At 35.2% G+C, this 57,671-nt stretch carries 57 protein-coding genes (2 of these 57 cut by a window edge); 34 read left to right on the forward strand and 23 right to left on the reverse strand.

What is annotated here, in order from left to right; genetic code table 11:
- Positions 1-323, forward strand: partial view of a GTP diphosphokinase gene (gene relA / locus GYY69_RS07070; protein ID WP_174797034.1) — the 3' end only. It extends 1,936 nt beyond the left edge of the window; 323 of the gene's 2,259 nt are visible here — the last part of the coding sequence; its start codon lies beyond the left edge, outside the window; its stop codon occupies positions 321-323.
- 51 nt (positions 324-374) lie between these two features.
- On the opposite strand, the gene folA is transcribed toward relA, so the two are convergent.
- Positions 375-875, reverse strand: a complete 501-nt coding sequence (gene folA / locus GYY69_RS07075) for a type 3 dihydrofolate reductase (protein WP_174797035.1) — start codon at positions 873-875, stop codon at positions 375-377.
- Between the two features lie 10 nt (positions 876-885).
- Positions 886-1,950: an MJ1255/VC2487 family glycosyltransferase gene (locus GYY69_RS07080; protein ID WP_174797036.1), complete on the reverse strand. Its 1,065-nt coding sequence runs from the start codon at positions 1,948-1,950 to the stop codon at positions 886-888.
- Positions 1,951-2,231: 281 nt separating this feature from the next.
- Here GYY69_RS07080 and GYY69_RS07085 point away from each other — a divergent pair, with 281 nt between their 5' ends.
- The 6 genes from GYY69_RS07085 (at position 2,232) to GYY69_RS07110 (ending at position 8,623) form a co-directional block, all read left to right on the forward strand.
- The gene (locus GYY69_RS07085) at positions 2,232-2,558 is read left to right on the forward strand and encodes a hypothetical protein (protein ID WP_174797037.1); all 327 of its coding nucleotides are present in this window, start codon (positions 2,232-2,234) and stop codon (positions 2,556-2,558) included.
- Between the two features lie 130 nt (positions 2,559-2,688).
- Positions 2,689-4,230: a multicopper oxidase family protein gene (locus GYY69_RS07090; RefSeq protein WP_202984968.1), complete on the forward strand. Its 1,542-nt coding sequence runs from the start codon at positions 2,689-2,691 to the stop codon at positions 4,228-4,230.
- Positions 4,231-4,414: 184 nt separating this feature from the next.
- Positions 4,415-4,720 carry a hypothetical protein gene (locus GYY69_RS07095; protein ID WP_174797038.1) on the forward strand — a complete coding sequence of 102 codons (306 nt, stop codon included), beginning with the start codon at positions 4,415-4,417 and terminating at the stop codon, positions 4,718-4,720.
- 80 nt (positions 4,721-4,800) lie between these two features.
- Complete coding sequence (secA, locus tag GYY69_RS07100; RefSeq protein WP_174797039.1) at positions 4,801-7,533, forward strand: preprotein translocase subunit SecA; 2,733 nt, start codon at positions 4,801-4,803, stop codon at positions 7,531-7,533.
- A 119-nt stretch (positions 7,534-7,652) separates the two neighbouring features.
- Positions 7,653-8,057, forward strand: a complete 405-nt coding sequence (mutT, locus tag GYY69_RS07105; RefSeq protein WP_065638513.1) for an 8-oxo-dGTP diphosphatase MutT — start codon at positions 7,653-7,655, stop codon at positions 8,055-8,057.
- A gap of 350 nt (positions 8,058-8,407) precedes the next feature.
- Positions 8,408-8,623, forward strand: coding sequence for a DUF4177 domain-containing protein (locus tag GYY69_RS07110; RefSeq protein WP_174797040.1), 216 nt, complete (start codon positions 8,408-8,410; stop codon positions 8,621-8,623).
- Positions 8,624-8,876: 253 nt separating this feature from the next.
- Here GYY69_RS07110 and GYY69_RS07115 read toward each other — a convergent pair whose 3' ends face one another.
- Genes GYY69_RS07115 through GYY69_RS07135 form a run of 5 tightly spaced genes read right to left on the reverse strand, consistent with a single transcriptional unit; the run spans position 8,877 to position 10,794 of the window.
- Positions 8,877-9,260 (reverse strand): DMT family transporter, encoded by a 384-nt coding sequence (locus GYY69_RS07115; RefSeq protein ID WP_174797041.1) that lies wholly within the window; start codon positions 9,258-9,260, stop codon positions 8,877-8,879.
- Positions 9,260-9,616, reverse strand: a complete 357-nt coding sequence (locus GYY69_RS07120; RefSeq protein WP_342354068.1) for an EamA family transporter — start codon at positions 9,614-9,616, stop codon at positions 9,260-9,262. Before GYY69_RS07120 ends, GYY69_RS07115 begins: the two co-directional genes overlap by 1 nt.
- Positions 9,604-10,038 carry a zinc uptake transcriptional repressor Zur gene (gene zur / locus GYY69_RS07125; protein ID WP_160430258.1) on the reverse strand — a complete coding sequence of 145 codons (435 nt, stop codon included), beginning with the start codon at positions 10,036-10,038 and terminating at the stop codon, positions 9,604-9,606. Before zur ends, GYY69_RS07120 begins: the two co-directional genes overlap by 13 nt.
- Positions 10,031-10,333, reverse strand: a complete 303-nt coding sequence (locus GYY69_RS07130; protein WP_174797042.1) for an RnfH family protein — start codon at positions 10,331-10,333, stop codon at positions 10,031-10,033. Before GYY69_RS07130 ends, zur begins: the two co-directional genes overlap by 8 nt.
- Entirely contained in the window at positions 10,330-10,794 is a 465-nt protein-coding gene (locus GYY69_RS07135) for a type II toxin-antitoxin system RatA family toxin (RefSeq protein WP_174797043.1), read from the reverse strand. Before GYY69_RS07135 ends, GYY69_RS07130 begins: the two co-directional genes overlap by 4 nt.
- A gap of 33 nt (positions 10,795-10,827) precedes the next feature.
- Here GYY69_RS07135 and smpB point away from each other — a divergent pair, with 33 nt between their 5' ends.
- Complete coding sequence (gene smpB / locus GYY69_RS07140; protein WP_065581660.1) at positions 10,828-11,310, forward strand: SsrA-binding protein SmpB; 483 nt, start codon at positions 10,828-10,830, stop codon at positions 11,308-11,310.
- A 26-nt stretch (positions 11,311-11,336) separates the two neighbouring features.
- Here the strand turns inward: smpB and GYY69_RS07145 are convergent, their stop codons facing one another.
- The 4 genes from GYY69_RS07145 to lolA all read right to left on the reverse strand — a co-directional run bounded on the left by GYY69_RS07145 (position 11,337) and on the right by lolA (position 15,683).
- A complete protein-coding gene (locus GYY69_RS07145; RefSeq protein WP_174797044.1) occupies positions 11,337-12,335 on the reverse strand; it encodes a LacI family DNA-binding transcriptional regulator in 999 nt (332 codons plus the stop codon).
- Between the two features lie 23 nt (positions 12,336-12,358).
- Positions 12,359-13,477: a glycoside hydrolase family 172 protein gene (locus GYY69_RS07150; protein WP_174797045.1), complete on the reverse strand. Its 1,119-nt coding sequence runs from the start codon at positions 13,475-13,477 to the stop codon at positions 12,359-12,361.
- A 38-nt stretch (positions 13,478-13,515) separates the two neighbouring features.
- A complete protein-coding gene (locus GYY69_RS07155) occupies positions 13,516-14,757 on the reverse strand; it encodes an oligosaccharide MFS transporter (RefSeq protein ID WP_194240616.1) in 1,242 nt (413 codons plus the stop codon).
- Between the two features lie 329 nt (positions 14,758-15,086).
- Complete coding sequence (lolA, locus tag GYY69_RS07160; protein WP_174797046.1) at positions 15,087-15,683, reverse strand: outer membrane lipoprotein chaperone LolA; 597 nt, start codon at positions 15,681-15,683, stop codon at positions 15,087-15,089.
- A gap of 173 nt (positions 15,684-15,856) precedes the next feature.
- Here lolA and GYY69_RS07165 point away from each other — a divergent pair, with 173 nt between their 5' ends.
- The 3 genes from GYY69_RS07165 to GYY69_RS07175 all read left to right on the forward strand — a co-directional run bounded on the left by GYY69_RS07165 (position 15,857) and on the right by GYY69_RS07175 (position 20,598).
- On the forward strand, positions 15,857-17,200 hold the full coding sequence (locus GYY69_RS07165; RefSeq protein ID WP_174797047.1) for a replication-associated recombination protein A: 1,344 nt from the start codon (positions 15,857-15,859) through the stop codon (positions 17,198-17,200).
- 281 nt (positions 17,201-17,481) lie between these two features.
- On the forward strand, positions 17,482-18,852 hold the full coding sequence (locus tag GYY69_RS07170; protein ID WP_174797048.1) for a hypothetical protein: 1,371 nt from the start codon (positions 17,482-17,484) through the stop codon (positions 18,850-18,852).
- Positions 18,853-19,245: 393 nt separating this feature from the next.
- Positions 19,246-20,598, forward strand: a complete 1,353-nt coding sequence (locus GYY69_RS07175; RefSeq protein WP_174797049.1) for a hypothetical protein — start codon at positions 19,246-19,248, stop codon at positions 20,596-20,598.
- A 657-nt stretch (positions 20,599-21,255) separates the two neighbouring features.
- Here GYY69_RS07175 and GYY69_RS07180 read toward each other — a convergent pair.
- Positions 21,256-21,393, reverse strand: coding sequence for a transposase (locus tag GYY69_RS07180; protein WP_174797050.1), 138 nt, complete (start codon positions 21,391-21,393; stop codon positions 21,256-21,258).
- A 339-nt stretch (positions 21,394-21,732) separates the two neighbouring features.
- Here GYY69_RS07180 and GYY69_RS07185 point away from each other — a divergent pair, with 339 nt between their 5' ends.
- From GYY69_RS07185 to nrdB, 3 genes are all read left to right on the forward strand, one after another.
- A complete protein-coding gene (locus GYY69_RS07185; RefSeq protein WP_174797051.1) occupies positions 21,733-23,088 on the forward strand; it encodes a hypothetical protein in 1,356 nt (451 codons plus the stop codon).
- Positions 23,089-23,822: 734 nt separating this feature from the next.
- Positions 23,823-26,108 carry a class 1a ribonucleoside-diphosphate reductase subunit alpha gene (gene nrdA, locus GYY69_RS07190; RefSeq protein ID WP_174797052.1) on the forward strand — a complete coding sequence of 762 codons (2,286 nt, stop codon included), beginning with the start codon at positions 23,823-23,825 and terminating at the stop codon, positions 26,106-26,108.
- Between the two features lie 142 nt (positions 26,109-26,250).
- Positions 26,251-27,381 carry a class Ia ribonucleoside-diphosphate reductase subunit beta gene (gene nrdB / locus GYY69_RS07195; protein ID WP_174797097.1) on the forward strand — a complete coding sequence of 377 codons (1,131 nt, stop codon included), beginning with the start codon at positions 26,251-26,253 and terminating at the stop codon, positions 27,379-27,381.
- Positions 27,382-27,446: 65 nt separating this feature from the next.
- On the opposite strand, the gene GYY69_RS07200 is transcribed toward nrdB, so the two are convergent.
- The 4 genes from GYY69_RS07200 to GYY69_RS07215 form a co-directional block, all read right to left on the reverse strand.
- A complete protein-coding gene (locus GYY69_RS07200; protein ID WP_174797053.1) occupies positions 27,447-27,611 on the reverse strand; it encodes a hypothetical protein in 165 nt (54 codons plus the stop codon).
- Positions 27,612-27,801: 190 nt separating this feature from the next.
- Positions 27,802-28,488, reverse strand: a complete 687-nt coding sequence (gene mutH / locus GYY69_RS07205; RefSeq protein ID WP_174797054.1) for a DNA mismatch repair endonuclease MutH — start codon at positions 28,486-28,488, stop codon at positions 27,802-27,804.
- A 78-nt stretch (positions 28,489-28,566) separates the two neighbouring features.
- Positions 28,567-29,115, reverse strand: coding sequence for an NADPH-dependent FMN reductase (locus tag GYY69_RS07210; protein ID WP_174797055.1), 549 nt, complete (start codon positions 29,113-29,115; stop codon positions 28,567-28,569).
- Positions 29,116-29,186: 71 nt separating this feature from the next.
- Complete coding sequence (locus tag GYY69_RS07215; protein ID WP_160430242.1) at positions 29,187-29,723, reverse strand: Dps family protein; 537 nt, start codon at positions 29,721-29,723, stop codon at positions 29,187-29,189.
- A 271-nt stretch (positions 29,724-29,994) separates the two neighbouring features.
- Here GYY69_RS07215 and srlA point away from each other — a divergent pair, with 271 nt between their 5' ends.
- From srlA to GYY69_RS07255, 8 genes are all read left to right on the forward strand, one after another.
- A complete protein-coding gene (gene srlA / locus GYY69_RS07220; protein ID WP_174797056.1) occupies positions 29,995-30,543 on the forward strand; it encodes a PTS glucitol/sorbitol transporter subunit IIC in 549 nt (182 codons plus the stop codon).
- Positions 30,544-30,564: 21 nt separating this feature from the next.
- On the forward strand, positions 30,565-31,572 hold the full coding sequence (srlE, locus tag GYY69_RS07225; RefSeq protein WP_174797057.1) for a PTS glucitol/sorbitol transporter subunit IIB: 1,008 nt from the start codon (positions 30,565-30,567) through the stop codon (positions 31,570-31,572).
- 29 nt (positions 31,573-31,601) lie between these two features.
- Positions 31,602-31,970, forward strand: a complete 369-nt coding sequence (locus GYY69_RS07230) for a PTS glucitol/sorbitol transporter subunit IIA (protein WP_174797058.1) — start codon at positions 31,602-31,604, stop codon at positions 31,968-31,970.
- Between the two features lie 11 nt (positions 31,971-31,981).
- The gene (gene srlD, locus GYY69_RS07235; RefSeq protein WP_174797059.1) at positions 31,982-32,761 is read left to right on the forward strand and encodes a sorbitol-6-phosphate dehydrogenase; all 780 of its coding nucleotides are present in this window, start codon (positions 31,982-31,984) and stop codon (positions 32,759-32,761) included.
- Between the two features lie 77 nt (positions 32,762-32,838).
- Positions 32,839-33,207 carry a transcriptional regulator GutM gene (locus GYY69_RS07240; protein WP_174797060.1) on the forward strand — a complete coding sequence of 123 codons (369 nt, stop codon included), beginning with the start codon at positions 32,839-32,841 and terminating at the stop codon, positions 33,205-33,207.
- A 101-nt stretch (positions 33,208-33,308) separates the two neighbouring features.
- Entirely contained in the window at positions 33,309-34,088 is a 780-nt protein-coding gene (srlR, locus tag GYY69_RS07245; RefSeq protein WP_065638531.1) for a glucitol operon DNA-binding transcriptional repressor SrlR, read from the forward strand.
- 567 nt (positions 34,089-34,655) lie between these two features.
- Positions 34,656-36,272, forward strand: a complete 1,617-nt coding sequence (locus GYY69_RS07250; protein ID WP_174797061.1) for a hypothetical protein — start codon at positions 34,656-34,658, stop codon at positions 36,270-36,272.
- A gap of 582 nt (positions 36,273-36,854) precedes the next feature.
- The gene (locus GYY69_RS07255) at positions 36,855-38,468 is read left to right on the forward strand and encodes a hypothetical protein (protein ID WP_174797062.1); all 1,614 of its coding nucleotides are present in this window, start codon (positions 36,855-36,857) and stop codon (positions 38,466-38,468) included.
- Positions 38,469-38,575: 107 nt separating this feature from the next.
- Here the strand turns inward: GYY69_RS07255 and serA are convergent, their stop codons facing one another.
- Both serA and rpiA read right to left on the reverse strand, forming a co-directional pair.
- Positions 38,576-39,817, reverse strand: a complete 1,242-nt coding sequence (gene serA / locus GYY69_RS07260; RefSeq protein ID WP_174797063.1) for a phosphoglycerate dehydrogenase — start codon at positions 39,815-39,817, stop codon at positions 38,576-38,578.
- A 78-nt stretch (positions 39,818-39,895) separates the two neighbouring features.
- Positions 39,896-40,552 carry a ribose-5-phosphate isomerase RpiA gene (gene rpiA / locus GYY69_RS07265; protein ID WP_174797064.1) on the reverse strand — a complete coding sequence of 219 codons (657 nt, stop codon included), beginning with the start codon at positions 40,550-40,552 and terminating at the stop codon, positions 39,896-39,898.
- A gap of 208 nt (positions 40,553-40,760) precedes the next feature.
- Here rpiA and GYY69_RS07270 point away from each other — a divergent pair, with 208 nt between their 5' ends.
- From GYY69_RS07270 to GYY69_RS07285, 4 genes are all read left to right on the forward strand, one after another.
- Positions 40,761-41,654, forward strand: coding sequence for a LysR family transcriptional regulator ArgP (locus GYY69_RS07270; RefSeq protein ID WP_174797065.1), 894 nt, complete (start codon positions 40,761-40,763; stop codon positions 41,652-41,654).
- 104 nt (positions 41,655-41,758) lie between these two features.
- Entirely contained in the window at positions 41,759-42,832 is a 1,074-nt protein-coding gene (gene hemE, locus GYY69_RS07275; RefSeq protein ID WP_174797066.1) for a uroporphyrinogen decarboxylase, read from the forward strand.
- A complete protein-coding gene (locus GYY69_RS07280; RefSeq protein ID WP_174797067.1) occupies positions 42,825-43,418 on the forward strand; it encodes a YjaG family protein in 594 nt (197 codons plus the stop codon). The genes hemE and GYY69_RS07280 overlap by 8 nt, the downstream gene beginning before the upstream one ends.
- A gap of 174 nt (positions 43,419-43,592) precedes the next feature.
- Positions 43,593-43,865 (forward strand): HU family DNA-binding protein, encoded by a 273-nt coding sequence (locus GYY69_RS07285; RefSeq protein ID WP_065638539.1) that lies wholly within the window; start codon positions 43,593-43,595, stop codon positions 43,863-43,865.
- Between the two features lie 175 nt (positions 43,866-44,040).
- On the opposite strand, the gene ybaK is transcribed toward GYY69_RS07285, so the two are convergent.
- From ybaK to glyQ, 4 genes are all read right to left on the reverse strand, one after another.
- Positions 44,041-44,526: a Cys-tRNA(Pro) deacylase gene (gene ybaK / locus GYY69_RS07290; RefSeq protein ID WP_174797068.1), complete on the reverse strand. Its 486-nt coding sequence runs from the start codon at positions 44,524-44,526 to the stop codon at positions 44,041-44,043.
- A 104-nt stretch (positions 44,527-44,630) separates the two neighbouring features.
- On the reverse strand, positions 44,631-45,452 hold the full coding sequence (locus tag GYY69_RS07295; protein WP_174797069.1) for a hypothetical protein: 822 nt from the start codon (positions 45,450-45,452) through the stop codon (positions 44,631-44,633).
- Positions 45,453-45,519: 67 nt separating this feature from the next.
- Complete coding sequence (gene glyS / locus GYY69_RS07300; protein WP_174797098.1) at positions 45,520-47,592, reverse strand: glycine--tRNA ligase subunit beta; 2,073 nt, start codon at positions 47,590-47,592, stop codon at positions 45,520-45,522.
- Positions 47,593-47,602: 10 nt separating this feature from the next.
- Positions 47,603-48,535, reverse strand: coding sequence for a glycine--tRNA ligase subunit alpha (gene glyQ / locus GYY69_RS07305; protein ID WP_065638543.1), 933 nt, complete (start codon positions 48,533-48,535; stop codon positions 47,603-47,605).
- Positions 48,536-49,011: 476 nt separating this feature from the next.
- On the opposite strand from glyQ, the gene GYY69_RS07310 reads away from it, so the two are divergent.
- The 6 genes from GYY69_RS07310 (at position 49,012) to GYY69_RS07335 (ending at position 54,116) form a co-directional block, all read left to right on the forward strand.
- A complete protein-coding gene (locus GYY69_RS07310; protein WP_174797070.1) occupies positions 49,012-49,431 on the forward strand; it encodes a PTS sugar transporter subunit IIA in 420 nt (139 codons plus the stop codon).
- Positions 49,432-49,905 (forward strand): mannose/fructose/sorbose PTS transporter subunit IIB, encoded by a 474-nt coding sequence (locus GYY69_RS07315; protein WP_174797071.1) that lies wholly within the window; start codon positions 49,432-49,434, stop codon positions 49,903-49,905.
- Between the two features lie 46 nt (positions 49,906-49,951).
- A complete protein-coding gene (locus GYY69_RS07320; RefSeq protein ID WP_174797072.1) occupies positions 49,952-50,770 on the forward strand; it encodes a PTS mannose/fructose/sorbose transporter subunit IIC in 819 nt (272 codons plus the stop codon).
- Positions 50,771-50,796: 26 nt separating this feature from the next.
- Complete coding sequence (locus GYY69_RS07325) at positions 50,797-51,618, forward strand: mannose/fructose/sorbose PTS transporter subunit IID (protein WP_446718890.1); 822 nt, start codon at positions 50,797-50,799, stop codon at positions 51,616-51,618.
- A 163-nt stretch (positions 51,619-51,781) separates the two neighbouring features.
- Entirely contained in the window at positions 51,782-53,026 is a 1,245-nt protein-coding gene (locus GYY69_RS07330) for a zinc-binding dehydrogenase (protein WP_174797074.1), read from the forward strand.
- Positions 53,027-53,144: 118 nt separating this feature from the next.
- Positions 53,145-54,116, forward strand: a complete 972-nt coding sequence (locus GYY69_RS07335; protein ID WP_174797075.1) for a sugar-binding transcriptional regulator — start codon at positions 53,145-53,147, stop codon at positions 54,114-54,116.
- Positions 54,117-54,195: 79 nt separating this feature from the next.
- Here the strand turns inward: GYY69_RS07335 and argA are convergent, their stop codons facing one another.
- Positions 54,196-55,524, reverse strand: a complete 1,329-nt coding sequence (gene argA, locus GYY69_RS07340; protein WP_174797076.1) for an amino-acid N-acetyltransferase — start codon at positions 55,522-55,524, stop codon at positions 54,196-54,198.
- A 620-nt stretch (positions 55,525-56,144) separates the two neighbouring features.
- Between argA and envC the strand changes: the two genes are divergently transcribed.
- Together envC and GYY69_RS07350 are read left to right on the forward strand one after the other, a co-directional pair.
- Entirely contained in the window at positions 56,145-57,308 is a 1,164-nt protein-coding gene (gene envC / locus GYY69_RS07345; protein ID WP_238786538.1) for a murein hydrolase activator EnvC, read from the forward strand.
- Positions 57,308-57,671, forward strand: the 5' portion of a protein-coding gene (locus tag GYY69_RS07350) for a divergent polysaccharide deacetylase family protein (RefSeq protein WP_202984969.1). It continues 455 nt past the right edge of the window; only the first 364 of its 819 coding nucleotides appear in the window; its start codon is at positions 57,308-57,310; its stop codon lies beyond the right edge, outside the window. The genes envC and GYY69_RS07350 overlap by 1 nt, the downstream gene beginning before the upstream one ends.

Consider the following 57,671-nt stretch of genomic DNA (forward strand, 5'->3'; position numbering starts at 1 on the left):
ATTGTGAACAATTGCAAGAACTAAAAAATCATGCTCCCGAACGTATTACTCATGCTGTTTGGAACAATAATACCTACTCAAGCTATACCATGGTGGTACAAATTGTTGCTAACGATCGCAGTGGTTTATTGCGAGATATTACTACAATTTTGGCTAATGAAAAGGTTAATGTTCTTGGTCTAATTAGTCGCTCGGATATGAAGCAGCAATTAGCGACTATCGATGTTGATATGGAAATTTTTGATCAGGATTCGTTAAATCGAGTACTCAATAAAATAAAACAACTACCTGATGTTATTGAAGCCAAACGTTTTCAAGGCTAATTGACATGTTAAATTGCCACTTTTTATTTAGTGGCAATAGGTTAAGACTTATTATTTTTTTTCTAAAATTTCAAACTGATATGGATAGCCATTTTTATCATCGGCTTGATGTGGTTCTTGATAAATAACTTGCCATTGCTCAGGCGAATAATCAGGAAAATAAGTATCGCCCTGTAGTTTTGCCTTTATATGTGTTAAATAAAGTCGATTCACTAAAGGTAACGTCTGCTTATAAATATTACCACCACCAATAATAAACGCTTCATCAACATGCTGTGTTTGAGCTAACAATATCGCGGCATCAATTGATGGTACCCAACTTACATTTGGAACCATGTTAGATTCTATGATTGCTTGCCTTGAAATAATAATATTATGACGCCCTGGTAACGGACGACCAATAGACTCAAATGTCTTTCGCCCCATAATAACAGGTTTATTAAGTGTATTTTTTTTAAACCATGCCAAATCTGCGGGTAAATGCCAAGGCATTTGATTATTTAAGCCAATTACATGATTATCCGCCATGGCTACAATAATACTTAATATCATATTCGCTCCTTTACACATACCCTAAAGATTTTATTCGCTGATTCACATTTTCAGGAAAGATAGTTTGGCTCCAAAGCCGTTCACTTAAAGAAAGTAATGACTCTTTTTGCCCTGAAACAATCCAATTAGCCAGTGCTGTAGCCACATCAGGGTAGATTATTGGTTTTGGCGAAGGTAAATTAAGCCAGTATTTGAGTTTGATACAGTTTAAATTTTCCATAACTGTTGCCATATCAAGAGAACGCAAACATTGAGCATTATAAATTTGTTCAAATTGACCTGATACAGGTTTAGTTAGAATCTTTTTACCAAGGGTCAATGCTTCAGAAATCAATGCAAATCCTGTATTTGAAATAATTCCAGAGCAACGAACTAAAGCTTGAGTAAAATTATCACGCCCAAGCGGTTGAAAATTAATATTACTTTGTTGTGATGTTTGTTTTATATCTGGATGAAAACAGATAAATTGGTGCTCTTTAAACTGCTTTAACAATACCGTAATTTCATCTAATGCTTCAAATGGCAAATAGACGATGATGTTTCCATCCTCGGTTGGCGCAGTTTCAAATGTGTCAATCATAGGGGGGATTAGCTTATGCCCAAAATGAAACCAATGTAGGCCAATTGGTTTAGTGACGGGAGCGTAATATTTCATAATCACATTTGCGACTAATCCATATTCTTTAGGTTTAAGATATTGGCAAACTGCTTGATTGCTTATACCTAAACATTCACGATGTTGATGATGTGCAGCCCAAGCACTTACTGGCTCAAAATCGCTAATTATGCAATCATATTTTGATAAATCAAGCTCACGGACATCTTTAATGAGCCTGAAAGCTCGAATACGTTGCACAGTTTTGCGAAAATTAATTTTACCATTAAGGGTGGCAAACGTGACACCACGATAGGTTTTATAATCGCCAAAAGCTTGCATGTCGAAATAGTCTTTAGGATCGCGGCCACTGAAAATATAATCAACATTCGCACCTGCCTTTTTCAGTGCGTTAGCTAATGTTCTACAGCGACTGACATGGCCATTTCCTGTTCCTTGAACACCAAAGAGAATTTTCATATCTTTATGATTCGTCAATTTAAGTTATACAAATATAATAGCAGAACAGCTTATTATTATGTAAATTATTTTGTATGATTAAATGCAACATGATATTCATGATTAGTTGTCATAATTCAACATTGGTTAACGTTATTACTCATTAGTCTAAATGAAGCAACAGTGCTTCATTTAGTTACGATAAAATAGTCTCACTTAAAGTGTATAAATTTTGTATAACTTTGCTTCTTTTTTCAGTACAATAGCCTAAGTAATTGTTAGATGAATAGTGAGATTTGCATATGTCATTAAGAATCATCAATAAACAAAATTACCTTATTGTTGCATTAGCAATTATTTTCTTTTTATTTGCTGATTCTGCAAGATATTTGACAATCACAATTGGCTCATTAGTTACTGTTAATGATATTTCACACCACATAATTGCTAAGTTAGGCATGAATGAGCATAATGATTGCCATTCTTTATTACAAAAATCATCTCATGATTCAGCTTGTACCACTTTTAATCTTCAGTTTTTACCACATTGTGAACTATACCTTACATTTAACTTTGCTCAAAAATATAAAAAGTTTATTCCTGAATTAAAACTACTAAGAATTGTTTAATTAATTTGTATTTTCAATAAAAAATTAGTCGAAATATTTATCTTTGCAGTAAAAATTTTTTGTTATTCGTTTTTATCACTAATCACTAGATAGTGATTGATTATTATAGAAAAATGATTATAGGAATATTATGAAACGTCGAAATTTTTTGTTCAATATTACAGCGGCTTTAAGTGGGGTAGCAGTTACAAAAGCCTTTGCCAAAATGGATAATTCAACTATGTCAGGTATGGCTTGTGAAGCCAACTCTGATCAGTGTAAAACAGGTGAAATGGGAGACATGAATATGAAGATGAATATGGGTAACAAAGTTTCACAAAAATTATTACCGACCTCAGCTTTGCCACAAGGTCTAAATTTACCAGAATTAACTCATTTAGAAAATACCAGTAATAAACAAGGTATTTTTGAAGCAATCTTAGAGGCTAAACCCGTTAACTTAAAGTTAACACAAGATATTACAACAGAATTTTGGGCATATAATGGTCATATCCCCGGTCCAATGATTGAAGCTTTTGAGGGGGATAACGTTAAAATTACTGTTAAAAATAACTTACCTCAAGCGACAACCGTACATTGGCATGGTTTGCTGATCCCATCTAATCAAGATGGTAATCCACAAGATCAAATTCCTGCTGGAAGTAGCCGAACTTATGAGTTTACTATACCAGAAGGGAATGCTGGTACCTATTGGTATCATCCACACAGCCATGAAACAGTAGCAGAACAAGTTGCGCGAGGATTAGCTGGCATATTTATTGTACGCAGCAAAAACGATCCGCTCGCATTCTTGCCTGAACAACACTGGTTTTTTTCAGATTTAAAATTGACTGATAAAGGCGAAATTGCGGATAATTCAATGGTTGATTGGATGAATGGCCGCGAGGGACAATTTGTGTTAATTAATGGTGGTTATCGTCCCAAAATCACCATAAATACGGCAACAAGGGTACGAGTTTGGAATGCGTGCTCTGGTCGTTATCTTAATTTATCTATTCCTGGCTGTGATGTTTATTTGGTTGGTACGGATGGTGGATTAATGCCAGCTCCTGTTTTACTCAATAAACCACTGCTATTGTCGCCAGCTGAACGTGCAGAACTTGTCATTTTGCCAAAGCAATCTGGTACAGTGTATTTACAATCTATCGGTTACGATCGCGGAAAAATGGGCAATGTACCACCAGAACAAGATATCATACTGGGAGAATTGGTATTGACACAGTCAAAATCAATGACTATCCCGTCAACCTTACGTTCATTGCCAAAACTAGGGCAGGCAACGACCTATAAATCTATTGAATATACCGAAGTCATGGACATGAAAGAGCCGCGTGGTGGTGTGTTATTTTTAATTAATGGTAAACGCCATGATATGCAAAGGATCGATTTGAAAAGCAAAATTCATGAGGTTGAAGAGTGGACAATTTTCAATAACTCTCATATGGATCACAATTTTCATATACATGGCGCACAGTTTATTGTTGTTTCACACGAATTGAATGGTGAAAAAAATCCACCTGAATATGTCGCCTTAAAAGACACTATTAATTTACGTCCACATGAAAAGATCACCATAAAAATTCAACAAAATATGGCCGGATTACGTATGTATCATTGTCATATTGTTGAACATGAAACACTCGGTATGATGGGGCAATTAATGGTGGAATAACCTATCTAATATGATTCCCGTTATGGTTTAATTATCATTGAATTAATAGCGGGAATTTGTATTATACAAATTCCTTATGACACAATATCTATAAAAAATAATAATTGTTTTTCATTTTTGCTAAAAATGCTAATATATCATCATTATGACAATGATATATTATTGGCAAAAATTCAGCAAATGCTTGATTATTAGAACCGCGTTATCTCACTTATTGTTAGGTGTAATGGCTGCTGGGTTCGGTTTATATCAACATGAAGCGCTTCCTTCGGAAGCTCCTGTTTCGCAAATTGGGATCATTGCAATTGCATCTATTGTACAAGATCACCAAGAAGTAGAGCGAAAAAAATCACAAACGCTATCACATTTACAAAAACGATATATCGCAGCGCTTTTTGTTATACCTAATAGTATTGAACTTTCACCAAGTAAAGTTATTCGACTATCCCCTTATAACGGCATACGAGCTGGACCTAAAGCTACCGTTTAATGAGCTTATCACTCAAATAAAACTAATTTTTATATAAGGTTAATTCCTTAAATCCGCATTGAAAAAATAAGAGAAAAGTTATGTTATTAAAATTATTAACAAAAGTATTTGGTAGTCGCAATGATCGCGTTTTAAAAACCATGCGTAACCGAGTTGAAAAAATTAATGCACTTGAACCAGCCATGGAAGCATTGTCAGATGAAGAATTAAAAGCTAAAACCACAGAATTTAAACAAAAGGTTGCTGCAGGTATCCAATTAGATGATATTTTGGAAGAGGCTTTCGCGGTGGTGCGCGAAGCAAGTAAGCGTGTATTTGGTATGCGTCATTTTGATGTGCAGTTAATCGGTGGTATGGTATTAAATGAACGTTGCATTGCCGAAATGCGCACAGGTGAAGGAAAAACCTTAACGGCAACATTACCTGCTTATTTAAATGCACTAACAGGTAAAGGTGTGCACGTTGTTACGGTTAATGATTACTTAGCACAGCGTGATGCAGAAAATAATCGTCCATTATTCGAATTTTTAGGATTAACTGTTGGTATTAATTTACCTAATATGCCACCACAAATAAAACGTGAAGCCTACAATGCTGATATCACTTATGGTACTAACAATGAATATGGTTTTGATTATCTACGCGATAATATGGTATTTAGCAAAGATGCTCGAGTACAACGTCCATTACATTACGCCTTAGTCGATGAAGTCGACTCAATTTTAATTGATGAAGCAAGAACCCCACTGATTATTTCAGGTCAGGCCGAAGATAGTTCTGAAAGATATATTAGTATTGATAAAATCATTCCTTATTTGACTCGTCAGGAAAAAGAAGACTCTGAACAGTTTCAAGGAGATGGAGATTTTTCCATTGATGAAAAATCACGTCAAGTTAATTTAACCGAGCGTGGATTAGTTAAAGTTGAAGAACTATTGATTAAACAAGGCATCATGAAAGGTGATGAATCGCTTTATGCGCCAAGTAATATTGTTCTAATGCATCACGTTAATGCAGCCCTACGTGCTCATCACTTATTTCATCGCGACGTTGACTATATTGTTAAAGATAACGAAATAGTTATCGTGGATGAACATACTGGTCGAACCATGGATGGTCGTCGTTGGTCTGATGGTTTACACCAAGCGGTTGAAGCAAAAGAGCATGTTAAAATCCAAAATGAGAATCAGACACTAGCTTCAATTACGTTCCAAAACTATTTCCGTTTATACGAAAAATTAGCGGGGATGACAGGTACTGCTGACACTGAAGCATTTGAATTTAATCAAATTTATGGGTTGGATACGATTGTTATTCCAACAAATCGTCCAATGCAACGAAAAGATCAATCTGACCTTGTCTATATGACTGAAAAGGAAAAGATTAACGCGATTGTTACTGATGTACAAGAATGTGTAAAACGCGGCCAACCCGTTTTAGTTGGGACAGCATCAATCGAAAAATCAGAATTAGTTTCACAAGCATTTAAAAAAGCCGGCATTAAACACAATGTGTTAAATGCTAAATTCCATGCTCAAGAAGCTGAAATCATTGCTAATGCTGGGAGTAAAGGTGCCGTTACCATTGCAACTAACATGGCGGGGCGTGGTACCGATATTATGCTTGGTGGAAATTGGCAAAGTGATATAGCTAAAATTGAAAATCCAACGCAAGACGATATCGAAAAAGCGAAACAAGTTTGGCAAACAAAACACGAAGAAGTGATTGCATTAGGTGGGCTTTATATTTTAGGTACAGAGCGTCATGAATCGCGTCGTATCGACAACCAGTTACGTGGTCGTGCTGGTCGTCAAGGTGACCCGGGTGCTTCACGTTTTTACCTATCACTTGAAGATCCATTGATGCGAATCTTCGCCTCTGAACGTGTCGGTAACATGATGCGTAAACTGGGCATGAAAGAAGGCGAAGCCATTGAACACCCATGGGTAACTAAAGCCATTGCCAATGCACAAAAGAAAGTTGAAAGTCGCAACTTTGATATTCGTAAACAACTTCTTGAATATGATGATGTTGCTAACGAACAACGTAAAGTAATTTATCGTGAACGAAACAGTTTACTTGATAATGCCGACATAAAAGACACCATTGATTCGATCCGAGGTGATGTATTTAATACACTCATTGACCAATACATACCACCACAATCAATTGAAGAAATGTGGAATATCCCTGGACTTGAAGCCGCGCTAAAAACAGACTTTGATTTGGATTTACCCATCGCCAAATGGTTAGATGAAGAGCAGAACCTACATGAAGAAACATTGCGCGAACGTATCTTACAAATGGCACAAGAAAGATATTTAGAAAAGGAAAATACCGCTGGTGCTGAAGCATTTAGGCACTTTGAAAAAAGTGTCATGCTACAAACACTTGATACGCTTTGGAAAGAACACTTAGCTGCTATGGATTATTTACGTCAAGGTATTCATTTACGTGGTTACGCACAAAAAGATCCAAAACAAGAATATAAACGCGAGTCCTTTAATATGTTTGCTGGCATGTTAGAATCGTTAAAATATGATGTTATTGGTCTTTTAAGTCGTGTGCAAATTCGCTCACAAGAAGAAGTTGATGAAGCAGAACGTCAACGTCTTGCTGAAATGGAAAAACTAATGGCTAAACAACAAGCTAGTCATGAATCTGTGACCGCCATCAATGGCGAGGGTGAAGATCAGACAGTCGGGGCCACAACACAACCAATGGTGCGAACTCAAGCTAAAGTTGGACGTAATGATCCGTGCCCTTGTGGTTCAGGTAAAAAATATAAACATTGTCATGGTGCTGTTCAGTAAGGTAAAAATTTAGTATCATCACACAAAGTTGATGATTAAAACGTCGATTAGGATCGGCAATAAATTGAAATAGGGGGAGTTGCTGCTTTCCCTAATTTTACTCATAGGCAAATAGAATTATGAATAAACATATTGAAATTGCTGTAGGTATTATTCGTTCACAAAATTGTCAAATCTTTATCACCCAACGCGGTGAAGACTCTCACCTTGCTGGTTTTTGGGAATTCCCAGGAGGAAAAATCGAGGCAGGAGAAACCCCATATCAAACCCTACAACGCGAAATTGCTGAAGAAGTAGATATCTATATCCATCAAGCCCAATTCTTAGATGTTTTTGAACACAGTTATGATGATCGTGATATCATAATTCATGCTTATTTAGTTGAAGAATGGGATGGTGTTCCTTTCGCTAAAGAAGGTCAACCAAGCCGTTGGATTGATCAAGAAGATTTGAATGCCGACGAATTTCCTGACGCCAATCGGCCGATTATCGAAATGCTAAAAAATTTGGATAAACAAATCTAGTCTATTTATTAGCATTTATTTTTGTCAGCTTTGTTTATTAAGATTAGTTTATTTTGTCATTTCTGTTTTTAACTTGAGACAGTTCTAACATCGCCTTTATAAATCAATGCGCGACACAACTAAGAGCGCTTTGCTAATTTCCATTGTTATCAGGCCGAATTTTCCGCACATAATCTAAAGTGATATACAATAAACAAGGAAAAACAGGTTAAATATAGCAACTTTTAAGTAAAATAAATTTTTTATTCACTAGATAATAAGCGTTAAAAAATATATAATGCCGCGAATTTTTGATGTTAATTACCATTAAAAATAGTGTTAAATTAAATAAAATTAAGGTGTTAATTATAATGAAAGAATATAAGGTAGTTGTTTTTCAAGAAGGAGCATTGTCTTCATTACTTTTAGGTTCAGCTAATGCTAATGAAGTTAAATTTTCAGAATTTTTAAACAAAAATGCTCAAGATGGTTGGCGCGTAGTAACGATGGAAAAAGATATGCGCCGCTTGTTCTTGTTTTGGAAAAGAGAAGCCTATTTAATTGTAATGGAACGGGAACGTAGTTAAATAAAAGTCTGAATATCATTACCTATTTTTTTAATGAATTCATTCAAAGCATGAATATTTTAGATTAATAATTTCGTCTTTTTTAAGGTAATGGCATTTTTACTCATACGTGCCTGATAAAAAGTGAAATACATTAGCGATTGTTAAAATTGGGAATCAATATATCTATTCATTGTATTGTATTCCCACTAAATCAGATAAACTCAAAATTTCAAGTAACTACCATATTTTTATAAAAAAGCAAAAGGACGCGTTAAGATTTACGCTGTAATTTTTGTTCTGCTAGAGCCAAAAAAACAATACCAATAATGATAGATAACCCACCAAGCATCCGCGTCAAGGTAATTTGCTCATCAAAAGCAATAACCGAAACCAACATCACGGTGACCACCTGTAGATGAGACGCGGCAAAAGCGGGGCCTACTGGTGCGTTTTTTAATAATACCATCCAAGTGACAAATGCGCCTGTATAACCAAGCATGACTAAATAGGCCCAGCCATGAGAGAAAACACGAATTAACCAATCGACACTCACTTCAAGTGGCATTGCCGATAATGCCGTTAATTTAAAGCTTGTTTGACCAAACGTATCAAAAAATAGTAGCAAAATAAATCCAATAATATAAAATTTTTTCATTATGTAAGCCCGACTAAAACGACACCAGTAGTAATAAAAAATATTCCAATGATACGGAATAATGTAAGATGTTCTTGAAATAAAATGCGCCCAGCCAACATAACCGTAATAATATTAAATGATCCTAATAAAATACCTTGTGACAAAGGGACTTCACTTAAAAAAGCTAGCCAAAAAATAAAACCAATAAAGTATGCGGCAAAACCTAGCCAAAGCCAAAAATTACCAAATAATTTTTGCCAATAATGCAAACCTTGCTGATTTTTCGAGGTGATTGCCGCATACTTAAATGCAATTTGTCCCATTGTATCGCAGGCAATATTTATTAACCAAAGTATAACAATTAAGATTGACACTGCTGACAAAATCCATGTATTTCAAGCACGCTATGTTTGATTAAAAAATCACTTTGCTGTGCTAATTGCTTAAGTTGATGTTCGATATCTTGTGAATGTTTTTCAATGATCTGTTGACATTTATCACAAATAAATAAAATTGAAATATGTTGTGGATCTTGAAAGTGTGGGCAAATAATATAACTATTAGAAGATTCAACTTTATGGATGAAACCTTGCTCTAGTAAAAATTCAAGCGCACGATAAATTGTAGGTGGTTTAGCCTGAGGTTCACTGACTTTGAGTAGATCTAAAAGATCATAGGCACTCATCGCTTTATTTGCCGTTAACATAATATCTAAAACTGTTCGACGCTGCGTTGTCAGTTTAATACCCCGCTTTTTGCATAAAGTTTCAATCTTTTCAAGGAGCAGATTATGCATTCGGTTTCCTTTGCCTTTCGTCATTATTTTTTTGTGCCGCTTTTCTTCGTCTTATTTCTTTAGGGTCATTGATTAAAGGTCGATATATTTCAATGCGGTCACCATTTTTAACCAATTCATTGAGATCACAACGTTTGCCATAGATGCCAATTAAATGTTCATCTAGTTTAATCTGACATAACGATAAGATATTGGATTTTGTAATTGCTTGCAAGACATTCGTTTGCTCATCGACCTCGCAATTAATTATCGTCGGGTTATTTGGTAACGCATAAACAACTTGAATATTTATCATTTATAAATCTGCCTTGCTCGTTTTGAAAACGCATTAACCATACTCGTCATCACTTCTTTAAACACAGGAGAAAAAGCAATATCTAGTAGCTTATTTTTAAACTCAAAATCTAAACTAAAACTAATTTTACTTTTGCTATCACCGAGTGAACTAAATTGCCATCTTCCCGATAGGTGTTTAAATGGTCCTTCAAACAATTTTATCTCAATAGAATGTGGTTGATTAATCTGATTTACTGTAGTGAAAGATTTTTTAAAGCCTAACTTTTCAACTTCAATAAACGCTGTGTACGTATTATCTTGTTTGCTAATAATACCAGTTGCGATACAATCAGGAACAAATTCAGGGTATCGAGCAATATCATTCACTAAGCAAAACATTTGCTCTACAGAATAAGGTTCGATAACTTCGTGAAAAACGTGTGCCATAATAATAAAATAAAAAGTTAAAATTAGTGGCATATCATATCATGTAACTTTATAATAACGCACATTATGACTAAGAAAAAATCACATAAGCCAGGTTCGGCAACCATTGCATTAAATAAACGCGCACGCCATGAGTACTTTATTGAAGAGGAAATTGAGGCGGGATTATCCCTACAAGGTTGGGAAGTGAAATCTCTACGCGCAGGAAAAGCCAACATTAGTGACAGTTATGTTTTACTTAAAGATGGTGAAGCATGGCTCTTTGGTGCAACTATCACACCACTTAATGTCGCGTCAACACATGTTGTGTGCGAACCAATGCGCACACGTAAATTATTGTTAAATGAACGAGAACTAAACTCATTATTCGGTCAAATTAATCGCCAAGGTTATACTGTTGTTGCGCTTTCACTTTATTGGAAGAACGCTTGGGCAAAAGTGAAAATTGGTGTTGCTAAAGGTAAGAAAGAATACGATAAACGTACTGATATTAAAGAGCGTCAATGGCAAGTCGATAAAGCGCGCATTATGAAAAACGCCAACCGATAATACATGGTTACTTGCAGAGTATCGTTTTAGCGGTGGCGTATAATTTGTGGCTTGATAAAAAATGCATTGTTTTTTAATTCTTTAAAGTTAAGTAAATCATTTATTACATTAACACAAGTATGAGCCATACTTTGAAAATCTTGTGCAATAGCATCAATCGGATAGTAAGAATAATTAAGATAAATATTATAATCATAAGAACACAAACAGATCTGTTGTGGTTTGGCGCCCACTTCCACTAAATAACTCAGTACTTCTTGTAGTAAATTACATGAAGGTGTAAAAATAGCTTTTGGCAGTCTTCCCAATTTTTTATGAAGATTTTTGAGTAATTCATATCCTTTATTGGGGCAATAGTTATCACTGACTAACCATTGCGGATTAATGGTTAAACCCACATTTTTAAGACCCTGTTTAAATCCCTTAAGCCTAGCTTCAATGGACGTTAACTGTGTGTCACATCCAATAAAATAAAATTCATCGAATTGCCTTGCATACGGCTGAATTAGCTCAGCGACCGAATTTAATGATTCACTAGTAATAAATGGCAATGGCGTATCTTTAAGGTAGCGATCGAAAAATAGCACAGGGATATTTTGATTAATACCAATATAAAACTCATCGCTATCTAATGAAGTAACAACAATCATTGCATCGACTTTTCGTTCAACTAAGTTTTGTGCCACTTTAATTTCTATGTCTTTATTATAATGACTACAAGTGATTAATAATTGTATGTTTTTTTGCCTAAAACAAGCTTCTAAATAGTGCAAAAATATGGAAAAAAAAGAATTGGACATATCTGGCACTATTACACCGATGGTATCAGTACTATTTGCTTTAACCAAATATTGACGAATATGAGCCTGTTCACTGTATCGCTCTGCAATGGATAATACACGTTGCCGTGTTTGTGGTGAAATACGATATTTTTTATCTCGTTTATTAAAAATATGGCTGACGGTCGTTGCCGACACGCCAGCTAAACGAGCAATATCATTGATTTTTAATTTATTACTCGCCATAGATATCACTATCTCCTTTTATATTAACGAGGAGTGCGCAGCTGTTTGTTAGGAAATATTGGATTACAGTTAACCGATGGATTTTGGTACCAATATGCAACACTGGCAATATCATCACAACGCTCATATAATCTTATATCATCATTACCAATTTGTTGAAAGGTAAGCTTGATATTTTTGTGAAATGCAATCGGATCAGGTAAATGCCAACGATATAAACCATGCATAGGCAATGCATCGTCACCAAAACCGTGTACTGGATTTGCATCTCCAGTTTGAAAAAAATCGCGCGTTGCATCACGCTTAGTCTGATAAGGGTAGCCCATAAATAGCGTTTGAAAACATTTAGCTGACGGACGTCCTTGGCTATCACGATTGTGAAACGCCCATGCCCCACCAAAATAGTCTTCAGATCCTGTGGAGTGTTGAGTTGGATATTGGCTATCATCATCCAGATAGAACTTAAATTCTCCTTCTCCCCACCAGTAACGTTCCAATGCTGTTAATGCTAAGTAAGTACCAACATAGTAGCCATGACCTTTAATATTATCTAATAATACATAATCTTCGGCATAATTGGTTACTCTTTGTCTGCGCCATTGAGCATGAAAATAAAGCGGTGCTTCAAATGGTTTTGGCATTAAGGCATAATTAATGGTGAAAAAGAAATGCTGTAAATCTGCTTCATGTTCATTTTGAATTTCAATCCTAGCTTTTCTATTAAATGGCATTCTAAAATAGCTATTAAATCCACCGGTTGGATTGACCACAATGGGCATGGAGTTAATATCACATCTTGCGCCAAAACCATTACAGAAAAAATCACCGATTGGGCTTTCGACTGATGGTACTTTTTCATCATCCCAATAAATGCGGATAACAACATCACGTAACACAAAACTACCGCGATGTGTTCTATCTGTTAAGGTAAACCACATGTGACGAATTTCGGCCGGTCCTGTAATTTCAGCGATAGTGACTGTTTGACCTGCTGGTATTGATATGCAACCTTGCCCTTTACGACTTGGCCCTAAAGCGCTCGCTTTCATGCAAGATTGACCTTTTTCACCCGTCATATTTTCAGGTGAAATGGTTCTGGTTTGTTCAAAGTGAAATTGTGTGACTGAATTATATATGTTCATTGTGAATCCTTACTAACGTTTATTAAATGTAATTTTCTTTAACTATTTTTTATTTGTATATTCTGTTTTTTATCACCGTTTAAGAAGAAAATAGCAAAAATCATAAATCCTAAAACAACTAATCCAAGATGATTAAATGTGGTTGCCGCACCAGCGGTATCGTAAAAATCACCAACCAGGGTGGAAAACAAAATAACACCGACAGAGCCTGCCACCTGATAACCGATTAAAAAGACAGTTGCGGAAAGACGGGCATTAAAATTAATATCAATATATTTAAATACCGAGACTAAAATGGTAGAAATCTCTAAGCAGTGCATAAGCTTAATGACAGAAATAATCGCAATACTATTAACATGTCCAGTAAGGAATATACGAGAAGCTGAAATAAACGCAGCAAAAATTAACGCGTTTTTTGCTCCCACACGATTTACAACAAATGGAACACAAAACATGACCGCCGCTTCTAAAAAAACTTGAAACGAATTTAATATGCCATATAAGCGATAACCATCATTGATATCGTCAAACTGCTGAGTAAAATAAACGGGGAATAACTGTTGATCATAAATATTATAAAGACTATAAGTTCCAAGCACATAAATAACAAATATCCAGAATTTTTTCAGTGTAAAGACTGATATAATTTCATTAAAACTTAGCTTGTCTTTTTTTTGGAAGACAGCTTCTGATGATTGATTTAAATCGGGTTTAAAATTGAGATTAAGTAGCATAAAGCAGATACCTATACCCGATGCAGCCCAAAAATTTAGATGTGGATTAAGACTAATTAAAATACCGGCAATAAAGGTTCCTACTGCATAAGCGATGCAACCCCACGTGCGGCATTGACCGAACTCGAAACCAAAAGCGCGGCTGATTTTTTCACAGTAAGAGTCAATTAACCCCATCCCTGCAACCCAACCAAAGCCTAAAAAGAAACTACCAAAGATGACACCAATGTAAAAACTATGCTTTAGTAACGGTTCATAAACATAAATTAATGCAGGCGCGGCTAATGTGATAATAATACTTTGAAACCAGATAAGATGTTTTTTCAACACCAATTTATCTTGATAAACACCATACACAATCATAATAATGAGCGAGACAAAGTAATTAAATGAATAAATAATACCAGTCTGTTTTGCTGTTAAGCCAATCTCCTTACTTAGCCATATGGCATAAAACGAAAAAACGAAACTACCTGCAGCGTAATACATAAAACTGTAACAGGAAGCGAACCAATAAGTCGGCTTGTTATAAAATGCACTTGTCATAATTTATCCTATAAAGAGTGAAGCACTGCAATTGAGTATGCAGAGCTAAAAATTTAGCTTTAAAAGGTTTATTGGATAAATGTGATCAACATCAAAATTATTTAATTAACATAGATAAGGAAAGCTATTGTGTATAATACATAGCTCTTAAATTGATAAGTTACTATAGAAAAGTTTGAAAAATTTATAGAAAGAAACAAAATATTGAAATTGACTAAGCTTTAATATAACCGATAGGAAAATAATTTTACAATCTAATTGGCGTTATTTTGTACATCAAATAACGCCAATACATTATATTTTGACTCATTTCACGATAACACAACAAACTAACGTTGATCATCAATAGTAACGCCTGCTGGCGGGGTAAAATTAAATTTATTCGATTCCACTTTACCAAGTACTTGATGAGACAAATCATAAAAGCTACGCTGTCCATCTTCTTCAATTATCGTAAAATTTGAGATCATCCCAGTTGGTAAAACCGAAATAATAAAGTCTTGATTAGAACCATCAGTAGCTTTTAGTGTAAAGGAATTTTGCTTACGTGTAACGTTATAAGCATTCCATATTGAATTATGACTATCAGTAATAAGTAACATTAAACGATTATCGACGGCTTTTTTTAAATCCATTACAGTTACTTGTTCAACAGCGGGTGTATAAACCCACATATTTTTTCCATCGGAAATAATTGATGTTACATCTGGTTCGTTCATGGTCCAATTGAAATAATAAGGCCTAGTCACCCATAAATCACCTTTACCCTGTTGAACGGGTTGATTATCAATAGTTTTTACATCTTGAGAAAATTGCGCATAAAATCCATCAATTTTATCTAGACGCTGTTGTAAAACTTCTTTATCACCTGCCCAAGCTGTCCATGCACTAAACAACAATCCTACCAATAATAAAAAATTCTTCATGATAAATCCTTATGTCTGCCTATTTGTTAGCTAATAACTGTATTCTAATAAGCTAAATGTTGGTGAAAAATATTACCGTGTTTTGTTTTATGGGGAAAACTATTTTCTTTTTCACTTATTGATTAACAAGTATATAATACATTTCATATTGCAAAAACTGAATATAGTGTACCATGCCGAGTATGTCTTTTGAATTTACAACTGATGAATTTAAGCCTTTAGCGGCAAGAATGCGTCCTCGCACCTTGTCAGAATATATTGGGCAAACACATTTATTAGGGAAAGGGAAACCATTGCCCAAAGCCATTGAAGCGGGTAATTTACACTCAATGATTTTATGGGGACCACCTGGCACAGGTAAAACTACATTAGCTGAAATTATTGCTCATCATGCCAATGCAAAAGTTGAACGTTTATCAGCGGTAACGTCAGGCATAAAAGATATTCGTAACGCAATTGATCGAGCAAAAATAAATCAGCAAGCAGGCGTTCGTACAATCTTATTTGTTGACGAAGTCCATCGTTTTAATAAAAGCCAACAGGATGCATTTTTGCCATATGTCGAAGACGGAACAGTGACATTTATTGGGGCTACAACTGAAAATCCATCTTTTGAATTAAATTCTGCACTTTTGTCGCGTGCAAGAGTTTATTTACTCAAATCGTTATCAAATCAAGATATTGAAAACATTTTACAGCAAGCAGTAGATGATTCTGAACGAGGATATGGTCAGCAACATATCGTTTTACCAGCAGAAACCAAACAACAGATTGCGGAATTTGTTAGTGGCGATGCAAGACGCGCGCTTAATACACTTGAATTATTGGTTGATATGTCTGATGGTCATGCGCTTACACCAGAATTACTAAAAGAGGTAATGGGTGAACGAAGTGCTAGATTTGATAATCAAGGTGATCGGTTCTATGATTTAATCTCTGCTGTACATAAATCTATTCGGGGTTCTGCACCCGATGCCGCACTGTATTGGTATGCAAGAATCATTTCAGCAGGAGGGGATCCTCTCTATGTTGCTCGCCGATTACTTGCCATTGCATCAGAAGATGTCGGCAATGCTGACCCAAGAGCCATGCAAGTAGCACTAGCCGCGTGGGATTGTTTTACGCGCGTAGGTCCTGCCGAAGGTGAACGTGCAATTGCTCAAGCGATTGTTTATTTGGCCTGTGCACCAAAAAGTAATGCCGTATATCTTGCGTTTAAGCAAGCGATGAGTGACGCCCAATCTAAATCAGATTATGATGTGCCCGAGCATTTGCGTAATGCACCAACTAACTTAATGAAAAATTTAGGGTATGGAGCGGAATATCGTTATGCTCATAATGAACCTAATGCTTTCGCTGCGGGAGAAAATTACTTTCCACAAGAAATGGCCAATACCAAATACTACCACCCTACAACACGTGGTGCTGAAAAGAATTATGCTGATAAGTTAGCATGGATAGAAGAACAAAACAGCATTAGCTCAGTTCAGCGTTACAAATCTAAAAAAAATAGCTAATTTTGTGGTGCATTTTTCTTTATTCCCTTTCATCTATAGGGTTATTACCTTAAATATTTAATAAGCTAATTCGCCTTATAAACAAATGTAATATTTTTGCAAAAGATCTTAGCTAATTATTAAATAGGAAATAACTATTGTTTTGATGGTAATTAATTTATGTATACTATTTAAATTAATACTATTAATTTCATCAAAAATACACTTAAAAAAATTTAAGATAAATGTGTAATCGATAATTTTAATTAAAAGCCAAATAATAATTAGTAGAAATATGTAATATGAGTAAAATTATAACTAAAACAAATTTTAATAGAGTTGTATCTGGACTAAGTCCATTGCTGTTTAGTACAATGAGTTATGCAGAACTAACCGCCAAAACCATTAACGATATTCAAGGCACTGCTCCATCATTATCGCCGCAAGTCGAACAAAATATAGAAGATTTAGATTTATTTGGTCTAATGGTTGATGGCAAAAATTATTACGGCAACGAAATAGCACAACTTCCCATATCAGCTGCTTATCCATTTAAAAATCAAATTAAAATAGCGCCCATGAAACAACCTAATGCCGAACAATATATTGATATTGACGGTGATGAATTAGGGGATCTTGTTACACAAACATCACCGCAAATTGTTTGGTATTATACGAATGGTAAAAATCAATTGGTAGAATTTATACCGAAAAACTCCGATACCCTTTGTTCTTTAGCAAAAGAAGGAAAATTTGGTCCATATAAAATAAAAATATCTGCTGATTTGACATTAACTTCAAAATATGGAGATCCATTCATCAATCAATATCCTAATAACAAAGTAACTAAACATCCAGCTAAAATTTACACGATAAGTTCAGATGCAGGATTTTGTCATGCAAAATCAGAACTAGCACCTGCTGATGTAAATACAAGTGCTGCAAATCATTGGGATAAATATAGTGGTTTTTTAGTTCAATCGACGGTAGATAAAAAGAAAAACTTTCCAACAACCGCTTTTTATGGGGCTCAATTTGATCTTTTATTAGCTCAGCCTGGGCTGGCTAAAAATTATGATTGGGAGATCATTAAAGGGCATGAGCTTGTCAATATTTCTAGCAATGCCGATTCAGTAAAGGTAATGTTTAATACATCCGAAGCAATGAGTACAGGAAAGGCTTGGCAGTATGTTATGGGTTCTGATAATGGATATACAGTTATTATTCAAGGAACAAATAAAACCACAGGCAATATTATTAAATATCCGTTTACTATTACAAAATGGTTTAGTGCTTGGAATAAAAGTTCAATTGGTGAGCCAAAAGCTTATAGAGGTAGTGCAGAAAACGTGGCTGCCGGCTGTGCAGCATTAGATGGTCATTATCGAATAAGCTATGCTAATGAATTAAGTAATGCTGTCATCGATTCAAAAAGGGGCGAAGCAAAATTCACACGAGAAATAGGCACACTATTAAGTGAATGGGGAGATCCGAGTCAAACTGCTTATCCTAATTCTTGGGCACCATCTTCTAGGCAGAATAATTCTTTTAGACGAATTTGGGTGTATGATACCGTTGAAAAAAAATACTGTGATTTACATACTTACAATGCTAAATATCATTGTCGAGCAGAGGCAGAAGACAAAAATGGGGTCTGTATTGCTATAAAATAAACAGCATTCATTAAATCCTTTGAAAGATCTATTTAGCAATAGGTAGATCTTTATCATTCTATTAATGTTTTATTTTTATTCTTATTCTTTCAAGTCAAGTGTTATCGATTTTTCAACTAGAAGAAAGAGTGTATAAAAAGTTATTTTCTACTCAAAATGAAAGTTATCTTGATATTAATCATCAGCAAAAAAGACTTTCCCGATAAATAAATCCATTATTGATTGTTTGAAACTATCATTTAACTCTAATTGAACGACTCAAACGATTTGTTTATACCTAATAAAGCGCCTATCCTAGCCAGACTTTATATAAATTCTAAACTAAAAAACCTTAATTGAAGTCGCAATGATTGTTTTTAAATAAAGATAATTAATAATGGAAAGAAAATAACAATGGATATAGTTAGAAAGCGTTTTAAAATAATCATATGTGCAACATGTATACTGCAAATAACAACAAGTTATGCAATTTTATCTGCAAAAACGGTACATATAATTCAAGGAAATAAACCAAAATTTGCATATATTGTCGAAACAAATATTGATGATTTCGATCTTTTTGGTTTAACCGTTGGTGATAAGAATTACTATGGTAATGAAGTAAACAATATACCCATTCCCATTAGCTATCCATTTAAAAATCAGATAAAAATAGCCCCCTTAAAACAGCCTAATGGCGACCAATATTTAGATACTGATGGTGATGAACTAGATACTCTTAATACACAAGAGCTACCAAAAATGATTTGGTATTATACAAATTTATCAAATCAATTAGTCGAATTTATGCCAACAGACAAAGAGACTTTCTGCTCATTGGCACAAAAAGGGCAATTAGGTCCTTATAAAGTAAAAATATCTGCTGATTTAAAGTTATTATCAAAGTATGGTGCTCCTAATTCTAACGAATATCCCAATGAAGATATCGTCACGCACCCATCTAAAATTTATACCGTATTAGAAGACTCAGGTATTTGTTATGCAAAGCCTGAGCTTGCGCCTTCACAAGCAGAAGCAAGTATGAAAAATCAATGGAACAAAAACTATGGATTCTTAACTCAGTCTAATATTGACGCCAGTACAAACTTCCCAACTACGGCTTTTTATGGTGCTCAATTTGATCTTTTATTAGCTCAAAAAGGGCTTGCTCAACATTATGTTTGGAAAGTTGTACAGGGTGATAAACTTGTCACTATTTCTAGCAATGCTGATATCGTTACTGTGATGTTTAATACCGCAGAGGCAATGAACACAGGAATGGTTTGGCAGGATGTTATGGCGTCTAATGATGGCTATACCATTAAGATTCAAGGAGTAAATAAAACCACAGGTTATACTATTCAATACCCATTCACCATTACCAAATGGTTTACTGGTTGGGATAAAAACTTACTAGGTAAACCAAAAGCCAATAGAGGTAATGTAGAAGATATCGTTTTGGGCTGCAAAACATTAGATGGTAATTATCGTATAAGTTATGCTGATGAGGTAAGTAATGCTCCAATTGGTAGAAATGCAAGATTTACTCGAGAGATAGGTACATTATTAGGCGAATGGGGAGATCCAAATCAAACTGCTTATCCTAATTCTTGGGCAGCGGCCTCTAACCAAAGTAATGCTTATAAACGTATCTGGTTATATGATACCACTGAAAAAGAATATTGTGATTTACACACTTACAATGCTATATATCACTGCCGAGGAGAAACCGAATACAAAAATGGACTCTGTACTGCGGTTAAATAAAACTTTTAATTAAGCTTCTCCAAAAGATCTACATTAATAATATGTAGATCTTTATAATTCTATTAAAGTATTTTGTTTATCTTTTTGAATTTATAGTTTTTTTATTTATGAGCAATGCCATCTTGTTTGCACTAAGTTTAGAAACTTCGGTAATAAATAACCATAAAATGGTCATTATCGTCTAAGCGAAATAAATCAAATCATTAGGCTGTTAATCTTTAACTAAAAAGGCATAAAGATGTTGTTATAATATACTTTGACTTAAAACTAACAATAACAACCCTCTGTAAATAGTCAAAACTTAGTACACGATTCATATAGAAAATTACGCAGAACGTTTTAGTGTTTTATATGCAATGGGTGCCATATTATTTAATTCCTCATGCAGTCTCTCAGTATTGTAAATTGTTAGTCATTCTTAAGTTGATAATATTAAATACATTGGCTTAAGCCAACAATAGCACAGCTCATAGCAATTGAAATAGATTGTAGTGACTTGTAATTCCCCGTGCCTATGTTTTATGTGTCTGAGTGGGTACTAGCGCTTTTTTATGATTTCCTCTTGAAGCAGAGATTGTAAACTCAATTATGCAAATCTCTGCTTGAGCTTACGATTTTCAGCTTTCAATTCCTTTAAACGTTTGATATCTGAGTATTTCATACCATTGTATTTTCCCGCCATTTATAAAAAGTCAAATTGCTCATGTCGTATTTATGGCAAAGTTCTTTGACAGGGATACCAGCTTCGGCTTCTTTTAATATAGATACAACTTGATAATCAGGCATTTTTTCCATGCTTGAATCCTTTTTTATCATAGTGAATTTTCTACTCTTGAATTGCACTATTTAGGGGGAATACTTACATTATATGATGTGGCTAAAATGTAAAGGCGGGTTCTGACTAATATAAAAGATCAACAGCCTTTACAGAGAACAAAGTTTTATTGATGAACGATTATGAAATGATAGTTTTCAGTTATTATTTGCACAATAATAAATCAGATAAAGCTATTTGCTTCTGTTTAAAAAAACACCTAATATATTCCAGTTTTTGTATGCTTATCAAACAAAACTAATCTAAATCAAAATGAATGTTTTTAAATAAATACAATTAATAATGGAAATAAAATAATAATGACGATAGTTAATAAATATTTTAAAACAGTCATATATACAATATACTTATTGCAATTTACAACAATCGGTTATGCAACTTTATCAGCAAAAACTGTCCATTCAATTAAAGGTACTAAACCTAAATTATCCCCAATACTTGAAGAGCATATTGATGATTTTGAGCTTTTTGGTTTAACAATTGATGATAAAAATTATTATGGTGAAGATGTGAAAAAAGCCTCTATTCCCATAAACTATCCATTTAAACAGAGAATTACAGTCGCGCCTTTAAAACAACCAAATGATGAACAATATTTAGATCTTGATGGTGATGAGCTACGCCTTCTTGCAACAAAAGAAAAAACAGATATGATTTGGTATTATACAAACTCATCAAACCAATTAGTCGAATTTAAACCAACAGAAATGGACACTTTTTGTTCATTAGGAAAGGAAGGGAAATCTGGTCCTTACAAAGTAAAAATATCTGCTGATTTAGCATTATTTTCAAAGTATGGTGATCCCAACGCTAATGAATATCCAAATGAAAAGATTATCACTCATCCATCTAAGATTTATACTTTATTAGAAGATTCCGGTTTTTGTTATGCGCAGCCTGAACTGTTACCGACAGAGGCAATAGGTAGCGAAAAAAATCACTGGGACAAAAATAATGGTTTTTTGGTTCAATCCAATATTGACCAAAGTAAAAACTTCCCGACAACGGCTTTTTATGGCGCTCAATTTAAGCTTTTATTAGCTAAAACAGGCGTTGCTAAAAATTATGATTGGGAGATTGTTAAAGGACGTGAACTTGTCACTATTTCAAGCAATGCCGATACAGTAACCGTTAAGTTTAATACCGCAGAAGCACTGGATACTGGCACAGCATGGCAGCATGTTATGGGATCAAATAATGGATATACAGTTATTATTCAAGGAAAAAATAAAATTACAGACAGAATTATTCAATACCCATTTACTATTACCAAATGGTTCAGCGGCTGGGATAAAAATTTAATAGGTCAATCAATGGCCAATAGGGGAAGTGCTGAACAAATAGTTGCAGGATGTGAAGAACTAGATGGTAATTATCGTGTAAGTTATGCCGATGAAGTAAGTAATGCTCCAATGGGTAACTCAGCAAGATACACTCGGGAAATAGGTACATTATTAGGCGAATGGGGCGATCCAAATCAAAAAGCTTACCCCGGTTCTTGGGCGGCTGGACCTAGACAGAATAATTCTTTTAGACGTATTTGGCTGTATGACACTGTTGAACAAAAATACTGTGATTTACACACTTACAATGCGGTATATCATTGCCGAGGAGAAACTGAACATAAAAATGGTGTCTGTACTGCTATTAAATAAAACTTTTAATTAAGTTTTTTCAAAAGATCTATATTAATAATATGTAGATCTTTATAATTCTACTAATTTTTATTTTATATTTTTGAATTATCTTCTTTTATTGATGCATAAAGCAATGCTCTCCTTGTTTGCACGAAAGCTAGAAACCTTGGAAATAAATAATCATAAAATATTAATTATCGTCTAAGCCAAACAAATCAAATCTTTAACCAGTAACAAGGAACGTTATAAAACCATCAGATTAACGTTAAAAAATCTTCTGAATATAAAACATTAAAACAGACAAGGTATGTACTTAACTGTTTACTGTTTACTGTTTACTGTTTAGGTTATATTTTTGTAAAAAATATTCAGGATTCTATACCGTTTCGTGAACCATTGGGAATTGCAGTCTCTATTTGTTAAAACGTTGGATAAGCATCAGTTAGGATTCAAAGGATAAAAATAAAAGTTTAAGCAATTTATTCTCTTTTATAATAGGGTTAACCGCATTGCACAATTATGGTGAAAACGCCTTATAAGTTTTTAGAGGGTTATTGTAATTACTAAGTATAAGCAACTCAGCATTTTCCTACAAATAAGGCTTGATTTTAGTTAATAAATTAATATTGCTGATTAATAAACACACTATATATAGTAATAAATTAATTAATAGGTACTATATATTGTATATTTTGATAATTATCAATTATTATAGCTAACAATAAATTTTACAATTTGAGTCGATAGGAAGAATGAATAAATCAATATTAGTAACAAAACGAGATGGAAAAAAAGAGCCAATCAACCTTGATAAAATCCATCGGGTTATTGCGTGGGCGGCTGAGGGTTTAGAAAATGTTTCCGTTTCTCAAGTTGAATTGCGTTCACATATTCAATTTTACGACGGTATTCGCACATCGGATATTCATGAAACAATTATCCGTGCGGCTGCCGACCTTATTTCACAAGAAGCTCCTGATTATCAATATTTAGCAGCGCGTTTGGCCATTTTTCATTTACGTAAAAAAGCCTATAACCAATTTACGCCTCCATCACTATACGAACATGTTAAAAAATTGGTCGACAGTGAACGTTACGATAAACATTTACTTGAAGATTATACCCAAGACGAGTTTGATCAAATGGACAAAATGATTGACCATTGGCGAGATATGTCGTTTTCATATGCTGCGGTCAAACAACTTGAAGGGAAGTATTTAGTACAAAATCGTGTTACTGGCGAGATTTATGAAAGCGCACAGTTTTTATATATTTTAGTCGCAGCTTGTTTATTTGCTAACTATCCTAAAGAAACACGCCTTAACTATATTAAACGTTTTTATGATGCTGTTTCTACCTTTAAAATTTCATTGCCAACTCCTATTATGGCCGGTGTTCGTACGCCTACTCGCCAATTTAGTTCTTGTGTATTAATTGAGTGTGATGATAGCTTAGATTCAATCAATGCAACAGCAAGTGCGATTGTAAAATATGTATCACAACGCGCTGGGATTGGCATCAATGCGGGGAAAATTCGTGCTTTAGGTAGCTCAATTCGTGATGGTGAAGCTTTCCATACTGGCTGTATTCCATTTTATAAATACTTCCAAACAGCTGTTAAATCTTGTTCGCAAGGTGGTGTTCGAGGTGGCGCTGCAACCGTTTTTTATCCTCTTTGGCATTTAGAAGTCGAAAGTTTATTAGTTTTACGCAACAACCGTGGGGTTGAAGAAAACCGTGTTCGTCATCTCGATTATGGGGTACAAATTAACAAATTAATGTATCAACGGTTAATCAAAAACGAAAATATTACCCTATTTAGCCCATCAGATGTACCCGGACTTTATGAGGCTTTTTTTGCTGATCAAGATAAGTTTGAAACGCTTTATCAGCAATATGAGCAAGATGTCAATATTCGCAAACGCGTGGTTAAAGCGGTTGAGCTTTTTGCATTATTGATGCAAGAACGCGCATCAACGGGGCGTATTTATATCCAAAATGTCGATCACTGTAACACCCACAGTCCATTTAATGCTCAATTGGCGCCTGTTCATCAATCTAATTTATGCATGGAAATTGCGCTACCTACCAAGCCACTTAATAATGTCAATGATGAAAACGGGGAAATTGCACTTTGTACGTTGTCGGCCTTTAACCTTGGCAAAATCGAATCATTAGATGATTTTGAAGAGCTTGCTGACTTAACTGTACGTGCACTTGATTCACTACTCGATTACCAAAATTACCCAGTTCCTGCAGCTCGAAACTCTTCAATCAATCGTCGCACATTAGGCGTTGGTATCATTAACTATGCTTATTATTTAGCAAAAAATGGCGTTAAATATTCTGATGGTAGTGCTAACAATTTAACGCATCGTACTTTTGAAGCCATGCAATATTACTTGCTAAAAGCCTCTAATAATCTTGCTAAAGAAAAGGGAGCATGCCCACTATTTAACGAAACAACCTATGCGCAAGGCATTTTACCAATCGATACTTACAAAAAAGATTTAGATACTATTACCAAAGAGCCTTTACATTATGATTGGGAATCATTACGAGAATCTATCAAAGCGTATGGGCTGCGTAATTCAACTTTATCGGCATTAATGCCATCAGAAACATCTTCACAAATATCCAATGCAACAAACGGCATAGAACCACCACGAGGGTTTATTAGTGTTAAAGCTTCGAAAGATGGTATCTTAAAGCAAGTTGTGCCAGATTATAATGGGCTAAAAAATTTCTATGAGCTACTTTGGCAAATTCCTAATAATACGGGGTATTTGCACTTAGTGGGAATTATGCAAAAATTTATTGACCAATCAATTTCGGCTAATACCAATTATGATCCGACTAAATTCCCAAATGATAAAGTCCCAATGAAACAGTTATTGGCTGATTTATTAACTGCTTATAAGTTTGGCGTAAAAACACTTTATTATCACAATACCCGCGATGGTGCTGAAGATATTCAGGGTGATATAGCACTGACTAAAAACGATGATGGTTGCGAAGGTGGCGCTTGTAAGATTTAGCCATTGTTAAAACAAAAAATAGCTACACGCTAACACTTAGTTTTTATGGGGGGCAAGTCATTCCCCCATTTAATTTACCTTTTACACTGTCGGAAGGTAGCGGTAAAAGCAACGATAAATTAGTAGGAGTTCTTTTATGAGTATGAATTACAGTACTTTCTCGCATGTGCATAATGATCAACTCAAAGAACCGATGTTTCTTGGACAATCGGTAAATGTTGCACGTTATGATCAGCAAAAATATGAGATGTTTGAAAAGTTAATTGAAAAACAGCTCTCGTTTTTCTGGCGACCAGAAGAAGTTGATATATCACAAGATCGTATTGATTATTCACACCTTCCTGAACACGAAAAGCATATTTTTATTAGTAATTTAAAATATCAAACATTACTCGATTCCATTCAAGGACGTAGTCCTAATGTTGCATTACTGCCGCTGATTTCAATTCCAGAACTTGAAACTTGGGTAGAAACCTGGTCGTTTTCAGAAACCATTCACTCACGTTCTTATACTCATATCATTCGCAATATTGTTAATGATCCATCGGTTGTGTTTGATGATATTGTCACCAATAAAGAAATTCAAAAACGCGCAGGTGATATTGCAGGTTATTACGATGACCTTATTAGCTATGCAAGTTACTATAATTTATTTGGTGAAGGCAAGCATAACATTAATAATCGCACTGTTTCCATTAATTTACGTGAGCTGAAAAAGAAACTTTATCTGTGCTTAATGAGTGTCAATGCGCTTGAAGCCATTCGCTTTTATGTCAGTTTTGCCTGCTCATTTGCCTTTGCTGAGCGTGAACTAATGGAAGGCAACGCAAAAATCATCAAACTGATTGCTCGTGATGAAGCTCTACATTTAACTGGCACACAGTTTATGATAAATACGCTGCGTAGTGGTGAAGATGATCCCGAAATGGCAGAAATTGCCAAAGAGTGCGAACAAGATTGTTATGATCTATTTTTACAAGCTGCCAATCAAGAAAAAGAGTGGGCCGAATACCTGTTTGAGGGTGGTTCAATGATTGGTTTAAATAAAGATATATTATGCCAATATGTTGAGTATATTACTAATATCCGCATGCAAGCAGTCGGGCTAAAATTACCATTTGAAGTCAAATCCAACCCAATCCCATGGATTAATAACTGGTTAGTGTCTGATAATGTACAAGTTGCACCGCAAGAAGCTGAAATGAGCTCATATTTAGTCGGACAAATTGATGCTGAAATTAATGAAGATGATTTAAGTGATTTTACATTATAATTTTATACTCAAACGCATACTTTCCTGAAACTTTTTAACAAAAGGAACAAATTATTGTTCCTTTTTTAATAAAGGATCAAAATGGTGTTTAAGTGATAAGCAACTGTTGCTTGATAGCAAAACTGAATGACGCCAAGATATTTATTATCTTTATTTTGTAAATAGCCCACCGTAAGTATAAAACACGACAAAGAAAATAATGCTGCGCGTTTTAGTGCCTTATATTTCATTGGTGTGATGCTATTGAAGCAAGTTTTCTGAAGATCACCGCATAAATATATGTCAGTCACCGCGCTCGGTGTTGAATAATCATCCGAATAATCTAGTTTGATAATAGTTAACACCACAACTTAAGCCAACAATAACGCCGCTGATGCAATATTAACAGATTAAATTATTTAAAGTTAATCTACTCATAGCTTATCTACCTTGGTCGGCACTACACATTGAAGCTTGCAAAATTTGCATCGTAAACGTTTTTTTTAAATAAAACCCGCGTGGACGCGTTAAAATAATTTGCCCATTTTCGCCCACTGCTTCGGTCAAAGATTGCCCATTGGCTGCTTTAGGTCTAATTTGTAAGTAAGTGCCATATCGAGCCGTAATTTTTTCAACATGCCCTAGCGCTATCATATCCATTAATTCTTCCCAGTCTTGTTTTAGCTGTTGTTCCTGTTCTTCTGTTGGTGTCCATAAAATAGGGTTTCCAACTTTGCGATGTGAAAGTGGAATGGTTCTTTCTCCCTCTATTGGGATCCAAAGCACTTTGGCAAGCTTGTATCTAACATGGCTTGTTTCCCAAATAACACCATGATTAGCCATTAATGGCGTGACACTGACAAAGGTCGTTTCTAGTGGTTTACCTTGCTTATCAACAGGAATCGTTTTTAGCTCTATACCTAGATTGGCAAAATCTTGCTCAGCTTTACTGCCAGCATTTGCACCTAAAAATGTTTCGATAAGGTTACCTACCCAACCTTTTTTTTTATTTAAGTTATCAGGTATCGTGATGTTTAAGTATTGTGCTATTTCACCAAAAGAATATCCTGCAACTAACTGTGCACGATTTAATAGCTCTTGCTCACTTTTTGGAGTAGATAATATCATTACAGAGGAATTAAACTGACTTACCAATAAATCAAACAGCCAAAAAAGCTTGGCTGCGAATAATAAAATTTATATCAATTAACTTAATTTTTCAACCCAAGTAGCATAAGTATTAATAAATAATGATAAAAATTCTTTGCTTTTTTCGGTAATATTGCCTTGTTCATCAAAGGCAGTACTTACACCACCAAAATAAGCTTCTGGTTGTTGTAATGTTGGCATATCAAGGAACACTAAAGATTGACGTAATTGATGATTTGCCCCAAATCCACCAATTGCACCTGGAGAAACCGAAATAATTGCAGCCGGTTTTTTTGACCAAATACTTTTACCATAAGGACGAGAGCCGACATCTATTGCATTTTTGATAACCGCTGGCAAGCCACGATTATATTCAGGTGTTACAAAAATTGCACCTTGACATTCTGCTAATTCTTGACGGAAACGAGTATAAGAGGCAGGCGGGGTATCAGTATCAATATCTTCATTATATAAAGGTAAATCGCCAATTTGGATAATTTGTAACGAAAGTGATGGTGGTGCAATTTTCTGAAAAACTTTTGCCACTTTTAAGTTATAAGAGTCTTTACGTAAACTCCCAACTAATACAGCAATTTTTTTACTCATCTTAAATCTCCACGTAGTTTTAATAAGAGGCATTGAATATGCCTCTTATTATTGTCATTAATAATTATTTATTAATGTCCTGATGAGTCGACTTTTCGGCCGGCTTCAAATAAGAACCATGCACGCTGCTCAGTTTGATCTATCCACTCTTCGATTAAGCTTGCAGTAGCAGTATCGTTATATTTATCACAGATATCATGGGCTACACGCATACGCTCTGTTAGTCTCACGTTATCTTGGCAAAGTTCAGCAAGCATATCTGATGGTTCAACAAAATCAGCATTATTATCAGAAATACTTTGTAATTTAGCGATATGACCAATTGAACGTAGTGTTGTGCCACCTAATTTACGGACACGTTCGGCAATTGGATCTGTCATTGCAAATAACTCATCACCATGATCATCTAACATTAAGTGGTAATCACGGAAGTGAGGACCGCTCACATGCCAGTGGAAGTTTTTGGTTTTTAAATATAAAGCAAATACATCTGCTAAAACAGAATTCATTGCTCCAGAAATATCTTTTGATGCCTGTTGACCTAAATCAGTTGGAAACAAAATCGCTGCTTGTTGTAGCTTTTTAGCAGAAGTCGTACTTTTAGCCATGATATATTCTCCTTTAAAGTGAATAATAAATACCCGTATTGACAAAATTACGCCAACTTAATGTTAATGTCCAATAAAAAAAGTTAATTTTTTACTATCATTGCTATTTCAGTAACCTATGATTCTTTTTTCATTTCTTTCTTGTTTTTATCTTTTTGAAATATTTTCTTTCAAATTAAAAGAAAATATTTCAAATTGTGATCTAATTAAAAGTTTTTTCTTTTCTTAGTTGATACCATTCGCTCGAAATCTAACGAAAATAGGAGGAAATATGATCGACGTTATTTCATTTGGTGCTGAATGGTTTATTGGTTTATTCCAAGAAGGAGGCAAAGTATTCGTAGGAATGGTAACGGGGATTTTACCGTTATTAATTTCACTGCTTGTTGTAATGAATGCGATTATTAAATTTATTGGACAAGAACGTATCGAGCGTTTAGCTCAAGCGTGTGCTGGCAATCCTATCTCTCGATATCTTTTATTACCATTAATAGGCACTTTTGTTTTTTGTAATCCAATGACATTAAGCTTAGGTCGTTTTATGCCAGAGTTTTACAAACCAAGTTATTACGCTGCATCTTCTTATAGTTGTCATTCAATGAATGGATTATTCCCCCATGTTAACCCTGGTGAATTATTTGTTTATTTAGGTATTGCTGCTGGTTTAACAAAATTAGGCCTGCCACTTGGACCACTTGCCGTGAGCTATTTTCTTGTTGGTTTAGTCACTAACTTTTTTAGAGGTTGGATTACTGACTTTTGCACCGCCATTTTTGAAAGAAAAATGGGGATTAAATTAGAAAGAAAAGTTCATTTATAAATAATCATAAGGAATATCAAAATGGTTAAATTTATTCGAATTGAAAAAGGTGAAGCAGGTTGGGGCGGTCCATTAGAGCTTCCTGTCATTGACGGTAAAAAAATTGTTTATATCGCCGCAGGAACAAAACCAGCCATAGTTGATACATTAACCGAATTAACGGGGTGGGAGGCAATTGATGGCTTTAAAGAAGGTGAGCCACCTAAAGATGAAATTGGTGTTGCTGTGATTGACTGTGGTGGCACGTTACGTTGCGGTATCTACCCTAAAAATCGTATTCCAACTATTAATATTCACGCAACCGGTAAATCTGGTCCACTTGCTCAATATATCGTTGAGGATATCTACGTTTCAGCGGTAAAGCCCCACAATATCACGTTGATAGAAAAAGAAGGTGATTTAGTAAGGGAAACATCATCAGAAGTCAAAGCATCACCAATACATAATTCATCATCTGAATTTAAAGAATATGACAGTAGTAAAAAGATCACTGAACAAAGCGATGGATTATTAGCAAAAATTGGTATTGGTATGGGATCTGGCGTTGCCGTTTTCTTCCAAGCTGGTCGTGACACTATTGATACTGTGCTTAAAACTATACTTCCTTTTATGGCGTTTGTCTCTGCAATTATTGGAATCATTATTGCATCAGGTTTGGGTAACTTTATCGCTCATGGTTTAGTTCCGCTAGCGAATAACCCAATTGGGCTTATCATTTTAGCCTTGATTTGTTCTTTCCCATTACTTTCACCATTTTTAGGACCTGGTGCGGTTATTGCGCAAGTTATTGGTACGTTAGTTGGGGTGCAAATTGGTCTTGGTAATATTCCTCCTCATTTAGCATTGCCTGCATTGTTTGCAATTAATGCGCAAGCTGCATGTGACTTTATTCCTGTTGGTTTATCACTTGCTGAAGCGAAACAAGACACGGTACGTGTCGGCGTTCCCTCCGTGCTTGTTGGCCGCTTTTTAACTGGTGCTCCGACAGTATTAACGGCATGGGTTGTTTCGTTATTTATATATCACTAACCATTTCAAATAGTTAAGAGGGTTAAATGATGTCAAAAACTATTTATCAATCAAAAATTAACCATATTGGAGAGTTTGCCCAAGAAGCTTTAGCCGATGGCATGCTAATCCTATTTAAGGATGGCGCGCCATCAGACTTAGCGGATTATTGTTTTGTTCATAGCCATGATGATTTTCAACTAGAACTACAAGTAGGACAAGCATTTCAATTAGGTAATCAAAGTTATCTCATCACTTCGGTTGGTGAAGTTGCTAATGATAATTTTCGTGAATTAGGGCACATCACATTAAAGTTTGATGGTAACCATGAGGCTGAGCTACCTGGAAACGTTCACCTAGATGGGCAGTGCCCAAATCAGCTTTCTATTGGTGATGAAATTAAAATTTTAAATCGATGAGGAATATAAAAATGAAACAAGTCGCAGTCATTATAGGTGGGGGACAAACCCTAGGAGAATTTTTATGTAATGGTATCGCTGATGCCGGATATCATGTTGTTGTTGCTGATTTGAATATGGACAATGCAAATAAAGTCGCTGACGCAATTAATCAAAAGCATGGTGCGGGCACTGCAAAAGGGTTTGGTGTTGACGCTACAAACGAAGAAAGTGTGCTGCAATTAGCGCAAGATGTTGATGATGTGTTTAAACGTGTTGATTTAATGGTGTATAGCGCAGGCGTTGCAAAAGCAGCACCTATTACCCATTTTGCATTGAATGATTTTCAGTTATCTGTTAATGTTAACCTCACTGGTTATTTTTTATGTGCACGTGAATTTGCCAAATTAATGATCAAATGCAATACGCAAGGTCGAATTATTCAAATTAATTCAAAATCAGGTAAAGTGGGCAGTAAACATAATTCAGGATACAGTGCCGCCAAATTTGGGGGGGTCGGATTAACACAATCTTTAGCCCTAGATCTTGCTGATCATGGTATTACCGTTAACTCGTTGATGCTGGGTAATTTGCTTAAATCACCCATGTTCCAATCATTATTACCTCAATATGCAAAGAAACTAGGTATCCCAGAAAGTCAAGTTGAACAAGTCTATATTGATAAAGTGCCACTCAAACGCGGTTGCGATTACCAAGATGTACTAAATGTATTGTTATTTTATGCAAGTGATAAAGCCTCTTATTGTACTGGGCAATCAATCAACATTACTGGTGGACAAGTGATGTTTTAGATAACACATAGGATGCGAAAATTTTGTAAAAAATTTTCGCGCTTTTAATCTCACTAAACTTAACATGGAGTCCCAATATGAATATGACCACCTCTTTGATTGTTATCTCACTTATTGCTTGGTGTATTCAAATCATATTTAGTTGGCTTCAGATCCGTCGTTTTAATCAAGCTTTTTTAGCGATGAAAAAAGGAGCTTATTTAGGGGTTGGCCGTGGCAAAACAAAGCGATTTAGACCAAGGGTATTAATTGCTATTTCATTAGATGAACACCAAATTGTTATCGATTCAGTATTAATGAAAGGCATCACTGTGTTTGCTTTACCAAAACCCATTGATCAATTACATGGTTTATCTATCACTGATATCATACCTGCAAATATTTTCCCTAATGATCCTGTTAGTCAAAGTGCCTTGACTGTAGCGTTAACCGCAAATAAAAAATAATTAACTTTTATTTTGAAAAATATTCCCTTTTATTGTGAAATAATATATTTTAAAGTGATTTTATGTATGATGCGTGTCGATAATGGTAATGGGATTTAATTGTGAAAGTGAAGCAACGACAAACAGCGATTCTGGAATATCTACAAAAAAATGGGCAAATCAGTGTAGAAGAGTTGGCCGAGCATTTTAAAACAACAGGGACAACCATTCGTAAAGATCTCACCCAACTGCATGAAAGTGGTTTAGTTTTGCGTACATACGGCGGAGCAATGCTAAATCGAGAGGTTGGCGATAGAGCCATAGATCATAAAACTTATATTAACACGGCACAAAAAAAAGCCATAGCAGAAGAAGCCGCTAAACTAATTCATGAGGGCGACTCAATTATTTTTGATGCAGGAAGCACGGTTGCGCAAATGATCCCCATGTTAGCAAGGTTTAATAATTTAACGATTATGACCAATAGTTTGCATATGGTCAATGAGCTGGTTGCTAATGATAATGATCAAACGATTATTTTAACGGGCGGAACGTTTCGTCGAAAATCGGCCTCCTTCCATAGTAATAACGCTTTAGCCATCGCGGCATTTGAATCTTATACTTTCGATAAGCTGTTTATGGGCGCTGATGGGGTGGATTTGATCGGTGGCGTGACAACTTTTAACGAAAGTTATCATGGCAGTGTAGCTATGAGCAAAGCTGCTGCTAAGTTAATTTTATTAGTTGACTCCTCAAAATTTGGTCGCCGTAGCCCCAATGTTGTTTGTGATTTAAGTGCTGTCGATACGATCATTACTGATGATAATTTAGATAATAAATATTATGATGCACTGACCCAAAAAGGCATTAAAGTTATTAAAGTAAAGACCAACGAAACATAAATAAAGTCGATTTTTTCATAGAAATTTAACTATTTTTGAGGTTGGTTAAGAATTTAATCTGCATAATAATTATATTTTTATCTTTAGGAAAGCACTAGGTTGTTTACACTTTATCATTAAATAACCCACTTAAAACTCATAAGGTGTTTTTACTTAAATTGCTTAACTTTTTGTTTTTTTGATTTTTTAAGCTTCGAATATTTGCTGGTTATGCTATACCGCCATTAAAGTGCGTTTCACATTTTCTGCAATCCTGTTTATTTAAGAGAAGATAGGTTTCGTAAATTTTGACTTATACGATAGTTATCACATTTAACTTTCATCTTAATAAATCTTAACAAAACGTGTTTTTTTGCTTTCAAGCAATGTTAATTTTTGTTTATAATTTACTTTGCTCCTTTCGTGATGTAGTGCCCTTTGTATATTTCAGGTGTTTATAGCATGATTTTTACAAGACTATTCATAAAAAAGGTGAGTAAACTATCAAAATTTATCTGGCAAATTAATTTGATTACATAAAAATAAATTAAGCTGAATAAGGCTTATATATGGAAATGGATAATAGTAATGATGGAACGAAAAGTCACATCTTTTGAACAATTAACAAAACGAACATCAACAGCATTATTGGGCTTAATGGTCTCAACAAAAGCTATTGCGCTATCGGCAACGACCACTAACATTATACAGGGGAGTGCACCTTATTTAAGTATGGATGGTGGCGTAACCAAGGCAATGAGTGACGAAGGTTTGCTCGGTATAAAATTCCCGGATGGCAGCTTGTATATTGCTCCGGGTGCAAATACTGATTTATATCCTAATGCAAAGATAGATAATTCAAGCTTTAACACTCCCATAACATTACCCAGCGAAGCCAAAACCTTTGCTGATATTCAAACATTAGTGCCATTAGTGGGTAATAGTCATTATCCTCGAATTGAACTGAATAATTTAATTGCTGAACCCTATAATTATTGGGGAGATACCGATGGTGATGGAAATGCCAGCGCGACAGGTAGCCTAACAGTTGCATGGAAAAACGCCGATAATAAAGATATTACAGCCGAAATTAAAGCCAACCCGAATAAATTATTAACAGCTTGTGATGTGCCTTATCAACTGACCATTACGGCAACTAAGGGTAGCTTATCAACCGAGTATGGCGTGCCACAAACCAGCACTTTTAATGATATCAGCCACACTTATTATCTTGGAGCTAAGACAGACAAACCAGCAGCCTGTTATGCGTATCCTAATAGCCGATATGACGGTCGATTTGACAAAAGAATGGATGGTCCTAATTGGGTGGCATTTGCAGGATTTAAAGTGAATGATGTCGATAAGCTCAGTGATAACTTCCCGACAACAGGAGCAGATAATTTACATTTTTTCTTATTATTATCAGGCATAACGGCAGAACAGATTATTGCTGCAAATGGCGCAACTGTTAGTGCGGAGAGTGGTCATGGTGTCACCTTATCGCTTTCTGCCGACGAGGTAAATTGGAGTGGAACGTCGTTGAGTGATGAGGATAGCGCGCGCTGGAATGCGAGACCGATAGAGCTTAGAAGCGGTCTAAAGATAAAGCTAAAAGGGCCAACGCTCGATTCAAAAGATAAACGTTTTTCGCCTTCGGTATTTAAGCTTTACGCAGATAGTAGCCATACCAAATTACTTTATAGCTTTAAGATAGAGCGTTGGTATATAAATAATCCTCCTACTATGAAAGAAAATGGGAATGTAGACTATAACCCGATGACATATGAGCAAGCCATACAGTTTTGTCAAGGGTTAGGTAGTCATTATCGTCTCCCCGATATTAACGATTACACTAATAACAATGATTCGTGGCTCGGTTGGACTGGTGGTCTACCAGAGTTGGGTGATTTTTTCGGATATCAACGACGCTTAAGTTTTAAGCGTGGCAACCGTTGGATAGGGGGATTATTTAATGAATGGGGGCGTATGGCTAGTTGGTATCCATTTGATGATGAGGAGACAGTTCTACAAGCTGGAGAGTATGCTGTTTCTTGGGAGCTAAGTGGTAGCGGTTCGGATGGATTTTGGACGGCTACTCTGACAAATATGCCTAATAAGCATTTTACCGTTTACGCACTCGATGGTGGTATTTGGTATTATGATGATTCTGGACGCAATGTACAAGCAGCATGTGTCAGTCCTTAAAGGTGATGATGTGTTAGATTAGCGATTATGTTAATTCTGCCTCCAGTTATTAAAACAGTGATGATTAGCCACTTATCAAAAGATAGGTGGCATTGAGTGAAGGTCAATTAAAATAGCAATCTTGCGCGAATGGTGGCAGCTACATTCTTTTCTATATCTTTTATCTATCAAGCAATTCCTCGGGTTTATTTGAAAATACCTTTATACATATGGGAATTATTTGCTTTATTGTTTGTCTTTTAATTCTCCATGCAGTTTAGGGAAAATTGCAGTATTGGGTTCTTTGGTATTTTTAAAAGCAGCTAGCTTAACTTTCATCTTAATAAACTCTAATAAACGTTAATAAATCTTAATAAAACATGTTTTTTTGCTTTCAAGCAATGTTAATTTTTGTTTATAATTTACTTTGCTCCTTTCGTGATGTAGTGCCCTTTGTATATTTCAGGTGTTTATAGCATGATTTTTACAAGACTATTCATAAAAAAGGTGAGTAAACTATCAAAATTTATCTGGCAAATTAATTTGATTACATAAAAATAAATTAAGCTGAATAAGGCTTATATATGGAAATGGATAATAGTAATGATGGAACGAAAAGTCACATCTTTTGAACAATTAACAAAACGAACATCAACAGCATTATTGGGCTTAATGGTCTCAACAAAAGCTATTGCGCTATCGGCAACGACCACTAACATTATACAGGGGAGTGCACCTTATTTAAGTATGGATGGTGGCGTAACCAAGGCAATGAGTGACGAAGGTTTGCTCGGTATAAAATTCCCGGATGGCAGCTTGTATATTGCTCCGGGTGCAAATACTGATTTATATCCTAATGCAAAGATAGATAATTCAAGCTTTAACACTCCCATAACATTACCCAGCGAAGCCAAAACCTTTGCTGATATTCAAACATTAGTGCCATTAGTGGGTAATAGTCATTATCCTCGAATTGAACTGAATAATTTAATTGCTGAACCCTATAATTATTGGGGAGATACCGATGGTGATGGAAATGCCAGCGCGACAGGTAGCCTGACAGTTGCATGGAAAAACGCCGATAATAAAGATATTACAGCCGAAATTAAAGCCAACCCGAATAAATTATTAACGGCTTGTGATGTGCCTTATCAACTGACCATTACGGCAACTAAGGGTAATTTATCAACCGAGTATGGCGTGCCACAAACCAGCACTTTTAATGATATCAGCCACACTTATTATCTTGGAGCTAAGACAGACAAACCAGCAGCCTGTTATGCCTCCCCTAATATTCTATATTCGGGGGGAATTCGACATGACGACCGTATGAATGGTCCTAATTGGGTGTCATTTGTGGGATTTAAAGTGAATGATGCCGATAAGCCCAGTGATAACTTCCCGACAACAGGAGCAGATAATTTACACTTTTTCTTAATATTATCGGGCATAACGGCAGAACAGATTATTGCCGCAAATGGTGCTACCGTTAGTGCGGAGAGTGGTCATGGCGTCACCTTGTCCCTTTCTGCTGACAAGGTAAATTGGGAGCCGAGATGGGCGGGAGCAGATGAAGAACGCTGGAATGCAAGACCGATAGATGTTAGAAGCGGTCTAAAGATAAAGCTAAAAGGGCCAACGCTCGATTCAAAAGATAAACGTTTTTCGCCTTCGGTATTTAAGCTTTACGCAGATAGTAGCCATACTAAATTACTTTATAGCTTTAAGATAGAGCGTTGGTACATAAATAATCCAATCATTCTAAAAAATGGGCATTTGGAATATAACCCGATGACATATGAGCAAGCCATACAGTTTTGTCAAGGGTTAGGTAGTCATTATCGTCTCCCCGATGTTAATGATTACACTAATAGCAATGATCCGGGGATCGGTTGGACTGGTGGTCTACCAGAGTTGGGTGATTTTTACGCATATCAACGGCGCTTAAGTTTTAAGCGTGGCAACCGTTGGATAGGGGGATTATTTAATGAATGGGGGCGTATGGCTAGTTCATATCCATGGAGCAATGAAGAGGATACCCTACAAGAAGGAGATTATGCTGTTTCTTGGGAGATAAGTGGTAGCGGTTCGGATGGATTTTGGACGGCTTCCCTGCGCGAGCCTAATCAACATTTTACCATTGGCCCAATCTATGGTGGTATATGGTATTATGATGATTCAGGGAGCAATGTACAAGCAGCATGTGTCAGTCCTTAAAGGTGATGATGTGTTAGATTAGCGATTATGTTAATTCTGCCACCTGTCATTAAAACAGTGATGATTAGCCACCTATCAAAAGATAGGTGGCATTGAGTGAATGTCAATTAAAATAGTAATCTTGCGCGAATGGTACCAGACACTTTTTTTAATCTATCAAGCAATTCTTCGGCTTTATTTGCATTTACTCTATCGATATCAATAACAACATAACCAATTTTTGCGTCGGTTTGTAAATATTGTGCTGAAATATTAAGCCCTTGTTCTGCAAATAAAGTATTGATAGCGGTTAGTACACCAGGCTGATTATGGTGAATATTAATAAAGCGACTTGAACCTTTGGCTGGAATAGGTAACGAGGCTTCAGGGAAGTTAACCGCCGAAAGAGTTGCGCCAGTATCTGAATATTTTGCAAGTTTTGTGGCAACTTCAATTCCTATGTTTTCTTGCGCCTCGCTAGTTGAGCCGCCAATATGCGGTGTAATAATCACGTTATCAAATTGACATAATGGTGATTCAAACGGATCATTGTTACTGGCTGGTTCTGTTGGAAAGACATCAATAGCCGCGCCACTGAGTTTGTTGGCTTTGAGGGCTTGAGTTAATGCATCAAGATCAATCACTTTACCGCGCGAAGCATTAATTAAAATTGCGTCTTGCTTCATTGCATCAATTTCGTTGTTACTTATCATTTTGATCGTGGTTGCATTTTCGGGGACATGCATTGAAACAATATCGCTTGTCGCCAGTAATTCTTTCATTGATGAAACTTGCTTAGCATTACCTAACGGTAATTTGGTTTCAATATCGTAAAAATAAACATTCATGCCTAGTGATTCAGCTAAAATGCTTAATTGACTACCAATATGTCCATAACCAATAATACCTAAATTTTTACCTCGTGCTTCGTGCGAACCCGTGGCAATTTTGTTCCATTTGCCTTGGTGCGCTTTAGCATTCGCTTCGGGCACGCGGCGCAATAATAAAATCGCTTCAGCTAGCACCAGTTCTGCAACAGATCGTGTATTAGAAAATGGTGCATTAAACACTGGGATACCTTTCACTGTGGCAGCATCCAAATCAACTTGATTTGTACCAATACAAAAGCAGCCAATTCCTGCAAGTTTTGGAGCTGCATCAATAATATCTTTGGTTAAATGTGTTCTGGAACGAATACCAATAAAGCGAACATCTTGCAGGGCTTGTTTCAGTTCTGCTGGTGATAATGCACTTTTATGATATTCAATATTGGTAAAACCAGCTGATTTTAATATTTCAATGGCACTAGGATGAACGCCTTCAAGTAATAAAAACTTGTTTTCATCTTTGGTTAAAGCCTGAATAGCCATTATTTCCTCTCTTTCTTTCCGTATACAAATTGGTATTTACTGTGGTATACCGTTATAAATTTGCTCTAATATATGATTTTACCTAAGCTCTTTCACACCCGTGCTACATCCGACAAGCGCAATATCAGCCCCTTTATTGGCAAATAATCCCACCGTTACCACACCCGCAATATTATTGATTCGATTTTCTAATTCTATGGGATTGGCGATGATAAGATCATGGACATCTAAAATCACATTACCATTATCCGTGACTACGCCTTGACGATAGATGGGTTTACCACCTAGTTTAAATAGTTCGCGAGCAACATAAGAACGCGCCATCGGGATCACTTCAATAGGTAATGGAAACTTACCTAACACATCAACAACTTTTGATTCATCAACAATACAAATAAATTGTTTGGCAATGGCTGAAACAATTTTTTCACGTGTTAAGGCCGCACCACCGCCTTTAATCATTTGTAAATGATGATTGATTTCATCGGCACCATCGACATAAACATCTAAACTATCGACCTCATTACAATCAAGAACTGGAATCCCATAGCTTTTTAATTTTTGTGTGGATGCTTCTGAGCTTGAAACTGTGCCTTTGATCTGATCTTTTATTGTGGCTAATGCATCAATAAAATGCGCTGCCGTTGAACCTGTTCCTACGCCGACATAAGCATCAGGTTTGATAAATTTTAATGCTGACCAGCCTACAGCCTTTTTTAATTCGTCTTGTGTCATGGTATCACCCTATTTTGAGGATAATTTTTCTTAAAAAAATAAAATTTTGAAAGCAAAATGATTGAAGATATGGCATAGTACCCAATTGGAAAGTAAAAATCATTAGGATTTTAAGAAAATATATCAACTTTTGATATGTTGAAAACTTATTGCGATATTAAAGTAGTTTGAATATTCAAACAATGATCAAATCATTAGTGTAGAGATTATGAAGCGTCCAGATTATAGAGCATTACAAGCATTAGATGCAGTGATAAAAGAACGAGGATTTGAACGGGCAGCAGATAAACTGTGTATTACACAACCTGCGGTATCGCAACGCATTAAGCAGTTAGAAAGTTTTTTTGGTCAGCAATTGTTGGTTAGAACTATTCCCCCCAAAGCCACTAAGCAAGGTGAGCATCTTTTAGGATTATTGCACCAAGTTGAGTTATTAGAACAACAATGGTTGGGTGATAATGAACAAAACTCAACGCCATTGTCATTATCTGTTGCAATCAACGCCGATTCTTTAGCGACTTGGCTATTACCTGCGTTAAAACCCGTTTTAGATAAAAATATCTTACGTTTTGATATACAGGTAAAAGACGAAGAACATACCTTAGAACTGCTCCGTTTAGGTACAGTGGTTGCGGCAATTAGTATTCAAGCTAATCCTTTACCTGGTTGTTTATCTGATGTGTTAGGCGCGTTAGATTATATTTTTGTGGCTTCGCCTGATTTTGCAAAAAAGTACTTCCCACATGGTGTGAATCGCTCATCTTTACTAAAAGCGCCTGCTGTTGCGTTTGACCATTTAGATGATATGCATCAGGCTTTTTTGCAAGAAAATTTTAATCTTACCCCAGGTAGTGTGATTTGCCATATTACCAGTTCATCCGAGGCTTTTGTGCAATTAGCTAAACAAGGTTCAGCTTGTTGTATGCTGCCAAAGTTACAGGTTGAACAAGAGTTAAAAAACGGTGAGTTGGTTAATTTAACAGAAGGGTTATATCAAAGGCGTATGCTATATTGGCATCGTTTTGCGCCAGAAAGTAGCGTAATGCAAACTATTTCTGAAACTTTAATTGATTATGCCCAAAATACATTATCACAGCCTTAAGCTTTGGAGCACAAATAATAGATAATTAGATGGTTTTATACTAAAACGCATACTTTCCTGAAACTTTTTGACAAACTAACATCTTTACTTAAAGAGCTGAGGATATGAGCCAATTAAAAAATGACCGTTATTTACGTGCTTTGCAATGTTTGCCTGTAGATTACACGCCGATTTGGATGATGCGCCAGGCGGGGCGCTATTTGCCAGAGTATCGTCAGTTAAGAGCCCACGCGGGTGATTTTATGACGATGTGCCAAACGCCAGAATTAGCTTGCGAAGTCACTTTACAGCCATTACAGCGATTTGATCTTGATGCTGCTATTATCTTTTCTGATATTTTAACTATTCCTGATGCTATGGGACTTGGCTTATATTTTGAGTCGGGCGAAGGTCCAAAATTTGCAAAGTCGATATCTTGTCTGTCTGATATTAAACAGTTACCCATCCCTGATCCTGAGCAATCACTTAAATATGTGATGGATGCGATTCGATTAACGAAAAAAGAACTCAATGGTAAAGTTCCATTAATAGGCTTTTCAGGGAGTCCATGGACACTAGCAACCTATATGATTGAAGGGGGCAGTAGCAAAGCATTTACTAAAATCAAAAAAATGCTCTATAGTGAGCCCAAAGCACTGCATTTGCTACTTGAAAAGCTCGCCAATAGTATTGCGTTATATTTAAATGCGCAAATCCAAGCTGGAGCGCAATCTATTATGATTTTTGATACATGGGGTGGCGCATTGAGCCATCAAAGTTATCAAACATTTTCACTTGACTATATGCAATTAATCTTGTCGCAATTAAAGCAAGGTAAAAAAAGTGAAGTTATAACCTCGTATATCCCTGTCACTTTATTTACTAAAGGGGGAGGATTATGGCTGGATAATATAATCAACACTGGCTGTGATGCTGTGGGGGTGGATTGGACGGTGAATTTAAGCCAGATCACCCAAAAAGGGCAAGTTGCGGTGCAAGGTAATTTAGATCCTTCTGTTTTGTATGCAGAAAAACAAACAATTGAATCCAATGTAGAAGCCGTTCTTAGTGAATTTGGCCATCACAATGGACATATTTTTAATTTAGGGCATGGTATTCACCAAGATATCCCCATAGAACATGTACAGCAACTAATTGAAGCAGTACATCGGCAGTCAAAAAGGTTTCATCATGATTAAAAATCCTGTTCAATTAAGAGTAGAAAAGTTACCACAATGGCAACAACGTTTATTTATGGTTTGCCTGTGCGAACGAATGTATCCCAATTTTGTTTTTTATTGCCAACAACAGCAAAATGACGATGATGCAAAAAGTTACAAAAAAATACTAGATTTAGTTTGGGAATCATTATTAGTTGAAGATGTAAAAATCAATTTTGATTTACAGCTTGAAAAATTAGAAGCGATAATTCCGATTGTCACTGAAGATAGCCCTTATATGATTTATCCAGCTATCGATGCTTGTCAGGCGCTTGGTGAAGTTTTACACTCTTATTTGAGTGGTGAAATGGGCGAGCATACCGCTAAAGTAAGTAGCATATCGGCAACCACCGTTGCTGAATTTGAAATGACCAAAACCAATGTTAATCTTTCACAAGATGCGCAACAAACTTTACCTAGTGTGATTGATGAATTTGATTTACAGTGGGAAATATTAAGATTATTACGTGATGAAAATAATGAAATGATTGCGCTCATAAAAGGCTTAAAAGACGAAATTCGAGCCTCCAGAGTAAGTAATATTGGCGTTTTTTTAAGCGATTAAACGGTTTGAAGTGTAATTTTTTTATTTTTTATTAAATTTTTCTTTAATATTAGACGAATATAGACTACATTTAACCACAATGTAATCTAAACACTATTTACAGTAGCGAAGCTGAATTTTAGCTTCGTTTATAATGTTAACTTTAACAATAAAATAATATGTAAGGATATACCCATGAATAAAACAGAACTTGTCGACGCTATTGCTAGCAAAGCTGATATCACTAAAGTTGCTGCTAAAACAGCATTGGAAGCGACACTAGCTGCTATTACTGAATCATTAAAAGCTGGTGAACCAGTTCAATTAGTTGGTTTTGGTACCTTTAAAGTTAATGATCGCAAAGCGCGTACTGGTCGTAACCCAAAAACAGGTAAAGAAATTAAAATTGAAGCAAGTAAAGTACCTGCATTTGTATCAGGTAAAAGTTTAAAAGAAGCAATTAAATAAGTTGCTTTTTATCTTTCTGTCAATTTGATTGATAGAAGAATAGGTCATAGGGTATAGCCTTATGGCCTTATTTTTCCGAGAAAGAAAAAACTCCTAAAATAGCATATCTGTTGGTTTTTCTATCCTATTTATAAACAATATTGTATCCCAATTAAAATTTATACTGTTAGTCATTTTAAACAGCTATTTCAATCAATTTAGCTTGTAATATATCGGCTAAATCTTGTGGTGTAATTTCAATTTCTAATCCTCTTTTGCCACCTGATATGAACATTGTTGTGTGTTTATTGGCACTTAAATCAATGAGTGTGGGCAGTTGCTGCTTTTGACCTAGTGGACTAATTCCTCCCACTAAATAACCTGTTACCTTTTGAGCTAAATTAGCATCAGCTAAATCTATTTTTTTACAGTTTAGTGCTTTGGCCACTTTTTTTAGATCTAAATGACACTCAACTGGCAATACGCAAACCGCTAACATTTTATTGTTACCGTTCAAACTCACAATCAGCGTTTTGAATACTTGCGCTGCAGTGACATTTAAACTGGGATCAAGTTTAGCAACCGCTTCTTGCCCGTAGTTGGTTTGATTTGGATCATGCTTATACTGGTGAATGTTAAATTTAGTTTTTAACTTTTTAAGTAAATTAATAGCGGGTGTCATAATTGTTATCCAAATGGTTTTTCATTATAACAAATATAATACACAGCAAATTGATATAGCAAGTGAGTTTCCTCACCAATCTAAATTGGTAAGGATGAGAATGATTAAACGATCAAACTATTAGTTTCTTGCTGATCATCTTTTGTTGGAAAGTTTGAGTTAGCATCATTAGTTACTAACCAATAAAGACGATAGAAAAAGCTCGTCAGGAAGATATCAAAAAAGACAGAACAGAACGAAAAGATAATATTAACTACTATAATATTGTTTTCATCGATTATCATAGACAATATAGTAATAATCATTAAATATGCGATATTAATTAATAGCATAAGAAAAGAAGGACGCCATTGCATTTTTGTCAGTTGACAACTTAACGAAAATAAATCAGAGAAACTTTTTTGTTTAGATTCAGCCAATAATCCAAAAAAGAAGCTAGTGAAAATAAAGAAAAGTACAGAGGAAATAATTAGCGTTATAAAAATTAATGAAATAATCAAAGATTTGGGAAGTAGTAAATTTAAAATAATAAGGATTAAAAATAAAAATAATACTATAACAACTAAGTGAAAAATCATAACAAGGTAAAAAGCAATAATTTTTAATAGATTTTCTAATACTCTAGACAGTAATAATTTGGGGTTAAGTTTATCACTTACATAAAGGTTATAAACTGTTGCAATACTAATTGATTTCATAACAATAGAGATTGCAACTGCTATAATAATAACTGATACATAGCTAGTGGTATTTCCTGATAAATATAATTGTGTATACGTTTCTGGTTTGTAAAGGTAGTAACTTATAACTGAGCTCATTAGTGCTACTAATAGACTTACAAGCGCAATTGGTATAATACGATTACGAAAAAAATTGCATGTTTGTGTAAAAACTAAAGAAAAAGAGATTTTTTTTTGCATTTCCATATAAGTTCCTTACAAGTGGTAACCGATTTAGTTACCACTATTATTTTTGAATGATTAAATTCGAAAATTAAGCTTGCAATAATGAAATATCAGCGACTTTTAAGAATAAGTTTTGTAGCTTTTTCAAAAGCGCTAACCGATTAAGTTTAATTTGTTCATTGTCAACCATAACCATGACAGAATCAAAAAACGCATTCACCGTTTCTTTTAGTGACGATAATTCAACTAACGCATCTTGATAACGACCTTCATTAAAATAAGGTGAAAGTTTATCGGTTAAAATTGCCAATTTTTTAGCTAATTCGCCTTCAGCGCCTGCTTCTAGCAAGGCTGCATTGATCTGCTCTGGAATAGCAATTTCGGCTTTAGATAAGATATTTGATACTCGTTTATTAGCTTCAGCTAATGATGAGGATTCTGGCAAGGTTCTAAAGTGAGTGACTGCTTTAATGCGCGCATCAAAATCAGCCGGTTTTGTTGGATTAAGCGCTAAAACTGCTTGAATAGTATCAATGGCAAAGCCTTGTTCTTGATACCATGCGCGGAAACGACCTTGCATAAAATTAACAATATCTTCAACCACATTTTTATTATTCAGTTTTTCGCCATATAACGATGTGGCATAATTGGCTAATTCAACAAGATCTAAAGGTAATGCCTTTTCTACAATAATTCGTAAAACACCAATCGCAGCGCGTCGCAATGCAAAAGGATCTTTATCACCTTTAGGGTGCTGGCCAATGCCAAAAATACCCGCTAAAGTATCCATTTTTTCAGCGATAGAAACTGCACAAGACACTGCCGTACTCGGTAATTCATCACCTGAAAAACGCGGTTTATATTGTTCTTCAATAGCGGTGGCAACTTCTATGCTTTCGCCATCTTTAAGTGCCAAATAGCGCCCCATAATACCTTGCGTTTCAGGGAATTCAAAAACGGTGTTGGTCACTAAATCGCATTTTGTTAATTTACCTGCTCGTTTAGCTTGCTCAATATTAGCGCCAATTTTGTCGGCAATAAAGCCTGATAGCGACGCTATGCGAATTGCTTTATCTTTAACAGTTCCAAGTTGTTGTTGAAATAACACCGTTTCAAGACGAGGCAAACGATCTTCTAAACGTTGTTTTAAATCGGTTTGATAAAAGAATTCAGCATCAGCAAGGCGTGGGCGAACCACTTTTTCATTACCCGAAATCACAACTTGTGGATCTTTCGATTCAATATTAGCCACAAAAATAAAGTTTGGTAATAATTTGCCTTGTTTATCATAAACAGGAAAGTATTTTTGATCCCCTTTCATGGTATAAACCAGTGATTCAGCCGGCACTTGTAAAAATCGCTCTTCAAATTTAGCGGTTAGCACAACAGGCCATTCAACAAGAGAACAGACTTCTTCAAGTAGCGTGTCAGTTAAATCAGCCTTACCATGAAGTTTAGCCGCTTCGCTTTCAGCTTGTTGCTTAATCATAGCTTTTCGCTTGTCATAATCAGCAATGACTTTACCACGATGTTCCAAAATTTCGGGGTACTGATCGGCATTATCGATAGTGAACTCTTGTTCACCCATAAAACGGTGACCACGAATAACGCGGTTTGACTCAATATCTAAAATGGTACCAGGCACAAGCTCATCACCATACAACATGGTGACAGTATGGCATGGACGAATAAATTCGACTTGACGAGCTGCCCAACGCATTGGTTTAGGGATAGGTAATTTGCTTAATGCAGTTTTAACCATATCACATAAAAGATTAACTACGGGTTGACCTTTTTGATTGTGAGTATACGACAACCATTCGCCTTTATCGGTTGTTATACGCTGGGCTTGATCAACTGTAATACCACAACCTCGCGCCCAACCTTGAGCGGCTTTAGTTGCATTACCATTGGCATCAAATGCCGCACTGACCGCAGGACCGCGTTTAACAATTTGGCTATCGGGTTGTGTGTTATTTAAATTTAAGACTTTTAACGCTAAACGGCGGGGAGATGCATACCAAAGTACTTCGCCATGTTCTAAATTGGCATTATCAAGCTGCTGTATAAAATTAGCCGCAAAGCTTTCTGCTAAAGTGCGGAGTGATTTTGGTGGTAACTCTTCGGTACCAATTTCCACTAAAAATGTTTTTTGCATAATTTTTTAATTCCTACTTTGATGCACTTTCGTTAGACTGTGAATTTTGGCACATAGGAAATCCAAGTGCTTCACGTGATGCGTAATAGGCTTCCGCCACCATTTTGGTTAATGTTCTGATGCGTAAAATATAACGTTGTCGCTCAGTCACTGAAATCGCTTTACGTGCATCAAGTAAATTAAAACAGTGGGCGGCTTTTAAAATACGCTCATAAGCTGGTAGTGGAAGTGGTTTTTCTAACTCAAGCAAAAATTTTGCTTCTTTTTCGTGTTGCTCAAAACAATAAAATAAAAATTCAACATTCGCATATTCAAAATTATAAGTGGATTGCTCAACTTCGTTTTGGTGGAATACATCGCCATAAGTGGTTTTACCAAATACACCGTCGCTCCAAACTAAATCATAAACGCTATCCACACCTTGAATATACATCGCTAAGCGTTCAAGCCCATAAGTGATTTCACCGGTAACAGGCTTACATTCAAGTCCACCAACTTGTTGAAAGTAAGTAAATTGGGTTACTTCCATCCCATTTAACCAAACTTCCCAACCTAGCCCCCATGCCCCGAGCGTTGGGTTTTCCCAATTGTCTTCAACAAAACGAATATCATTAACAGTGGGATCAAGTCCTAACTGTTTTAACGAGCCTAAATACAGCTCTTGGATATTATCAGGAGAAGGTTTTAAGATAACTTGAAATTGGTAATAGTGTTGTAACCTATTTGGGTTTTCGCCATAGCGGCCATCTGTTGGGCGTCGCGATGGTTGAACATAAGCGGCATTAATTGGTTCTGGCCCCAGTGCGCGTAAGCAGGTCATAGGGTGAGAAGTGCCGGCACCAACTTCCATATCTAAAGGCTGAATCACGGTGCACCCCTGATTGGCCCAGTAATCTTGTAATGTAAGAATTAACCCCTGAAAGGTTTTGACATTAAACTTTTGCATGATGTTATCTTTATGGTTGAATTGATATTTCGATAATTTAAATAGTGCTATATATTATACTTTTTATCAATACTTGTGAAATGCCTAATCGTATTCTATTTGCCTAGCTTAGTTTATTGTAAGAATACGACGGATCACTTATACATTATCATGAAAATAATCCACTAAAAATTCATAAGATCTTTTATCTAAAAGCAAATTATGCGGTTTAACGGTATTATAGTTATTAATAAATCGCTAAAGGTATGGTAATTACTCGCATTTTTTACTGTCATTTTCAAGTAATAGTCAATAATGTGGGTATTTCTCTCATCATGTTCTCTGATAAAAAATAAAAAACTTTCTTGTGTTCATTTTTCAAAAAATCCAATCTACATCACACTTTTTCACATTGGTGATTTACTTTGAGAAAATGTGAATATAAAGTTGTTTTAACATTTGTGATTTAAATAGAGAATTTGTGAGGGAGGTGCTAAATGAATATTATTTTGGCTGGACACGGAAAAATTGCCTATGAAATGAAAAATAGTATTGAGATGATTGCGGGGCAATACTCTCATTTGTATGCGATAACTTTTGAACCAGGGGATAGCATTGATAACCTAAAAGATAAATATCTAAAAATTATTAGCCAATCAGAATCCAAACAGTTCATTATTATCACTGATATATTTTCTGGCAGTCCTTATAACGCAGCCTCTATTCTAGCCATGCAGTTAGGTAATATCGAAGTAATTAGCGGTTTATCTCTGCCACTTTGCTTAGAGTTATTAAATCTTGATTTGTCTTTAATGAATATTGAAAACGTCTATGCACAACTCGACGAAGTTAAATTAGATTTTATTAAATCTTTCAAATCACTATCTAAAAAGATATCTACAGAGGAGGAGTTATAAATGATCATAAATTTAGTTCGTATTGATGACCGATTGATTCATGGTCAAGTTACCACTGTTTGGACAAAAGAAGCCAAAGCAGAAAGAATTATCATTGTGAGTGATGAAGTTGCTAATGATCAAATTCGTTCAGCACTAGTTAAACAGGCTGCTCCCCCGGGAATTAAAGTGTCTGTGGTTAGTATTGATAAAGCTGCTGCGGTCTATAAAAATCCTAAATATGAAAATGATACTGTTTTTTATCTTTTCACCAATCCAACCGATGTCTTGCGATTAGTCAATGCGGGCGTTCCTATTAAAGAGGTTAATATTGGAGGAATGTCGTTTAAAGAGGGAAAAAAACAGATTACCAAAGCGGTTTCTGTCGACGGAAATGACATATCTGCATTCAAAAAAATGCATGAGATGGGTATCAATCTATGTTTAAAAGTCGTTATTACCGATCCAAATGTTGATTTTATTAAACTTCTTTAACAAGGTTATTCAAATTAACTAACATAATAAATGGTAGGAGGGAAACATGGACATTTCAGTACTGCAAATCATGTTCATATTTATTTTCTCGTGTATCGCAGGAATGGGAAGTGTACTTGATGAGTTTCAAACACATCGTCCATTGATTGCATGTACCGTAATTGGCCTAATATTAGGTGATATAAAAACAGGTATCATTTTAGGTGGTACGCTTGAACTAATCGCATTGGGTTGGATGAATATTGGGGCAGCACAATCTCCCGATTCTGCATTGGCGAGTGTGATATCAACAATCTTGGTTGTTATAGGACAGCAAGATATCCAAACCGGAATAGCCATCGCACTTCCTGTTGCCGCAGCAGGGCAAATATTAACCGTTTTTGCAAGAACTATCACGGTAATTTTTCAGCATGAAGCAGATAAAGCGGCAGAAAAAGTTCAATTCCGAAAGATTGAATTACTCCATTTCAGTGCTCTTTTTGTACAAGCATTAAGAGTTTCTATTCCTGCCACGCTCGTTGCCATTTATGTTGATGCAAATACTGTGCAATCCCTATTAAACATGTTACCTGATATTGTCACTGGTGGGCTTGCTGTTGCTGGTGGATTTATCGTTGTTGTCGGTTATGCAATGGTGTTAAACATGATGATTGTTAAATATTTAGCTCCTTTTTTCTATTTAGGTTTTGTTTTAGGTGGATATCTAAATTTTAGTTTACTTTCATTTGGTATTTTGGGGGTTATTTTTGCCATTATTTATGTTCAATTAAACCCAAAGTTCAATGTAATAAAAGTTAATAACGAAATTGCAAATCCAATGGCAAATACCAACCAAATAATCACTGATGATGAATTAGAAGAATAATTTATAGGAATTTTATTATGAAAGAAATGTTAAAAACTATTCAAAAAAAAGATGTGATTAGCACTTTTATTCGTTCTAATTTCCAGCAAGCTTCTTTTAATTATGAACGTATTCATGCGCTTGCTTTTTGTGTAGATATGATTCCAACAATCAAACGAGTTTATCAAACACAAGAGGAACAACGTCAAGCGTTAAAAAGACATTTAGCCTTTTTCAACACCACTCCTGCAATGTGTGGCCCTGTGCTTGGTGTCACTATAGCAATGGAAGAAGCAAAAGCAAATGGCGCACCAATTAATGATGGAACAATCAATAGCCTTAAAATTGGATTAATGGGACCTTTAGCAGGAGTCGGTGATCCCCTTGTATGTGGTACATTGCGACCTATTACTGCAGCACTTGGTGCATCTTTAGCACTCAACGGAAATATTGCAGGTCCATTATTATTTTTTATTTTGTTTAATTTCGTCAGACTTGCCATGAAATGGTATGGTTTAACCTATGGATTATCGAAAGGAATCGGTATTGTTAAAGATCTTTCGGGTAATATCTTGCCTAAACTGACAGAAGGCGCTTCTATTCTTGGTTTATTTATTATGGGGGTATTGGTGACTAAATGGACTTCAATAAATGTCCCTTTAGTGGTATCTAAAACTGCTGATGCAAATGGTAATGAAATTGTTATGACAGTACAAGGTATACTAAATGATCTTGTACCAGGTTTACTACCGTTGGGTCTAACACTCTTAATGATGAAATTGCTCCGAAAAAAGGTCAGCCCAATTATCTTAATTTTTGCATTATTTGCCGTGGGTATTATTGGTTATGGGTTAGGTATTCTAGCTTAAAATACAAATAAACAGTCTTAAACATCTATGTAATATTTTTGAACCAAAGGAAATAGCGCAAATTGTTATAAATACATTTTTCCTTACAACTGCAGTATAACAAGGTATTTATGCATTATTGAGTATAAATTTGTATCAAATTTAATTTATTAAAGAGGAATATATGAAAACTCGAGCTGTTCGATTATATGGGAAAAATGATCTTCGATTAGAATCTTTTGAACTTCCACCTATCACAGATGATGAAGTGTTAGTATCAGTCATTGTTGACAGTATGTGCATGTCTTCATTAAAGCTAGTAAATCAAGGCGAAAACCATAAAAAAACACCACCAGACCTAAAAAATAATCCAATTGTTATTGGACATGAATGCTGTGGTGATATTTTGCAAGTAGGTAAAAATTGGCAACATAAATTTAAAAAAGGGCAAAAATATGTCATACAAGCCAACTTACAGCTCACTAATAGCCCTTATTGTGTAGGTTATTCTTATCCTAATACGGGTGGGTGTGCAACTTATATGATAGTCAATCACGACGTATTACAACAAGATTGTTTGATACCTTATGATGGAAAAACTTATTTTGAAGGTGCGTTAATTGAACCCTTATCCTGTGTTATTGGTGCTTTTAATGCTAGCTATCATTTGAAACCAAATAGTTACGATCATATTATGGGAATAAAGCCTAATGGTGAATTGCTTATATTAGGGGGAACTGGCCCTATGGGGATGCTTGCAATAGACTATGCTTTGGGGGGGGCGATAAAACCCAAAAAAGTGGTTGTCACTGGGCGAAACAAAGAAAAAATAGCGCATCTGAAAACACTATATCAATCACACAATGGGGTCGAACTTGAATTCGTCGATATATCTGAGAGCGCAGATCAATTGTCGCTATTGAAAATTAAATCTTCCAAAAATTGTTTTGATGATATCTTTATCTTTTTACCATCAAAAGAGTTAATTCATTTAGCATCGCAATTATTAGCATTTGACGGTTGTCTGAATTTTTTTGCTGGTCCTCAAGATAAAAATTTCGAAGCAGAAATTAATTTTTATGATGTACATTATAATTTTACTCATATTGTTGGAACATCAGGAGGAAATACTGATGATATGCGCTTAGCTGTTAAGTTAATTGAGTCAGGCAAGGTTGAAGTTGCTAAAATTGTTTCGCATATAATGGGAATTGATCAAGCCAGTGACATAACTCAACGACAAGATAAAATTAGAGGTGGAAAAAAATTAGTCTATACTCACAAGCAGTTTGCGCTTAAAAGTTTAGAATCGTTAACAGATAGTAGTGATGATGTAGCATTAAAGAAAATATTAAATAAAAGCCATAATATTTGGTCAAAAGAAGCTGAAGATTTTGTATTAAACAATTTTCCTGATATTGAGTCTTAATTTTTTTGATATACTTTAATAGCATCAAGATGCCATAATATGAATTACCATACATGACATCTTGATATTTTTTTAATAAATAGTGATTTAAAAACATGACTAATAAGATAATACGAACATGATCAATAATAACTTTGGTAACTACGATTTTGAGCAACACAAATTATTAATAAAAATAGCTCAACTCTATTATGAAGAAAATAAAACTCAATCCGAAATAGCCAAAATCGTTAATATACACAGATCAAGTATTAGTCGAATGCTAAAAGTAATACGAGAATTAGGTATTGTTTCTATTTCAATAAATTACGATCTATTGCCCAATATTGCATTAGAAGAAAAAATTCTTAATAAATATAATTTGAAACAAGTTATTATTGTACCTGTCAATCAACATGTTGATAATGACAGCAAAAACCAAATTGTTTGTAATGTTGCTGCAAATGTATTAGTCAAAAATATCCATGATAATGATGTCATTGGCATTTCATGGGGACGCACAATTAATTATATTGTTAGCAGTTTAAAAAATGACAACACTCAATTCAATAATACGACCATTGTACCAATGATTGGAGGACCATCAGGAAAAATTGAAACAAAATATCACGTCAATAATATTGCTTATAAACTTTCGAATAAATTAAATAGTCAAGCCATACTGATTGATTACCCAGCCATTGTTGATACCGAACTATTAAGAATAGAAATTGAAAAAACTCAACATATGAAAGAGTTGAAAGATTGGTGGAGCAAGATAACCGTCGCTCTATTTAGTATTGGTTGTCCTGCTATTTCAAAAAGTTCTATTTGGTATGGATTTTATGGTGAGTTGTTCCAAACGATAGCCAATAAGGACATTGTAGGCGATATTTTATCCCGCTTTTTCGATCAAAATGGAACTGAATTAACGACACCATTTTGTAATCAAATTATCGGAGTGACATTAGATAATCTGAAAAAAATTCCTTTAAAAATATGTGCAAGTGGCGATTGCGAAAAAATTAATAGTCTAAAAGCGGCACTAAATGCCAATTACATTGATATATTAGTAATTAGTGATGAAATGGCTACCCAATTAATTAACTAAGTTTTCAATTAAAACGATTAGCAAATAGCCTTAAGTACTACACAATAATACTGCCTATAAGACTTAATGCTAAAAAAAACTATAAGATATCAAATATTAGAATTTTGGAATTTCTTTGATAATTGTAAAGTTGTTTCTTTTTAATAGGCAAGTCATCTACTTCTGCTGGATTAAAGCCTTTTTCTCTAAACCAGTGAATGCTTCGTGTCGTTAAAACAAATATTTTTTTAAGGCCTAACTGAATTGCTTTTTCCGTTAACTTTTCGATAAGAACGTTTCCTCGAGATGAGTTGCGATATTGCGGATGAATAGCCACACAGGCCATTTCACCCATTTTTTCTTCAGGATAAGGGTAAAGTGCAGCACAACCAATTGTCATGTTATCTCGTTCAATAATGGTAAATTTATCAATTTCCATTTCTAATTGTTCACGTGAGCGTTTGACCAAAATACCTTGCTCCTCAAGCGGACGAATGAGCTCTAAAATTCCACCAATATCGTTAATCGTTGCCGAACGAACCTGTTCAGAATGTTCCATTGAAACTTGTGTTCCAATGCCATCGCGCGAGAATAGTTCTTGTAAAATCGAACCATCAATCAAATAACTTACTAAATGGCTTCGCCTGACGCCACTACGGCACGCTTTTGATGCTGCGCGTAAAAAGCGTGCTTCACTGGATAAATGTTTGCCTTGCATTTCTTTTTGGTTGACATAATTATCTGCATCAACAGGATAAAGATCAATAATGACATGACCATGTTCATCTAAAACTCCTTGCTCTGCACAAAAACTAATTAATTTATCAGCTTTTAAGCGAATAGCTACTTCAGCTGCAACATCTTCAGACGCTAAATTAAAACTTTCACCAGTCACTGAAACACCAACTGGGCCCAACAATACAATAGAGCCTCGCTCCAACTGCTGTTCAATGGCTTCTTTATTTATACGGCGGATTTTTCCTGTATGGCAATAATCAACGCCATCATCTACCCCCAAAGGTTGCGCAATGACAAAATTACCACTGACAACACTAATATGTGCGCCTTGTAATGGTGTATTGTTTAAGCTCATTGATAAACTCGCTGTGATATTGAGCTGTAAAAGTCCGGTGATCTGTTTAACAATATCGAGTGTGCAAGCATCGGTAATTCGAGTATTTTTGTAATATTTAGGTTGGATGTTATGATTTTTAAGCGATTCATCAATTTGATTACGCGCACCGTTAACAATAACAAGTTTAATGCCAAGACTATAAAGTAAGCCGATATCATTGATAATATTTGAATAATGATTACTTTTTAATACAGCACCCGTCAATAAAATAACAAATGTCTTTCCATGATGTGCGTTGATATAAGGTGCAGAATGTCTCAATCCTTCAACTAACTCTGTTGTACGCTCTTTCATTTGACATCACCCTTAAAATGAATAGTTATTCATATTTTATGTATTTTTATTTATTTTTGGGTTGATCGCAAGGTATTTTTGTAAAATATTTAAGATAAAATTTTCTAAATGCCGGATAGTTAATATGAATATTTAAGATGAATTATTAAGTCAGTTTATTTTACAATCAGATCGTTTTTAATAACTAGAACTAATGAAGAAAACAAAAATGAAAAAGGCATTAATTGCGTTAACAACTTTTGCATGTTTCTCAAGTTTTGTTTATGCTGAAACAAAATAGAAAACTTTATATAAAAATTTGATTTTAATGAAAATATTAAAGAATACTTTAATAAAATCAATACTCCACCTGAACGTTTTTTATGAAAAAACACACTGATTTTTCACAGCATTGGAATGTTGCTATTTATTGCTTTTGAATGTGCTTATAACAAAAATCAAACTAAAAAGTAGTCAATGCCGCAAAATGAAATTACAACATACTTGGTATGTGGTTTTCATTTTGCATCTTTACCTATTTATCGGTATAGTGGCAACCATATTATTGCTTGGTTACAAATTATAAATACAACGCCATGTCTATTTGTCAAAAAATTGTTGTTATTGCTTTTATTGGATTAATGAAGATTAATTTTTTATATGCTGATGATAATCAGCAGCTTCAATCTTTACGTCATGCAATTGAAGAACAAGAAAAGCGTTTAGCACAGCAAAAAAAAGAGCGTAATGAGCTTGTTAATAACCTCAAAGAACAAGAAACCGAAATTGCTAAACTTTTAACATCAATTGAAAGAAATGATTTATCACTCAGAAAGCTCGATCAAGAAATCAATAATTTAATTGAACAAATCGATGTATTAACGATAAAACAAAAACAACAACGAATGATATTATCAAAACAGCTAGAAAGCGCATTTAAATTAGGCAATACAACTGGGTTGGAGTTGATTTTTTCGGGTGAGAAAAGTGAACGTAATGACCGTATAATCACTTATTACGGTTACATTAACCAAGCACGTCAACAACAAATTCACGATCTTCAAGATACACAAACCCAATTAAACGAAAAAAGAGTTGAGTTACAAAAAAAGCAAGCTTTGCATAAAACATTACAAAGTAAACAGAAAGAGCAACAAGCAGGGCTTGAAAAAAACCGTCAAAATCGGCAAAACACGATAACTTCTCTTGAGTCATCCATGCAAGTAAATCAACAAAAATTAATTGATTTACGTCATAATGAAATTAAATTACAAGCGAAAATCGCCCAAGCGGAAAAAGAAAATCGGCGCATAGCAGAAGAAGAAGCAAAACAAGCAAAAAATATTGAAGAAAAGCAAAAGAATACGCGTTATAATCCGAATTCTGATGAGCGGTCATTAATGGCGCGTGTAAGTGGTATTGGTAAACCTCAGCACCAGTTTAGTTGGCCTGTGAATGGTCGTGTTGTACATAGGTTTGGAGAGTCACTCCAAGGTGAATTACGCTGGAAAGGAATAGTGATTAATGCCAAAGATGGCACGCAAGTTAAAGCCATTGCTGATGGTCGAGTTATATTGGCAAGTTGGTTACAGGGCTATGGCTTTGTTGTTGCGCTTGAGCATGGTAAAGGTGATATGAGTTTATATGGCTATAATCAACGCATGTTGGTTGCGGTGGGGGACAAGATTCAAAGTGGGCAACCTATTGCATTAGTTGGTTCAAGTGGTGGGCAAAATACGCCTGCTTTATATTTTGAGATCCGTCGTGATGGTAAGGCACTTGACCCGAGTGGGTGGTTAAAATAGTGCGTTATTTTATTATTATTCTTATTATAAGCCTATGGGCGTTAAATACTCACAGTGTTTGGGCTGCAAAACTTGCTATCGTCATTGATGATTTTGGATATCGTCAACATAATGAAGAGCAAGTAATTTCATTGTCGCCTAATATTAATGTTGCGGTTTTACCCAATTCGCCCCATGCTAGGCGTATTGCAAATAGGGCTCATGATCATGGTAATGATGTGATAATTCACTTACCTATGGCACCACTAGGTAAACAGCCTCTAGAGAAAGACACGCTATTTCCCTCTATGAGCGAAGTTGAAGTAAATCGCATTGTAACCAATGCGATTGAGCAGGTGCCGCATGCGATTGGTGTTAATAATC

Source organism: Gilliamella sp. ESL0250, from assembly GCF_013345045.1.
Lineage (GTDB): Bacteria > Pseudomonadota > Gammaproteobacteria > Enterobacterales > Orbaceae > Gilliamella > Gilliamella apicola_H.

What these genes read in the sequence shown, in the direction of transcription:
- srlD (WP_174797059.1), top strand. Translation starts at nt 31,982, where the DNA reads ATGAAACAAGTCGCAGTCATTATAGGTGGGGGACAAACCCTAGGAGAA.
- srlE (WP_174797057.1), top strand. Translation starts at nt 30,565, where the DNA reads ATGGTTAAATTTATTCGAATTGAAAAAGGTGAAGCAGGTTGGGGCGGT.
- GYY69_RS07240 (WP_174797060.1), top strand. Translation starts at nt 32,839, where the DNA reads ATGAATATGACCACCTCTTTGATTGTTATCTCACTTATTGCTTGGTGT.
- GYY69_RS07170 (WP_174797048.1), top strand. Translation starts at nt 17,482, where the DNA reads ATGAGTAAAATTATAACTAAAACAAATTTTAATAGAGTTGTATCTGGA.
- envC (WP_238786538.1), top strand. Translation starts at nt 56,145, where the DNA reads ATGAAGATTAATTTTTTATATGCTGATGATAATCAGCAGCTTCAATCT.
- GYY69_RS07150 (WP_174797045.1), bottom strand. Translation starts at nt 13,477, where the DNA reads ATGAACATATATAATTCAGTCACACAATTTCACTTTGAACAAACCAGA.
- GYY69_RS07320 (WP_174797072.1), top strand. Translation starts at nt 49,952, where the DNA reads ATGGACATTTCAGTACTGCAAATCATGTTCATATTTATTTTCTCGTGT.
- GYY69_RS07155 (WP_194240616.1), bottom strand. Translation starts at nt 14,757, where the DNA reads ATGACAAGTGCATTTTATAACAAGCCGACTTATTGGTTCGCTTCCTGT.
- GYY69_RS07215 (WP_160430242.1), bottom strand. Translation starts at nt 29,723, where the DNA reads ATGGCTAAAAGTACGACTTCTGCTAAAAAGCTACAACAAGCAGCGATT.
- GYY69_RS07175 (WP_174797049.1), top strand. Translation starts at nt 19,246, where the DNA reads ATGGATATAGTTAGAAAGCGTTTTAAAATAATCATATGTGCAACATGT.
- GYY69_RS07200 (WP_174797053.1), bottom strand. Translation starts at nt 27,611, where the DNA reads ATGAAATATAAGGCACTAAAACGCGCAGCATTATTTTCTTTGTCGTGT.
- ybaK (WP_174797068.1), bottom strand. Translation starts at nt 44,526, where the DNA reads ATGACACCCGCTATTAATTTACTTAAAAAGTTAAAAACTAAATTTAAC.
- GYY69_RS07285 (WP_065638539.1), top strand. Translation starts at nt 43,593, where the DNA reads ATGAATAAAACAGAACTTGTCGACGCTATTGCTAGCAAAGCTGATATC.
- GYY69_RS07135 (WP_174797043.1), bottom strand. Translation starts at nt 10,794, where the DNA reads ATGCCACTAATTTTAACTTTTTATTTTATTATTATGGCACACGTTTTT.
- argA (WP_174797076.1), bottom strand. Translation starts at nt 55,524, where the DNA reads ATGAAAGAGCGTACAACAGAGTTAGTTGAAGGATTGAGACATTCTGCA.
- GYY69_RS07080 (WP_174797036.1), bottom strand. Translation starts at nt 1,950, where the DNA reads ATGAAAATTCTCTTTGGTGTTCAAGGAACAGGAAATGGCCATGTCAGT.
- nrdA (WP_174797052.1), top strand. Translation starts at nt 23,823, where the DNA reads ATGAATAAATCAATATTAGTAACAAAACGAGATGGAAAAAAAGAGCCA.
- hemE (WP_174797066.1), top strand. Translation starts at nt 41,759, where the DNA reads ATGAGCCAATTAAAAAATGACCGTTATTTACGTGCTTTGCAATGTTTG.
- mutH (WP_174797054.1), bottom strand. Translation starts at nt 28,488, where the DNA reads ATGATATTATCTACTCCAAAAAGTGAGCAAGAGCTATTAAATCGTGCA.
- GYY69_RS07130 (WP_174797042.1), bottom strand. Translation starts at nt 10,333, where the DNA reads ATGATAAATATTCAAGTTGTTTATGCGTTACCAAATAACCCGACGATA.
- GYY69_RS07295 (WP_174797069.1), bottom strand. Translation starts at nt 45,452, where the DNA reads ATGGAAATGCAAAAAAAAATCTCTTTTTCTTTAGTTTTTACACAAACA.
- GYY69_RS07250 (WP_174797061.1), top strand. Translation starts at nt 34,656, where the DNA reads ATGATGGAACGAAAAGTCACATCTTTTGAACAATTAACAAAACGAACA.
- GYY69_RS07255 (WP_174797062.1), top strand. Translation starts at nt 36,855, where the DNA reads ATGATGGAACGAAAAGTCACATCTTTTGAACAATTAACAAAACGAACA.
- folA (WP_174797035.1), bottom strand. Translation starts at nt 875, where the DNA reads ATGATATTAAGTATTATTGTAGCCATGGCGGATAATCATGTAATTGGC.
- GYY69_RS07180 (WP_174797050.1), bottom strand. Translation starts at nt 21,393, where the DNA reads ATGGAAAAAATGCCTGATTATCAAGTTGTATCTATATTAAAAGAAGCC.
- GYY69_RS07115 (WP_174797041.1), bottom strand. Translation starts at nt 9,260, where the DNA reads ATGAAAAAATTTTATATTATTGGATTTATTTTGCTACTATTTTTTGAT.
- GYY69_RS07110 (WP_174797040.1), top strand. Translation starts at nt 8,408, where the DNA reads ATGAAAGAATATAAGGTAGTTGTTTTTCAAGAAGGAGCATTGTCTTCA.
- smpB (WP_065581660.1), top strand. Translation starts at nt 10,828, where the DNA reads ATGACTAAGAAAAAATCACATAAGCCAGGTTCGGCAACCATTGCATTA.
- GYY69_RS07230 (WP_174797058.1), top strand. Translation starts at nt 31,602, where the DNA reads ATGTCAAAAACTATTTATCAATCAAAAATTAACCATATTGGAGAGTTT.
- lolA (WP_174797046.1), bottom strand. Translation starts at nt 15,683, where the DNA reads ATGAAGAATTTTTTATTATTGGTAGGATTGTTGTTTAGTGCATGGACA.
- GYY69_RS07090 (WP_202984968.1), top strand. Translation starts at nt 2,689, where the DNA reads ATGAAACGTCGAAATTTTTTGTTCAATATTACAGCGGCTTTAAGTGGG.
- GYY69_RS07165 (WP_174797047.1), top strand. Translation starts at nt 15,857, where the DNA reads ATGCCGAGTATGTCTTTTGAATTTACAACTGATGAATTTAAGCCTTTA.
- GYY69_RS07085 (WP_174797037.1), top strand. Translation starts at nt 2,232, where the DNA reads ATGTCATTAAGAATCATCAATAAACAAAATTACCTTATTGTTGCATTA.
- glyQ (WP_065638543.1), bottom strand. Translation starts at nt 48,535, where the DNA reads ATGCAAAAGTTTAATGTCAAAACCTTTCAGGGGTTAATTCTTACATTA.
- serA (WP_174797063.1), bottom strand. Translation starts at nt 39,817, where the DNA reads ATGGCTATTCAGGCTTTAACCAAAGATGAAAACAAGTTTTTATTACTT.
- rpiA (WP_174797064.1), bottom strand. Translation starts at nt 40,552, where the DNA reads ATGACACAAGACGAATTAAAAAAGGCTGTAGGCTGGTCAGCATTAAAA.
- GYY69_RS07315 (WP_174797071.1), top strand. Translation starts at nt 49,432, where the DNA reads ATGATCATAAATTTAGTTCGTATTGATGACCGATTGATTCATGGTCAA.
- GYY69_RS07335 (WP_174797075.1), top strand. Translation starts at nt 53,145, where the DNA reads ATGATCAATAATAACTTTGGTAACTACGATTTTGAGCAACACAAATTA.
- GYY69_RS07185 (WP_174797051.1), top strand. Translation starts at nt 21,733, where the DNA reads ATGACGATAGTTAATAAATATTTTAAAACAGTCATATATACAATATAC.
- mutT (WP_065638513.1), top strand. Translation starts at nt 7,653, where the DNA reads ATGAATAAACATATTGAAATTGCTGTAGGTATTATTCGTTCACAAAAT.
- GYY69_RS07325 (WP_446718890.1), top strand. Translation starts at nt 50,797, where the DNA reads ATGTTAAAAACTATTCAAAAAAAAGATGTGATTAGCACTTTTATTCGT.
- secA (WP_174797039.1), top strand. Translation starts at nt 4,801, where the DNA reads ATGTTATTAAAATTATTAACAAAAGTATTTGGTAGTCGCAATGATCGC.
- srlA (WP_174797056.1), top strand. Translation starts at nt 29,995, where the DNA reads ATGATCGACGTTATTTCATTTGGTGCTGAATGGTTTATTGGTTTATTC.
- GYY69_RS07210 (WP_174797055.1), bottom strand. Translation starts at nt 29,115, where the DNA reads ATGAGTAAAAAAATTGCTGTATTAGTTGGGAGTTTACGTAAAGACTCT.
- GYY69_RS07270 (WP_174797065.1), top strand. Translation starts at nt 40,761, where the DNA reads ATGAAGCGTCCAGATTATAGAGCATTACAAGCATTAGATGCAGTGATA.
- GYY69_RS07310 (WP_174797070.1), top strand. Translation starts at nt 49,012, where the DNA reads ATGAATATTATTTTGGCTGGACACGGAAAAATTGCCTATGAAATGAAA.
- zur (WP_160430258.1), bottom strand. Translation starts at nt 10,038, where the DNA reads ATGCATAATCTGCTCCTTGAAAAGATTGAAACTTTATGCAAAAAGCGG.
- GYY69_RS07145 (WP_174797044.1), bottom strand. Translation starts at nt 12,335, where the DNA reads ATGGCGAGTAATAAATTAAAAATCAATGATATTGCTCGTTTAGCTGGC.
- GYY69_RS07330 (WP_174797074.1), top strand. Translation starts at nt 51,782, where the DNA reads ATGAAAACTCGAGCTGTTCGATTATATGGGAAAAATGATCTTCGATTA.
- nrdB (WP_174797097.1), top strand. Translation starts at nt 26,251, where the DNA reads ATGAATTACAGTACTTTCTCGCATGTGCATAATGATCAACTCAAAGAA.
- GYY69_RS07280 (WP_174797067.1), top strand. Translation starts at nt 42,825, where the DNA reads ATGATTAAAAATCCTGTTCAATTAAGAGTAGAAAAGTTACCACAATGG.